Annotated in this window: 46 protein-coding genes and 1 pseudogene; 33 read left to right on the top strand and 14 right to left on the bottom strand. The window is 71.6% G+C overall.

Annotation, left to right across the window (positions count from 1 at the left end):
- Nucleotides 1-97: 97 nt before the first annotated feature.
- A complete protein-coding gene (locus ACFWEP_RS02515; RefSeq protein ID WP_387364314.1) occupies nucleotides 98-1,030 on the bottom strand; it encodes a hypothetical protein in 933 nt (310 codons plus the stop codon).
- Between the two features lie 943 nt (nucleotides 1,031-1,973).
- Here ACFWEP_RS02515 and ACFWEP_RS02510 point away from each other — a divergent pair.
- The 15 genes from ACFWEP_RS02510 to ACFWEP_RS02440 all read left to right on the top strand — a co-directional run bounded on the left by ACFWEP_RS02510 (nucleotide 1,974) and on the right by ACFWEP_RS02440 (nucleotide 16,337).
- Nucleotides 1,974-2,969 (top strand): ABC transporter ATP-binding protein, encoded by a 996-nt coding sequence (locus ACFWEP_RS02510; protein ID WP_387364311.1) that lies wholly within the window; start codon nucleotides 1,974-1,976, stop codon nucleotides 2,967-2,969.
- Complete coding sequence (locus tag ACFWEP_RS02505) at nucleotides 2,966-3,826, top strand: MlaE family ABC transporter permease (RefSeq protein ID WP_387364308.1); 861 nt, start codon at nucleotides 2,966-2,968, stop codon at nucleotides 3,824-3,826. The genes ACFWEP_RS02510 and ACFWEP_RS02505 overlap by 4 nt, the downstream gene beginning before the upstream one ends.
- A gap of 3 nt (nucleotides 3,827-3,829) precedes the next feature.
- Nucleotides 3,830-4,633 carry an ABC transporter permease gene (locus ACFWEP_RS02500; protein ID WP_266711964.1) on the top strand — a complete coding sequence of 268 codons (804 nt, stop codon included), beginning with the start codon at nucleotides 3,830-3,832 and terminating at the stop codon, nucleotides 4,631-4,633.
- Nucleotides 4,633-5,940 carry an MCE family protein gene (locus ACFWEP_RS02495; RefSeq protein ID WP_387364304.1) on the top strand — a complete coding sequence of 436 codons (1,308 nt, stop codon included), beginning with the start codon at nucleotides 4,633-4,635 and terminating at the stop codon, nucleotides 5,938-5,940. Before ACFWEP_RS02500 ends, ACFWEP_RS02495 begins: the two co-directional genes overlap by 1 nt.
- Nucleotides 5,937-6,968, top strand: a complete 1,032-nt coding sequence (locus ACFWEP_RS02490) for an MCE family protein (protein WP_387364301.1) — start codon at nucleotides 5,937-5,939, stop codon at nucleotides 6,966-6,968. Before ACFWEP_RS02495 ends, ACFWEP_RS02490 begins: the two co-directional genes overlap by 4 nt.
- A complete protein-coding gene (locus ACFWEP_RS02485) occupies nucleotides 6,965-7,984 on the top strand; it encodes an MCE family protein (protein WP_387364298.1) in 1,020 nt (339 codons plus the stop codon). The genes ACFWEP_RS02490 and ACFWEP_RS02485 overlap by 4 nt, the downstream gene beginning before the upstream one ends.
- 2 nt (nucleotides 7,985-7,986) lie before the next feature.
- The gene (locus ACFWEP_RS02480) at nucleotides 7,987-9,219 is read left to right on the top strand and encodes an MCE family protein (RefSeq protein ID WP_387364296.1); all 1,233 of its coding nucleotides are present in this window, start codon (nucleotides 7,987-7,989) and stop codon (nucleotides 9,217-9,219) included.
- The gene (locus ACFWEP_RS02475) at nucleotides 9,216-10,373 is read left to right on the top strand and encodes an MCE family protein (protein ID WP_387364294.1); all 1,158 of its coding nucleotides are present in this window, start codon (nucleotides 9,216-9,218) and stop codon (nucleotides 10,371-10,373) included. The genes ACFWEP_RS02480 and ACFWEP_RS02475 overlap by 4 nt, the downstream gene beginning before the upstream one ends.
- The gene (locus ACFWEP_RS02470) at nucleotides 10,370-11,623 is read left to right on the top strand and encodes an MCE family protein (RefSeq protein WP_387364291.1); all 1,254 of its coding nucleotides are present in this window, start codon (nucleotides 10,370-10,372) and stop codon (nucleotides 11,621-11,623) included. Before ACFWEP_RS02475 ends, ACFWEP_RS02470 begins: the two co-directional genes overlap by 4 nt.
- A complete protein-coding gene (locus tag ACFWEP_RS02465; protein ID WP_387364288.1) occupies nucleotides 11,620-12,141 on the top strand; it encodes a hypothetical protein in 522 nt (173 codons plus the stop codon). Before ACFWEP_RS02470 ends, ACFWEP_RS02465 begins: the two co-directional genes overlap by 4 nt.
- Nucleotides 12,138-12,899 (top strand): hypothetical protein, encoded by a 762-nt coding sequence (locus tag ACFWEP_RS02460; RefSeq protein WP_387364285.1) that lies wholly within the window; start codon nucleotides 12,138-12,140, stop codon nucleotides 12,897-12,899. The genes ACFWEP_RS02465 and ACFWEP_RS02460 overlap by 4 nt, the downstream gene beginning before the upstream one ends.
- A gap of 104 nt (nucleotides 12,900-13,003) precedes the next feature.
- On the top strand, nucleotides 13,004-13,498 hold the full coding sequence (locus ACFWEP_RS02455) for a hypothetical protein (RefSeq protein WP_387364318.1): 495 nt from the start codon (nucleotides 13,004-13,006) through the stop codon (nucleotides 13,496-13,498).
- A 45-nt stretch (nucleotides 13,499-13,543) separates the two neighbouring features.
- Nucleotides 13,544-14,326 carry a hypothetical protein gene (locus ACFWEP_RS02450; RefSeq protein WP_387364282.1) on the top strand — a complete coding sequence of 261 codons (783 nt, stop codon included), beginning with the start codon at nucleotides 13,544-13,546 and terminating at the stop codon, nucleotides 14,324-14,326.
- A gap of 19 nt (nucleotides 14,327-14,345) precedes the next feature.
- The gene (locus ACFWEP_RS02445; RefSeq protein ID WP_387364279.1) at nucleotides 14,346-15,638 is read left to right on the top strand and encodes a lytic murein transglycosylase; all 1,293 of its coding nucleotides are present in this window, start codon (nucleotides 14,346-14,348) and stop codon (nucleotides 15,636-15,638) included.
- A gap of 237 nt (nucleotides 15,639-15,875) precedes the next feature.
- Complete coding sequence (locus tag ACFWEP_RS02440) at nucleotides 15,876-16,337, top strand: transposase (RefSeq protein ID WP_387364276.1); 462 nt, start codon at nucleotides 15,876-15,878, stop codon at nucleotides 16,335-16,337.
- Here the strand turns inward: ACFWEP_RS02440 and ACFWEP_RS02435 are convergent.
- Entirely contained in the window at nucleotides 16,307-16,816 is a 510-nt protein-coding gene (locus tag ACFWEP_RS02435) for a hypothetical protein (protein ID WP_387364274.1), read from the bottom strand. The genes ACFWEP_RS02440 and ACFWEP_RS02435 overlap by 31 nt on opposite strands.
- A 365-nt stretch (nucleotides 16,817-17,181) precedes the next feature.
- Nucleotides 17,182-17,982, bottom strand: coding sequence for a helix-turn-helix domain-containing protein (locus ACFWEP_RS02430; protein WP_387364271.1), 801 nt, complete (start codon nucleotides 17,980-17,982; stop codon nucleotides 17,182-17,184).
- A 141-nt stretch (nucleotides 17,983-18,123) separates the two neighbouring features.
- On the opposite strand from ACFWEP_RS02430, the gene ACFWEP_RS02425 reads away from it, so the two are divergent.
- A complete protein-coding gene (locus tag ACFWEP_RS02425; RefSeq protein ID WP_387364268.1) occupies nucleotides 18,124-18,483 on the top strand; it encodes a nuclear transport factor 2 family protein in 360 nt (119 codons plus the stop codon).
- A pseudogene (locus tag ACFWEP_RS02420) lies at nucleotides 18,480-18,764 on the top strand (DUF1330 domain-containing protein); the annotation flags it as partial. The gene ACFWEP_RS02425 and the pseudogene ACFWEP_RS02420, both read left to right, overlap by 4 nt.
- Before the next feature lie 135 nt (nucleotides 18,765-18,899).
- On the opposite strand, the gene ACFWEP_RS02415 reads toward ACFWEP_RS02420, so the two are convergent.
- Nucleotides 18,900-19,964, bottom strand: coding sequence for an ATP-dependent DNA ligase (locus tag ACFWEP_RS02415; RefSeq protein ID WP_387364265.1), 1,065 nt, complete (start codon nucleotides 19,962-19,964; stop codon nucleotides 18,900-18,902).
- A gap of 76 nt (nucleotides 19,965-20,040) precedes the next feature.
- Here ACFWEP_RS02415 and ligD point away from each other — a divergent pair, with 76 nt between their 5' ends.
- Together ligD and ACFWEP_RS02405 are read left to right on the top strand one after the other, a co-directional pair.
- Entirely contained in the window at nucleotides 20,041-21,069 is a 1,029-nt protein-coding gene (gene ligD / locus ACFWEP_RS02410; RefSeq protein ID WP_387364262.1) for a non-homologous end-joining DNA ligase, read from the top strand.
- Nucleotides 21,066-22,259 (top strand): ABC transporter permease, encoded by a 1,194-nt coding sequence (locus tag ACFWEP_RS02405; protein WP_387364260.1) that lies wholly within the window; start codon nucleotides 21,066-21,068, stop codon nucleotides 22,257-22,259. The genes ligD and ACFWEP_RS02405 overlap by 4 nt, the downstream gene beginning before the upstream one ends.
- A 16-nt stretch (nucleotides 22,260-22,275) precedes the next feature.
- On the opposite strand, the gene ACFWEP_RS02400 is transcribed toward ACFWEP_RS02405, so the two are convergent.
- Nucleotides 22,276-24,453 carry a DEAD/DEAH box helicase gene (locus ACFWEP_RS02400; protein ID WP_387364257.1) on the bottom strand — a complete coding sequence of 726 codons (2,178 nt, stop codon included), beginning with the start codon at nucleotides 24,451-24,453 and terminating at the stop codon, nucleotides 22,276-22,278.
- A 278-nt stretch (nucleotides 24,454-24,731) separates the two neighbouring features.
- Between ACFWEP_RS02400 and ACFWEP_RS02395 the strand changes: the two genes are divergently transcribed.
- Nucleotides 24,732-25,523 (top strand): VOC family protein, encoded by a 792-nt coding sequence (locus tag ACFWEP_RS02395; protein ID WP_387364254.1) that lies wholly within the window; start codon nucleotides 24,732-24,734, stop codon nucleotides 25,521-25,523.
- An 83-nt stretch (nucleotides 25,524-25,606) separates the two neighbouring features.
- Entirely contained in the window at nucleotides 25,607-25,861 is a 255-nt protein-coding gene (locus tag ACFWEP_RS02390; RefSeq protein WP_387364251.1) for a WhiB family transcriptional regulator, read from the top strand.
- A 67-nt stretch (nucleotides 25,862-25,928) separates the two neighbouring features.
- Here the strand turns inward: ACFWEP_RS02390 and ACFWEP_RS02385 are convergent, their stop codons facing one another.
- Entirely contained in the window at nucleotides 25,929-26,822 is an 894-nt protein-coding gene (locus ACFWEP_RS02385; protein WP_387364248.1) for a chitosanase, read from the bottom strand.
- A 178-nt stretch (nucleotides 26,823-27,000) separates the two neighbouring features.
- Here ACFWEP_RS02385 and ACFWEP_RS02380 point away from each other — a divergent pair, with 178 nt between their 5' ends.
- Nucleotides 27,001-30,399, top strand: a complete 3,399-nt coding sequence (locus ACFWEP_RS02380) for a hypothetical protein (protein WP_387364245.1) — start codon at nucleotides 27,001-27,003, stop codon at nucleotides 30,397-30,399.
- 46 nt (nucleotides 30,400-30,445) lie between these two features.
- Here ACFWEP_RS02380 and ACFWEP_RS02375 read toward each other — a convergent pair whose 3' ends face one another.
- The 3 genes from ACFWEP_RS02375 to ACFWEP_RS02365 all read right to left on the bottom strand — a co-directional run bounded on the left by ACFWEP_RS02375 (nucleotide 30,446) and on the right by ACFWEP_RS02365 (nucleotide 34,204).
- Nucleotides 30,446-31,417 (bottom strand): acyl-ACP desaturase, encoded by a 972-nt coding sequence (locus ACFWEP_RS02375; RefSeq protein ID WP_387364242.1) that lies wholly within the window; start codon nucleotides 31,415-31,417, stop codon nucleotides 30,446-30,448.
- 211 nt (nucleotides 31,418-31,628) lie between these two features.
- Nucleotides 31,629-32,045: an SsgA family sporulation/cell division regulator gene (locus tag ACFWEP_RS02370; protein WP_387364239.1), complete on the bottom strand. Its 417-nt coding sequence runs from the start codon at nucleotides 32,043-32,045 to the stop codon at nucleotides 31,629-31,631.
- Nucleotides 32,046-32,500: 455 nt separating this feature from the next.
- Entirely contained in the window at nucleotides 32,501-34,204 is a 1,704-nt protein-coding gene (locus ACFWEP_RS02365) for a RecQ family ATP-dependent DNA helicase (RefSeq protein ID WP_387364236.1), read from the bottom strand.
- A 164-nt stretch (nucleotides 34,205-34,368) separates the two neighbouring features.
- Between ACFWEP_RS02365 and ACFWEP_RS02360 the strand changes: the two genes are divergently transcribed.
- A complete protein-coding gene (locus ACFWEP_RS02360; RefSeq protein WP_387364233.1) occupies nucleotides 34,369-35,046 on the top strand; it encodes an endonuclease V in 678 nt (225 codons plus the stop codon).
- A gap of 59 nt (nucleotides 35,047-35,105) precedes the next feature.
- Here the strand turns inward: ACFWEP_RS02360 and ACFWEP_RS02355 are convergent, their stop codons facing one another.
- Nucleotides 35,106-36,287, bottom strand: a complete 1,182-nt coding sequence (locus tag ACFWEP_RS02355; RefSeq protein ID WP_387364230.1) for a saccharopine dehydrogenase family protein — start codon at nucleotides 36,285-36,287, stop codon at nucleotides 35,106-35,108.
- 250 nt (nucleotides 36,288-36,537) lie between these two features.
- On the opposite strand from ACFWEP_RS02355, the gene ACFWEP_RS02350 reads away from it, so the two are divergent.
- From ACFWEP_RS02350 to ACFWEP_RS02335, 4 genes are all read left to right on the top strand, one after another.
- The gene (locus ACFWEP_RS02350; protein ID WP_387364228.1) at nucleotides 36,538-37,680 is read left to right on the top strand and encodes a CaiB/BaiF CoA transferase family protein; all 1,143 of its coding nucleotides are present in this window, start codon (nucleotides 36,538-36,540) and stop codon (nucleotides 37,678-37,680) included.
- An 85-nt stretch (nucleotides 37,681-37,765) separates the two neighbouring features.
- Entirely contained in the window at nucleotides 37,766-38,908 is a 1,143-nt protein-coding gene (locus tag ACFWEP_RS02345) for an acyl-CoA dehydrogenase family protein (RefSeq protein WP_387364225.1), read from the top strand.
- 82 nt (nucleotides 38,909-38,990) lie between these two features.
- Nucleotides 38,991-40,205 (top strand): acetyl-CoA C-acetyltransferase, encoded by a 1,215-nt coding sequence (locus tag ACFWEP_RS02340; protein WP_387364222.1) that lies wholly within the window; start codon nucleotides 38,991-38,993, stop codon nucleotides 40,203-40,205.
- Between the two features lie 52 nt (nucleotides 40,206-40,257).
- Nucleotides 40,258-42,429 carry a 3-hydroxyacyl-CoA dehydrogenase NAD-binding domain-containing protein gene (locus ACFWEP_RS02335; RefSeq protein ID WP_387364219.1) on the top strand — a complete coding sequence of 724 codons (2,172 nt, stop codon included), beginning with the start codon at nucleotides 40,258-40,260 and terminating at the stop codon, nucleotides 42,427-42,429.
- A 54-nt stretch (nucleotides 42,430-42,483) separates the two neighbouring features.
- Here the strand turns inward: ACFWEP_RS02335 and ACFWEP_RS02330 are convergent, their stop codons facing one another.
- Nucleotides 42,484-43,227 (bottom strand): MerR family transcriptional regulator, encoded by a 744-nt coding sequence (locus ACFWEP_RS02330; RefSeq protein ID WP_387364216.1) that lies wholly within the window; start codon nucleotides 43,225-43,227, stop codon nucleotides 42,484-42,486.
- A gap of 142 nt (nucleotides 43,228-43,369) precedes the next feature.
- Here ACFWEP_RS02330 and ACFWEP_RS02325 point away from each other — a divergent pair, with 142 nt between their 5' ends.
- The 3 genes from ACFWEP_RS02325 (at nucleotide 43,370) to ACFWEP_RS02315 (ending at nucleotide 45,515) form a co-directional block, all read left to right on the top strand.
- A complete protein-coding gene (locus ACFWEP_RS02325; RefSeq protein WP_387364213.1) occupies nucleotides 43,370-43,846 on the top strand; it encodes a macro domain-containing protein in 477 nt (158 codons plus the stop codon).
- 426 nt (nucleotides 43,847-44,272) lie between these two features.
- Entirely contained in the window at nucleotides 44,273-44,731 is a 459-nt protein-coding gene (locus ACFWEP_RS02320; protein WP_387364210.1) for a hypothetical protein, read from the top strand.
- Nucleotides 44,732-44,912: 181 nt separating this feature from the next.
- Nucleotides 44,913-45,515 carry a TetR/AcrR family transcriptional regulator gene (locus tag ACFWEP_RS02315; protein WP_266712484.1) on the top strand — a complete coding sequence of 201 codons (603 nt, stop codon included), beginning with the start codon at nucleotides 44,913-44,915 and terminating at the stop codon, nucleotides 45,513-45,515.
- Here the strand turns inward: ACFWEP_RS02315 and ACFWEP_RS02310 are convergent.
- Nucleotides 45,502-46,461, bottom strand: coding sequence for an oxygenase MpaB family protein (locus tag ACFWEP_RS02310; protein WP_387364207.1), 960 nt, complete (start codon nucleotides 46,459-46,461; stop codon nucleotides 45,502-45,504). The two genes, ACFWEP_RS02315 and ACFWEP_RS02310, sit on opposite strands and share 14 nt — an antisense overlap.
- A gap of 292 nt (nucleotides 46,462-46,753) precedes the next feature.
- On the opposite strand from ACFWEP_RS02310, the gene ACFWEP_RS02305 reads away from it, so the two are divergent.
- Both ACFWEP_RS02305 and ACFWEP_RS02300 read left to right on the top strand, forming a co-directional pair.
- The gene (locus ACFWEP_RS02305; RefSeq protein WP_387364204.1) at nucleotides 46,754-47,671 is read left to right on the top strand and encodes an oxygenase MpaB family protein; all 918 of its coding nucleotides are present in this window, start codon (nucleotides 46,754-46,756) and stop codon (nucleotides 47,669-47,671) included.
- Nucleotides 47,672-47,776: 105 nt separating this feature from the next.
- Complete coding sequence (locus ACFWEP_RS02300; protein ID WP_387364201.1) at nucleotides 47,777-49,522, top strand: BCCT family transporter; 1,746 nt, start codon at nucleotides 47,777-47,779, stop codon at nucleotides 49,520-49,522.
- 146 nt (nucleotides 49,523-49,668) lie between these two features.
- Here ACFWEP_RS02300 and ACFWEP_RS02295 read toward each other — a convergent pair whose 3' ends face one another.
- Complete coding sequence (locus ACFWEP_RS02295) at nucleotides 49,669-50,592, bottom strand: FAD-dependent oxidoreductase (protein ID WP_387364198.1); 924 nt, start codon at nucleotides 50,590-50,592, stop codon at nucleotides 49,669-49,671.
- Between the two features lie 237 nt (nucleotides 50,593-50,829).
- Entirely contained in the window at nucleotides 50,830-51,396 is a 567-nt protein-coding gene (locus ACFWEP_RS02290) for a hypothetical protein (RefSeq protein WP_387364195.1), read from the bottom strand.
- 157 nt (nucleotides 51,397-51,553) lie between these two features.
- Here ACFWEP_RS02290 and ACFWEP_RS02285 point away from each other — a divergent pair, with 157 nt between their 5' ends.
- The gene (locus ACFWEP_RS02285; RefSeq protein WP_387364192.1) at nucleotides 51,554-53,191 is read left to right on the top strand and encodes an ABC-F family ATP-binding cassette domain-containing protein; all 1,638 of its coding nucleotides are present in this window, start codon (nucleotides 51,554-51,556) and stop codon (nucleotides 53,189-53,191) included.
- Nucleotides 53,192-53,272: the final 81 nt, after the last annotated feature.

Raw genomic sequence — 53,272 nt, 5'->3', positions numbered from 1 at the left:
CCCTCGAATCGAGGGTGGCCCCACTGTCGTACGGCCGTGCGGGAGGGGCAGGGCTGTCCTGACCGGACCGGGCCCGGCCCGATCAGGACGAAGGACCCTACTTCACGGCCGAGTGCCAGTACCGGGACAGGTCCTTGCCCGCGTTCGGAGCGGCGGCGCCCGGGTCGTTGATGGTGACGACGTTGGTCTGCGCGTTGTTCAGCGTCAGGCTGTTGGTGCCGGCAGCGGCGGGCAGGCCCGTCTTGAGGTTGACGGCCCAGTTGAGCAGTCCGAGACCGCAGCCGTTGGCGCCGGGGGCGGCGAAGGTGGTGTCCGACTGGGTGGCGCCGGCGAGGCTGATGCGGCCCAGCACGCCCTCGGGGTTGTCGGAGCCGTCACCGTTGAACTGGAAGGAGCCGATCGTGGGCAGCGTCGAGTTCTTCGGGTGCAGCAGGATCGGGGCGGACGAGCTGCCGATGTAGCAGTTGTCGCCGAGCAGCGGGTTGGTCAGGTGGATGCGGACCGGCAGGGTGATGATCGGTGTGGTGGTGCCGAGGCCGGCCAGGAGCTTGAAGTCCGAGGGGTTGTTGACGGACTCGATGGTCGCGGTCACCCGGTTGAGGTTGACGTCGGCGAGGCTGTTGCAGATGCCGGTGATGACGAAGATGTCGCTCGGGCACATCAGCCCGAGGAGACCTCCGGGAATGTCGGCGGGCGCGGCGACCAGCGCGCCGCCCGCCGGAGAGACCGCCGTCGAGGTGTTGTTGGGGTGGGTCACCACGCCGAGCTGGAGGTCGCTCGCGCCGAACGGGACCACGGTGTTGCCGAGCTTGATGGTGCCGCTCGCGGAGTGCGAGGAGACGCAGACCGCGGTGTCGGTGGCGCCGTCGGCGGCCAGCATGGCGGCCGAGTCCACCGGGCACCGGGTGAAGGAGGCCCAGTTGCCGTTGAGGGTCGTGGCGGCCGTGGCGGATCCCATGGACGCGAAGGCGCCGAGGGCGGTGAGGCCGGCCAGCAGTCCCATGCGCGTCCGGTTCGAAGTGGCTCTCATGTCATCCCCTTTGACGGCAGCCGCCGTACGGGCGGCGGCATGCGCGGAGTTGCTCGGAAAGCGCCCGGTGAATCGGGCGCCGAGAACGGGCGGTGCGTCCGCCGAGGGAAGCGGCTCCGGCGGCGACGAGAATCGCTACGGTGAAATGAGCGCCGAATCGGTGGGATCTGCTCCCTGGCGACTCTGCTCTTTTCATCGAGCCGTGACGTTACTGGCGGGTCACACCGGTGCACAATGGCGGCGTTTGACAATCCTCGAAGGCGGCCTTGTTCTCGTGCCTGGGTGAGTGCTTATCCGGCCATTCTTGTCAGATGGTGAGCGGAGAGCTCGTCCCGTGAAATGCGGAGCCCGGGTTTCCGTTTGTGTGGGTCGTCCGGCCGACGCATACCGCACGGGGCGGGCGTGACGTGCGGGGATGCGGCCGGAGGGTGAGCCGGGCGACGGGAAAATTGTCACCCGGGAACAGTTCTGACGGCCGAACTGCTCACTTCTCGCGCAGAAATACGGGGCCGTAGGTTTGGCCGGGAAAACTTGGACGACGTGTATTGCCTGCCAGGTTACCCGCCCGTAGCCTCGCCCCGTGAGTACCCGGCGAAGTGTGCGGGTCTCCGCCGTCACGTGCGGGATCGGAACCCGGAGCGGCCCGCCGCACCGGTCTTCCCTCCCGGGAGCCCACCGTCCCGCCACCCCCCTGCGGCCCGGACTCTCGCCCCTCGGGGGCACCTCGACCCCGGCTTACCCGGGGCGAGGATCTCCCGCCTGCGGCGTCCGTGGTGAGTACGCAGCAAAGAACAAGGTTTCCACCGGGTTTTATCACTCGATGACAAGTGTGCCGATCTTTGGCCTCTTGACCGTTCGAGGGCTTGTCCTGGTGGTGCCGGTGAACTTAACGTGCGCCCCTCGGCGCATTTCTGTCACTTCGTGAGTGCACGCAGGAGGTGGGATGGGAATCGAAGTCGTTGTCGAAGGCCTTACCAAGTCATTCGGCAAACAGAACATCTGGCAGGATGTGTCACTCACGCTTCCCGCCGGTGAGGTCAGCGTCATGCTCGGGCCGTCAGGTACCGGGAAGACCGTGTTCCTGAAATCCATCATCGGGCTCCTCAAGCCCGAGCAGGGGCGCGTCCTCATCAACGGTGTCGACATGGTGAACAGCCCCGAAAGGGACATCTACGAGACCCGCAAGCTCTTCGGGCTCATGTTCCAGGACGGCGCCCTTTTCGGCTCGATGTCCCTTTTCGACAACATCGCCTTCCCGCTGCGCGAGCACACGCGCAAGTCGGAGTCCGAGATCCGCCGCATCGTCATGGAGCGCATCGACATCGTCGGCCTCCTCGGCGCCGAGGGCAAGCTGCCCGGAGAGATCTCCGGCGGCATGCGCAAGCGGGCCGGGCTCGCCCGCGCCCTGGTCCTGGACCCGCAGATCATCCTCTGCGACGAGCCGGACTCCGGCCTCGACCCGGTGCGCACCGCCTACCTCTCGCAGCTCCTGATCGACCTCAACGCGCAGATCGACGCGACGATGCTGATCGTCACCCACAACCTCGACATCGCGGCCACCGTCCCCGACAACATGGGGATGCTCTTCTCCCGCAACCTCGTCACCTTCGGCCCGCGCGAGGTGCTGCTCACCAGCGACCTGCCCGTGGTCTCCCAGTTCCTCTCGGGCCGCCGCGAGGGGCCCATCGGCATGTCCGAGGAGAAGGACGCCGCCCTGCTCGCCGCCGAGGCGTCCGACGGCCACGGCCCCGGCGGCCACGCCGGCCAGGGGCCGCGCGGCGTAGTCCCGCAGCTGGAACCCTCGCCCGGGATGCCCGTACGGCAGGGCGCCCTGCGCCGCCGCGAGCGGGTCGCCGCGATGATGCACCAGCTGCCGGTCGCCGCCCAGCACGCCATCCTGCGCAGCCAGACCACGGCCACCGGCGGTGCGCGCCCGTGACCGCCGAGATACCGGTGCGGCCGGCCGAGCCGCCGCAGAAGCCGCCGCCCGCGCCCGTACCCTCCTCGCAGCCCGTGCAGCGGCAGCCCTCGCGGCTGCTCGCCCCGCTGCGGGAGACCGGGAAGCTCTTCGCCCTCGGGATCGCGGTGACCCGGGCCGTCTTCCGGCGCCCCTTCCAGGCGCGGGAGTTCATCGAGCAGTTCTGGTTCATCGCGAGCGTCACCATCCTGCCTGCCGCGCTCGTCTCCATCCCGTTCGGCGCGGTCATCGCCCTCCAGGTCGGCTCGCTCACCGAGCAGTTGGGCGCCCAGTCCTTCACGGGCGGCGCCAGCGTCCTCGCCGTCATCCAGCAGGCCAGCCCGCTCATCGTCGCGCTGCTCATCGCGGGCGCCGGCGGCTCCGCGATCTGCGCCGACCTCGGCTCCCGCAAGATCCGCGAGGAACTCGACGCGATGGAGGTCATGGGCGTCTCACCCGTGCAGCGCCTCGTCGTCCCGCGCGTCCTCGCCACCATGTTCGTCGCCCTGCTCCTCAACGGCCTGGTCTCGGTCGTCGGTACGCTCGGCGGCTACTTCTTCAACGTGATCATGCAGGACGGCACCCCCGGCGCCTACCTGGCCAGCTTCTCCGCGCTCGCCCAGCTCCCCGACCTGTGGATCAGCGAGTTCAAGGCCCTCATCTTCGGCTTCCTCGCCGGGATCGTCGCCGCCTACCGCGGCCTCAACCCGCGCGGCGGACCCAAGGGCGTCGGCGACGCGGTGAACCAGTCCGTCGTCATCACCTTCATGCTGCTGTTCTTCGTGAACATGGTCCTCACGGCGGTCTACCTCCAGATCGTCCCCGCGAAGGGGGGCTGACCGATGTCCATGCTCAGCTGGCTCGACCGATCCGGCGATCAACTCAACTTCTACGTCCGCGCGTTGATCTGGATACCGCGCACCCTGCGCCGGTACACCAAGGAGGTGCAGCGCCTCCTCGCCGAGGTCGCCTTCGGCAGCGGCGGACTCGGGGTCATCGGCGGCACCATCGGCGTGATGATCGCCATGACGCTCTTCACCGGGACCGTCGTCGGCCTCCAGGGATACGCCGCCCTCAACCAGATCGGCACCTCCGCCTTCACCGGCTTCATCTCCGCCTACTTCAACACCCGTGAGATCGCGCCCCTGGTGGCCGGACTCGCGCTCTCCGCGACCGTCGGCGCCGGCTTCACCGCCCAGCTCGGCGCGATGCGGATCAACGAGGAGGTCGACGCGCTGGAGGCGATGGGCGTCCGCTCGATGCCCTACCTCGTCACCACCCGGATCATCGCGGGCGTCGTCGCCATCATCCCGCTCTACGCGATCGGGCTGCTCTCCTCGTACGTCGCCTCCCGGTACATCACCGTCCTCTTCAACGGCCAGTCCGAGGGCACCTACGACCACTACTTCAACCTCTTCCTCTCCCCGGACGACGTACTGCTCTCCGTCCTCAAGGTGCTGATCTTCAGCGTGCTGGTGATCCTCGCCCACTGCTACTACGGCTTCCGCGCCGAAGGCGGCCCCGCCGGGGTCGGCATCGCGGTGGGCCGCTCGGTGCGCAACGCGATCGTGCTGATCAGCGTCACCGACTTCTTCCTCTCGCTCGCCATCTGGGGCGCCACGACGACCGTGAAGGTGGCCGGCTAATGAACGCGCAGACGGTACGCCGCAGAGCCGCCGGGGTCACCTTCCTGCTGGTCCCCGCCGTGCTGGTGTGGGTCTCGGTCTCGGTGTACCAGAAGGACTTCCAGAACGACGCCACCGTGACCGTACGCACCGGCTCGGTCGGCAACGAGATGCACGACAACGCCGACGTGAAGCTGCGCGGCGTCGTCGTCGGCCAGGTCCGCTCCATCACGGCGGACGGCGACGGGGCGAGGCTCACCCTCGCCATCGACCCGGACAAGCTCGACCAGGTCCCCGCCGACGTCACCGCCCAGATGCTGCCGACCACCCTCTTCGGGGAACGGTTCGTCGCCCTCGTACCGCCGCAGGTGCCCTCGGGCGAGGCGCTGCGCGCCGGAGCGGTCATCCCGCAGGACCGGTCCAGCAACGCCATCGAGCTGGAGCAGGTGCTCGACAACGTCTTGCCGCTGCTGACCGCCGTGAAGCCGGAGAAGCTCTCCGCCACCCTCACCGCCGTCTCCCAGGCGCTCGAAGGGCGCGGCGAGAAGCTCGGCGACACCCTCGTCACCCTGGACGCCCACCTCAAGAAGCTCAACCCCCAACTCCCCACGCTCAACCGGGACATCCAGGAACTGGTGAAGGTCAGCTCGGTCTACGCGGACGCGGCGCCGGACATCGTCGACGCGCTCACCGACTTCACCACCACCAGCGGCACCCTCGCCGACCAGCAGGCCGAACTGGCCGGCCTGTACGGGACGGCGACCGGCGCCGCCCAGGACGTCACGGCCTTCCTGCGGAAGAACAAGGACAACCTCATCCGGCTCTCCGCCTCCGGCCGCCCCACCCTGGAAGTCCTCGCCAAGTACGCCGACGAGTACCCCTGCACCCTGCGCACCATGGCCGGCATGGTGCCCGCCATGGACAAGGCGCTCGGCAAGGGCACCGACCAGCCGGGCCTGCACGTCACCCTCAAGACCGTCCCGTCGAAGGGCAAGTACGTCGCGGGCCGGGACACCCCGAGCTACACGGCCACCGGCGGCCCGCACTGCTACACCGTGCCCTACCTGGGGGCCACCGCACCCACTGCCGAGGCCCGGGTGGCCGCCGACGACAGCGCGACGGCCGCCACCGGCGACGTCACCGCCGAAGGCACCACGGACGCGGCAGCCGGCGAACGCACCCTCGGCATCGCCAACTCTCCCGAAGAGAGCGCGCTCGTCAACGAACTCGTCGCTCCCACACTGAAAGTCCAGCCGCAGGACCTGCCCGACTGGAGCAGCGTGCTCATCGGTCCGGCCTTCCGCGGTGCGGAGGTGAAGCTCAAGTGAAGCGCCGCTCCCTCGCGGGACCCCTCACGAAATCGATCGTCTTCGTCCTGGTGACGACACTGGCGACCACCGTGCTCGCCCTGTCCATCGCCAACACCGGTGTCGGGGAAACCACGTCGTACAAGGCCCGGTTCACCGACGCCACCGGGCTCGTCGTCGGCGACAGCGTCCGCATCGCCGGGGTCAAGGTCGGGCAGGTCGAGTCCATCGGCCTCGCCGACCGCCGGGTCGCCGAAGTCCGCTTCGCCGTACGCAAGGGGCGTACGCTCCCCGCCTCGGTCACCGCGTCCATCAAGTACCTCAACATGGTGGGCCAGCGTTACATCGACCTCGACCAGGGCGCCGGGCCCGTCGGCCAGAACTTCACGGCCGGAGAGACCATCCCGCTCGCCCGCACCACCCCCGCGCTCGACCTGACCCAGCTCTTCAACGGCTTCCAGCCGCTCTTCGAGGGCCTCTCGCCGCCCGACGTCAACGAGCTGGCCGGCTCCATCGTCCAGGTGCTCCAGGGCGAGGGCGGCACGGTCGACAGCATCCTCGAACACGTCGGCTCGCTCACCACGACCGTCGCCGCCAAGGACAAGGTCATCGGCGAGGTGATCAAGAACCTCAACGAGGTGCTGAAGACGGTCAACGACCGCGAGGCCGGATTCACCGAACTGGTCGACACCCTCCAGCAGTTGGTCACCGGCTTCGCCGGGGACCGCAAACCGCTCGGTGAGGCCGTCACCGCGATGGGCGCCCTCACCACCGTCACGGCCGACCTCTTCGAGGACGGCCGTAAGCCCCTCAAGGACAGCATCAAGCAGGTCGGCCGGCTCTCCGACCAACTCGCCGACGCCACACCGGAGATCGAGAACTTCCTCGCGAAGACCCCGGCCAAGATGGAGGCGATCACCCGCCTCACCTCCTACGGGTCGTGGATGAACCTCTACCTCTGCGAGGCCAAGGTCTCCGGAGTCACCACCAGCGACGGCAGCACCCCGCCCACCGGCATCGCGATCACCGAACCGAGGTGCCAGGCGTGAACATCACCCCCATCAGGGAGCGCAACCCCGTCGCCGTCTCGGTCGCCGGCATCGTCGTCCTCGGCCTCGTCGGGTTCGCTGCGTTCCACGCCGACGCCCTGCCCCTCATCGGGGGCGGCACGACCTACACCGCCGACTTCTCCGAGTCCGCCGGGCTCGCCGACGGCGACGAGGTCCGCATCGCCGGAGTGAAGGTCGGCGAGGTCACCGGCGTCACGCTCGACGGCGCCAAGGTCAAGGTCTCCTTCCGGGTGAAGGACGCCTGGATCGGGAACTCCAGCACCGTCGGCATCGCCATCAAGACCCTCCTCGGCGACAAGTACCTCGCCGTCGACCCGCTCGGTACCACCGCCCAGGACCCGTCCCGGCGCATCGGCGCCGACCGCACCACCTCCCCGTACGACGTCACCCAGGCGTTCAACGGACTCGGCGAGACCATCGACGAGATCGACACCGACCAGCTCGCCGCGAGCTTCGACGCGATCTCCGACACCTTCAAGGACTCCCCGGCCCACGTCCGCAGCGCGGCGGACGGCCTGTCCGCCCTCTCCCGTACGGTCTCCGAGCGCGACGCCGAACTCGCCACCCTGCTGGGAGCGAGCAAGCAGCTCACCAGGACGCTCTCCAGCAAGGAGAGCTCCTTCGAGACGCTGCTGAAGGACGGCAACCTCCTGCTGGGCGAGATCCAGGCCCGCCGGGACTCCATCCACCAGCTGCTCACCGGCACCAAGAACCTCGGCATCCAGCTCACCGGTGTGGTCCAGGACAACAACAAGCAGCTGAAGCCCACCCTGGACGCGCTCGGCAGGGTCACCGCCGTCCTGGTGAAGAACGAGGACAGCCTGAACAAGGTGCTCTCGATGGCCGGCTCCTACAACCGGCTCGTCGGCAACACCCTCGGCAACGGCCGCTGGTTCGACAACTACGTCTGCGGTGTCGTGCCCAAGAACTACCTGCCGGCCGACGCGACCCCCGCGACCGGATGCATGCCGCCCAAACAGGAAGGGGGCAGCTGAAGATGAGACTCACGCGCGTCATCGGCATCGGCGCGGGACTCGCGGTCGTCGCCGTCGCGGCCACCTCCGGAGTGATGGCCCTCGACCAGGAGGGCACCACCACGGTCACCGCGTACTTCGACCGGGCCACCGGCGTCTACCCGGGCTCCGACCTGCGCATCCTCGGCGTCAAGGTGGGCAGCGTCACCTCCGTCGAACCGCAGGGCCAGGAGGTGCGGGTCACCCTCCGCGTCGACAAGGACATCAAGGTCCCCGAAGGGGCGCACGCCGTGCTCGTCGCCCCCAGCCTCGTCGCCGACCGGTACATCCAGCTGGCACCCGCCTACACCGGCGGCGCCACCCTCGCCGACGGCGCGGTACTCCCCGCCGACGGCAACGCCGCACCCGTGGAGGTCGACCAGCTCTACGCCTCCATCACCGAACTCTCCACCGCGCTCGGCCCGGACGGCGCCAACGCCAACGGGGCGCTGGCCAGGCTGCTGGACACCGGGGCCCAGAACCTCGACGGCAACGGCAAGGCCATCGGTGACTCCATCGAGGAGTTCGGCAAGGCGACCAAGACCCTCGACAAGAGCAGCACCGACCTCTTCGACACCCTGTCCTACCTCCAGTCCTTCACCACCATGCTCAAGGACAACGACGGCGAAGTGCGCTCCGCAGAGCAGCAGTTGGACTCCGTCACCGGATTCCTCGCCGAGGACAAGGAGAACCTGAGCGCCGCGCTGTCCGAACTCGCCACCGCCCTCGGCCAGGTGAAGACCTTCATCGAGGACAATCGCGAGTCGCTCAAGACCAATGTCGACGCGCTCGTACCGCTCACCCAGATCCTCGTCAACCAACGGGCCTCGCTCGCCGAGTCCTTGGACACCCTCCCGCTCACGGCCGGCAACCTCGTCAACGCGTACGACCCGGTCAACCGGACCCTGGACGGACGGGCCAACCTCAACGAGCTGAGCATGGGCGGCTACTTCCCCGACCAGCCCGCGGCGACCGGCAGCACGGTGACCGACAGCGGGGCGACCGACAGCGGCGCGAGCCCTCTGAGCGGACTCGCCGCGGTCGACGCCGACCGCCAGGCCGAACTGCCCGTCCTCCCGCTGCCCGCCGTCGGCACCGTCTACGGCACACCCGAGAAGTCGGCCACCGGTACGGAGAAGTCCGGGACCGACGGCTCCGGGACCGACGGCTCGGCGACCGATGGCTCCGGGACCGAGAAGAAGGAGGCCGGCCGATGAGCAGGGCCGCGCACGGCCCCAGGGGCCGGGTGATCGCCGGGGCCGCCTCGGTGGCCGCCCTCGGCGTCGCCCTGGTGCTGGTGGTCACCCAGGTCGACGCACCCTCGTTCAGCGGGATCGAGCAGCTCCCGCTGCCCGGCGGCGCCGACCTCGGCGACCACCCGTACGAGATCACCGCCGAGTTCGCCGACGTCCTCAGCCTCGCCCCGCAGTCCTCCGTCAAGGTCAACGACGTCGCGGTGGGCCGGGTGACCGACATCGCGCTCGGCAAGGACGGCTGGACGGCGAAGGTCACCATGCGGATCAACGGGAGCGTCTCTCTCCCCGCCAACGCCTTCGCCCGCCTCGAACAGTCCAGCCTCCTCGGCGAGAAGTTCGTCCAGCTCGCCCCGCCCACCGAGGGCAAGGCCGAAGGCGCCCTCGCGGACGGCGACCGCATCCCGCTCGTCCGCACCAACCGCAACCCGGAGGTCGAAGAGGTCCTCGGCGCCCTCTCCCTGCTCCTCAACGGCGGCGGAGTGGCCCAGCTCAAGACCATCACCACCGAGCTGAACAAGGCGCTCACCGGACAGCAGCCGGAGATCCGGTCGATGCTCCAGCGGGTCGACACCCTCGTCACCGACCTGGACGACCACAAGGAGGACATCACCCAGGCCCTCGACGGCGTCAACCGGCTCGCCGCCACCCTCGCCACCCGCAAGCAGGACGTCGGCACCGTGCTCACCGGGCTCAGCCCCGGTCTCAAGGTGCTGGAGGCCCAGCGCGGCCAGCTGCTGACCATGCTGCGTTCGCTCGACACCCTGTCCACCGTCGCCGTCGACACGATCAACAAGAGCAAGGCCGACATGATCGCCGACCTCAAGGCCCTCGCGCCCACTCTCCAGGCGCTCGCCGACTCCGGCGACGCGCTGCCCGACTCCCTCCAGGTGCTCGCCACCTACCCGTTCACGGACGAGGTGCTGCGCGGCGTGAAGGGCGACTACCTCAACGTCTACCTGGACATGACGGCCACCCCCGGCACCCGGATCATCCCGCCGTACGACCCCAATGCGACGACCACCCCGACCGAGCCGACGGCGGAGACGGCGTCCCTCGCCTCGCTGCCCCTGCCGCTTCCCTCGGTGACCGCTTCGAGCACCGGGAGCGAGCGATGATCACCACGGCCGTCCGCCTCAAGAACATCGCCTTCCTCGTGATCTCGGTGCTGGTCCTCGGCTTCCTCGGCGTCCGCTACGCCGACCTCGGCCACTTCGTCGGACTGCGGGACTACTACACCGTCAAGGTGCAACTTCCGCAGACAGGCGGCCTGTTCACCCACTCCAACGTCACCTACCGGGGCGTCTCCGTGGGCCGGGTCGGTCCCATCGACCTGACCGACGACGGCGTCGAGGCGGAACTGCGCATCGACAACGACTCACCGCCCATCCCCGACAGCCTCACCGCCGTGGTCGCCAACCTGTCGGCGGTCGGCGAAGAGTACGTCGACCTGCGCCCCACCCGCGCCACCGGCCCGTTCCTCGGCAACGGCTCGGTGATCGACCAGGCGGACACCACCATCCCCGCGCCTCCCACCGACGTACTCGTCAGCGTCAACGACCTGGCGTCCTCGGTGGACCTGGAGTCGCTGCGCACCGTGGTCGACGAGTTCGGCACGGCGCTGGCCGGCCGGGGCGACGACCTCCAGGTGCTGCTGGACACCGGCAGTGAGTTCGTGGACGCAGCCGACAAGGCGCTCCCCGCCAACATCAAGCTGATGCGGGACGGCGAGACGGTGCTGCGCACCCAGGCCGAACAGGGCGAGGCGCTCAAGGGCTTCGCCGACGGGGCGAAGGATCTGGCCGCCGAGCTGAAGGGCTCCGACAGCGACCTGCGGCGGCTGATCGCAGCCACCCCGGGCGCCGCGACCCAGCTCAGCGCGCTCATGCGCGACCTGGACCCGGGCTTCGGCGTCGTCGTCGCCAACCTGCTCACCACCTCCGAGGTCGCCGTCACCCGGCAGCGCGGCATCGAGGAACTCCTGGTGAAACTGCCCGCCGTGGCCGCCGCCGGAGCGAGCGTGGTGGACGAGGACGGTGCACGTTTCGGGATGGCCGTCACCTTCTTCGAACCGCTGCCCTGCACCGCCGGATACGGCGGCACCGTCTACCGCAACGGCCTGGACACCACCCAGGGCCCCGCGGTCAACACCGGGGCGCGCTGCACCTCGTCCCCCGGCACCGGCATCGAGGTCCGCGGCCCCGCCAACGCCCCGAAGGGCGGCGCGGTCCCCGCGCCGGTGAAGCCGGTGACGACGCTGAGCGGCTCCACGGCGGACACGATCCTCCCCGGCGCCCTGTCCGCCACCTCCACCGGCGGGTCCGCCACCACCATGGCCGGGCTGCTCGGACTGGGGGGAGGCGAGTGAGCGCGCGGGCGAAGAACCTCACCGGCTGGGCGGTCCTCCTCGCCGCCGTACTCGTGTGCGCGCTGGGCGGCTGGTCCTACGCGGCGGCCCGGGGCGACGACTCCCTCGCGTACGCCAAGAGCCGGGACGCCGCACTCGCCGCCGGCCGGAGCCAACTGGCCCGGCTGAACAGCATGGACGGCACCGACGCCGCACGGATCGACGCCGGACTCGACGGCTGGCTGCGGGTCACCTCCGGGCCGCTCCACGACCAGTTGAAGAGCACCCGTGCCAAGGACGCAGCCGCGTTCCGGTCGGCCGGCACCAGCGCCAAGGGCAGGGTCACGGACGCGGCGCTCACCGCCCTCGACGAGCGCGGCGGGACGGCTGAGCTGATCGCCACCGTGGACGTGAAGGTCACCCCGCGCACCGGAGCGGCCGGAACCGAACGCAAACGGTTCGAGGCCGCCCTGGAGCGCACGGGCGACGGCTGGAAGGTCAAGGCACTCACCGCGATCCCGGTCGGAGCGGCCACATGAGCGCGACCCGGGCAGGCACGACGACAACGCGCGACGACGGGCCCGGCGACGACGGTCAGGGCGACGGCGGTCGGCACGACAGCGGAGAGGCGGCGGCGGTGAGCACGACCGGCCTGCACGTGGACGATCGGGAGGGACCTGCCGCGGAGGCGCCCACCCCACCGTCCGACGACACGGCATCCGATGACACGGCATCCGAAGACACGGCGTCCGAGGGCACCCCGTCCGAGGACGCACCGCCCGGGGCGACCGGCCGTTTCGCCCGGTGGCGCCGCGTCCTGGCCGGCGCGCTGGCCGTCCTGCTGGTCGCCGCCGGGGCCGCTCTCTTCGCGCGCGGCCAACAGATCCGGGACACCCCCGCCACCGCGAACCGGGCGCTCACCGACACGGCCGGGACCGACCGGGTCTCCGCCGACGTCAGCAGCGCCCTCACCACGGTCTTCTCGTACGCGCCCGGTACCACCGCCGCGACGAAGACCGCCGCCCAGCGCCTGCTGGCGGGAGCGGCACTCAAGCAGTACGCGGCGCTCTTCGGGCAGGTCGAGAAGCAGGCGGCCGACCAGAAGCTGACGCTCACCACCCACGTCGTGCGAGTCGGTGTCGTCCGGCTCACCGGCGACAGCGCCCACCTGCTGGTCTTCATGGACCAGGTGTACGAGCGCGAGGGCAAGGCCGCCACCTCGGCCCCCGCCCAGCTCTCCGTCACCGCCCACCAGCGGGACGACGTCTGGCAGATCGTCGACATCACCTCCAGGTGACGAGGCACAGCGACACGGTGCCGGCCCGCACGGGGGCCGGCAGGGGAGAGGCAGCGATGGCACAGGCGGGCAGAACGACACCTACGCGGGCGAATCCGCTGGTGATGGCGGCGAGTGCGCTGGCACTCGTGGCGGCGGTCGCGGCGGGCTGGGGCGGGTGGTCCTGGTACACGGCGGCGCACGACGACTCGGCTTCGTACGCACAGGCCCGCGACGACGCCCTCGCGGCGGGCGAGCAGGCCGTGCAGAACATGAACACGCTCGACCACGCCCGGCTCCAGGAGGGGCTGGACAGCTGGGAGGACTCCACGACGGGGGATCTCCATCAGCAACTCGTCGAGGGGCGCGACGCGTTCGTGAAGCAGATCGACACGGCGAAGACGACGAGCACCGCCCAGGTGCTCTCCGGCGCCGTCACGGAACTCGACGAACGGGCCGGCAAGGCGAGCCTGATGGTGGCCCTGCGCGTCACCGTCAAGGCACCCGAGGGCGACCCGGCGGTGAAGGAGAGCCGGATGCTGGGCCAGCTCACCCGGACCTCCCAGGGGTGGAAACTCAGCGCTCTCGGCCAGGCGCCCGTCGGCAACACCGCCGGCTGACCCGCCGCTCCCGTCACCCCGCCCCACCCCGAGAGGACCCCGGACATGTCGACGACCCGTCACCTCGTCAACCGGCAGCGCAGGCTGGCCACCGTCGCCGCCGACCGCACCACGGCGACCCACGAGACCTCCCCGACCGCCGACGAAGCGGACGTCTCCGCTCCTGACGGCGCGGACGGCGGCGATCCGCGGGACGACGATCCCGCCGACGACCCGGAGCCGTCCGAAGCCGCGGAGCGGTCGCGGGCCGAAGAAGCCGCGACGGCCGAGGAAGAGGACGAGCAGGCCCCGCCCCCGCGACGCCGGATTCCCCGTCTCCGTATCAGCCTTCCCGCCCTGCTGTGCGTACTCACCGTCCTGCTCGGTGTCTTCGCCGCCTGGGCGTTCACCGCCGCCGTCACCCTGCGGGACGACCCGAGCCGCCGGAACACGGCGCTCACCGACATCGCCCGCACCAGTGAGGTCAAGGGACAGATCACCGAGGCGGTCGGCGCCGTCTTCAGTTACGACTACGCCTCCACCGAGAAGTCCGACCGCGCCGCGAAGACGTACCTGACCGGCAAGGCGGTGCAGCAGCACCAGGACATGCTCGCCCAGGTACGGGAACAGGCGCCGAAGCAGAAGCTCGTGCTCACCACGACCGTCACCGAGAGCGCGGTCCAGCAGCTCGACGGCGACCGGGCGAGACTCCTCATTTTCGCCGACCAGAGCAACACCCGTACCGGGGGCAAGGAGGAGACGACCTACGCGGCGGCCATGTTCGCCGTGGACGCGGTCCGCAAGGACGGCCGCTGGCTGATCGCGACCATCGACACCTTCACCCAGTGACCCGGGGAGAGACGGACAGATGAGGTTCAACGGTTCCATGCGGCGCGGAATCACCGGCACGGCCACGGCCGTCGCCGCGATGGCCGCGCTCACGGCCTCGCAGGCACCGGGTTTCGCGGGCGCCGCGCACCAGGACGAGGCGAAGAACGTCGCCACCGACGAGGTGGTCTGGACACAGGTGCCCAACGACGACTCGTACCACACCGAACTGCCGCCCCTGAAGTCACCGGCCCCGCTGACCCTGCCGACCGCGCGGAAATCAGGCGCGGACCAGCAGACTCCCGCCGTCGTCGAGGCATGGGCCCAGGCAGGCATCCCGTCGACCGTGCTCGCCGCGTACCGCAGGGCGGAGAGCACCGTCGGCCGGACCGACGGCGCCTGCCGGCTGCCGTGGCAACTCCTCGCGGCCATCGGCAAGGTGGAGTCCGGGCACGCCGCCGGAGGCAGGGTGGACAAGGCCGGTACGACGCTTTCGCCCATCCTGGGGCCCGTCCTGAACGGCGCCGGGTTCGCGAACATCCCGGACACCGACAACGGCGCCTACGACGGCGACAGCACCTACGACCGGGCCGTGGGGCCGATGCAGTTCATTCCGTCCACCTGGGCGCACTGGGGCCAGGACGGCAACGGAGACGGCCGCCGCAACCCCAGCAACGTCTACGACGCGGCGCTCTCCGCCGGCCGCTACCTCTGCGCGGGTGCCCGCAACCTCTCGGTCTCCGCCGACCTCGACCGGGCGATCCTCAGCTACAACCACTCGGACACCTATCTGCGCACGGTGCTGTCCTGGCTGGCGTACTACGACAACGGCGTGCACCCCGTGCCGGACGGCCAAGGCCCCCTGCCCACCAGCCCCGGAGCGGGCGGCCCCAGCGAACCGTCCGCCCCGGTCGGCGGCCCCGGCAGCATCATCATCGGCCCCCAGCCCTCCGGCACCCCCCGCCCGTCCACCTCGCCCACCCCCGCCCCGTCCGGAACCCCGGACCCGAGCACCACCCCCGATCCGGGTACGACTCCGGACCCGAGCACGACCCCCGACCCGAGCACGACCCCCGATCCGGGTACGACTCCGGACCCGAGCACGACCCCCGACCCGAGCACCACCCCCGATCCGGGTACGACTCCCGACCCGGGCACCACCCCCGACCCGGACCCGACCGACACCGGCACGACCGACCCGACGGACCCGGCGACGACGGAACCCACGGTCCCGGCCACCACCGACCCGGAGCCCACTTGCACGGACCCGGCCACCGACCCGGAGGCCACCGACGCCCCGTGCACCGACCCGGCCGCGGGCACGGCGGAGTAACGGCCCCGCTTCGTCTGAAGCGTGTTGGGGAAGTCCCGCCTGTCCGGCGGCGTCTGGCACGCTCGCCGCGTTGTCGGGATCACCCCGATACATCCAGTATCGGGGCGACCCTCCGCCGTGCGATCGCACGCACCGGACGCCGCCGGACCCGCCCCACGGGCGGACGGGCGCTTCTTCCGCAACACGCTTCATGCCGTGTGTCGCATGTGGATCTCGGGCTGTGAATGATCACGGTTCATGGGCCGGGGAGATCTCACGGACGAGCAGTGGGCGGTGCTCAAGCCGCTGTTGCCGAAGGGTGCCGGGGCGGGGCGGCCTCGGCGGCAGTCGATCGACGGCATGCGCTTTCGGGTCCGGACCGGCGTTCCGTGGCGGGACGTGCCCGCCGCGTACGGGCCGTGGGGCCGGATCCACGACCTGTTCCGCCGATGGCGGCGGGACGGCACCTGGCACCGAATCCTCACCCGTCTTCAGTCCCTGGCCGACGCGGAAGGCGCTGTCACGTGGAACCTGAGCGTCGACTCCACAGTGTGCCGCGCCCACCGACATGCGGCGGGGCCCGGAAGCAGGGCGACCTTCAGAAGGAGCCACCGGGCGGCGTGTTTACCGAGCCCGGTGATCATCGGCAATACACGGCGACTGTGCTGGTCGCAGCGATCGACGAATGGCTATGACCCTGTCTCGCGCGTCATCACGTAGGTGTTCCCGATGTCGGGATCGCCGTAGAAGAAGAACAGCTTCAGCTCGTGGTTCTGATCGCGGTCCACGTAGAACGACCACGCGTATGTCGAGGGGGGTTCGGGAGGCGAGGTGTCAGTGGCCGTCGCGGTGGAACGGCTCTCCGCTCGGGTCCGGGCTTTCAGCGTGACTCGGACGACCTGTCCGCCGTTGCCGTCGGTCAGTTGCCAGGTCCCCGTACCGGAGAGGCGCCAGCCGTCCTCGAAGTCGAAGTCCTGCCCGTCGAGCTTTTCGAGAAGAGCCGTTCCGTCCTTGCGAAGCACCACGCGGGTTCCCTCGACGTTTTTCCAGCCCCCGGCGACTTCGGCCGCCGTGGTGTCGTGGATCCCTGTTCCCTCGTAGTACTGATAGGGGCCGGCGCACGCAGTCAGAGCAGCCAGAACCACCATCAAGCCACCGAGGGCCGCTCCCCACGCACGTAGCCTGCTTCCGCCCGCCACCAGGACCTCCCACCTTCAGCCCATATCGGCCAACCGATAGGAGTGGGCCGTGGAGAGATACCTTGTCAGACTTATTGAACGTGTTCAACTCTGCGACTGGAGGGGTGGCGCGTACCAGCACCGGCTCGTGCGTCCAGCGCTGCCCGCGGCCGCCGATGAGCACCGCGAACAGCGCTTCAGGGACCTAGGCCCTTCGCCCTGGGGGCGTACCCGCGCGCGGGGGCACATGGCGATCGGACCGGTGTCGGTGAGCCCCTGGGGGCCATCCCCGCACGCGCGGGGAGCACACGCACGCTGCCGGGTGCTTCGCCTTGCCGAGAGAGCCATCCCCGCACGCGCCGCCCGGCGTACGGCGGCCCGGCCGTTCACGCCGGAAGGGTGTGCCGGTCGCCGGCGCCGAAATGGCGTCGGGTTTCCTCGTCGGCCGGCAGGAACGTCTCCAGGTGCAGCCCTTCCAGGGCGGCGTCGGTCGCCGTGCTGAGAGTGGCCGAGGTGCTGAAGAACCGGAGCGGGGTCCCTTCCACGTCGATGGCGAGCGTGACCACCGGTCCCGTGGACGGGGTGGCGGCGCCGGTTCCGTCGAGGAGCCCGGCGATCTCCGTGGCGAGCGCCTGGTGGCGTCGGTCGTGGGTGCGCTCGGCGCGGTGTCTCACCTGCCGGAGCAGATGGCTCCCCCACTCCTGACGATTTCCGATCCGGTCGGCCAGCCCGCCCGGATGCAGGCAGACCCGGACCACGTTGACCGGGGGCTCCAGCAGTTCGGGCGCGCACCCGGTCAGCAGGCGACCAGCCGCGGCGTTGGCGTCGACGATGTCCCAGTGGTCGTCCAAGAGCAATGCGGGGTAGGGCGCATGCGCGTCGAGCAGCTGACGCAGGCCGTCCATCACCACCTCGATCGACACGTCGTCCCAGGGGAGATCCCGGTAGCGCGGCGCGTAACCGGCTGCCAGCAGGATGCGGTTGCGGTCCCGCAGCGGCACATCCAGGCTCTCGGAGAGATGCGCGATCATCTCCGGCGTCGGGTGTGCGCGGCCGGTCTCCACCCGACTGAGGTGCCGCGTGGAGACGCGCGACTGGTTGGACAACTCCTGCTGACTGAAACGGCGTCGCTCGCGCCACATCCGCAACAGCGCGCCGGGCGGCGGTTCTTCGGTGGCGATCCTCATGTCCGTGAGTCTAGGAGACGGCGTCCGGAGCGCCATGACCTCCGAGGTCATGGATCGACCGACCGCGCCGGGCCAGGATTTTGGGCATCGGCCGAACCGGACGGAGACGGTCCGCCGGTCCCGACGAACGGAGAGAAGGACATGGCAGCCACCCCGGACACGGTCCAGCAGTACCTGGCCACCTGGAACTCGAGCGGGGAGGAGAGGGCGAAGCTGCTCTCCGCGTACTGGTCGCCCGAGGTGACGTACACCGACCCGCTGGCCGAGGTCTTTGGCCACGAGGGGATCGCGGCGGTCGTGGACGGGGCCCGGGAGCAGTTTCCGGGGCTGGTGTTCACCCAGGTCGGCGAGGCCGACGCCCACCACCGGCAGCTGCGGTTCCGCTGGGGCCTCGGACTCCCGGGAGCCGAACCGCTGGCGATCGGGTTCGACGTCCTGGTGCTGGACGAGTCCGGCAAGATCCAGGACGTCCGCGGATTCCTGGACAAGGTGCCGGCATGACGACGGCGTCCCGCGGATACATGATCGGCTACCTGAGAGACGTCGAACTCGGCCCGGCCATCGCCGAGTACATCGCCCGCATCGAGTCCACGATGGCCCCGTACGGTGGCCGCTTCCTGGTCCACGGTGGACGGATCGTCCCGCACGAGGGGGAGTGGGACGGCGACATCGTCATCCTGGAGTTCCCCGATCCGGCCGCCGCGCAGGACTGGTACGAGTCGCCCGGCTACCAGGAGATCCTTCCGCTCCGCACCGGACACGCGACCTCGAAGATCGCGCTGGTCGAGGGGGTGCCGGACGACTACCGTGCCGCCGACAAGGTCCGAAAGCTGTCCCCGCCCGGCAACGCCCGTTCTCCTCAACAGGGTTATCGGTCGCTCGACGGGCGCGGGATCACGTCGGGCCCGCGCGCACGCTCACGCGGTCCCCGACAGCACCTCGGAGAGGTCGTACCGCACCACTTCCTCCAACTGCCCGTAGGTGCAGCCGGAAGGGGTGCGGTCGGGGCGCCAGCGACGGAACTGCGTGGTGTGTCGGAACCGGTCGCCCTCCATGTGGTCGTAACTCACCTCGCAGACCCGTTCCGGGCGCAGCGGCACCCACGACATGTCCTTCTTCCCCGACCAGCGGCTCGGCGCCCCGGGCAGCCGGGCACCCTCGTGCGCCTCGGCGTTCGCCCAGGCGCCCCAGGGGTGTTCGGCGGCGCCGGTGCGCAACGGCGCCAGCTCCTCGGCCAGTTCGGCCCGGCGTTTCATCGGGAAGGAGGCGCAGACGCCGACGTGCTGGAGTGCGCCCGCGTCGTCGTACAGCCCCAGCAGGAGCGAACCGACGACCGGGCCGCTCTTGTGCTCGCGGTAGCCGGCCACCACGCAGTCGGCGGTCCGCTCGTGCTTGATCTTGAACATGGCGCGGGCGTCCGGCCGGTAGGGAAGGTCGAGCGGTTTCGCGACGACCCCGTCCAGACCCGCGCCCTCGAACTGGTCGAACCACCGCTGCGCGACCTCCCGGTCCGTGGTGGCCGGGGCGAGGTGGACCGGTGGCACCGCGCCGGCGAGCGCCGTCTCGAGTACCGTGCGCCGGTCGGCCTGCGGGGTGTCCAGCAACGACAGGTCGTCCAGGGCCAGTACGTCGAAGGCGACCAGGGACGCGGGGGTCCGCTCGGCGAGCGTCCGTACCCGGGACTCGGCCGGGTGGATGCGCTCGCTGAGCCGGTCGAAGTCGAGGCGCCCGCCGTGGGCGAGGACGATCTCCCCGTCGATCACGCAGCGCGGCGGCAGCGACTCCAGGACCGCCGGGACCAGCTCCGGGAAGTAGCGGGTCAGCGGCTTGCCGGTACGGCTGCCGATCACCACCTCGTCGCCGTCGCGGTGCACGATCGCCCGGAAGCCGTCCCACTTCGCCTCGTACTGCATGCCGGGCGGGATCGCCTTGACGGACTTGGCGAGCATCGGCTTCACGGGAGGCATCACCGGCAGGTCCATGGTCCGATTCTGCGCTGAACCCCACCGCCCGTCATTCGATATGCGGCATTTGCGTACCCGGCCTACGGTGGCCGACATGGGAGCTGCGGTGGAACTCGACGTGGACGGACGGCCGGTGCGGCTGTCCAACCCCGACAAGGTGTACTTCCCGGAGAAGGGCTACACCAAGAGGGACGTGGCGGAGTACTTCCTCGCGGTGGGCGACGGCATCACCCGCGCACTGCGCGACCGGCCCACCACCCTCCAGCGCTTCGTGGACGGGGTCGAGGGCGAATTCTTCTACCAGAAGCGGGCGCCGAAGAACGTGCCCGACTGGATTCCCACCACCCGCATCTCCTTCCCCAGCGGCCGGCACGCCGACGAGATCTGCCCCGCCGGTCTCGCGGCGGTCCTCTGGGCGGCCAACCTCGGCACGCTCACCTTCCACCCCTGGCCGGTACGGAACACCGACACCGACCACCCCGACGAACTGCGCATCGACCTCGACCCCCAGCCCGGTACCGACTACGCCGACGCCGTCGAAGCAGCCCACGAACTCCGCATCGTCCTGGAGGAGCACGGGCTGCGCGGCTGGCCCAAGACCTCCGGCGGACGCGGCATCCACGTCTTCGTGCCGCTGGTCCCCGAGTGGACCTTCACCGAGGTCCGCCGGTCCGCCATCGCCGTGGGCCGCGAACTGGAGAGGCGGATGCCGGACCGGGTCACCACCGCCTGGTGGAAGGAGGAACGCGGTGAGCGGATCTTCGTCGACTACAACCAGACCGCCCGCGACCGGACCATCGCCTCCGCCTACTCCGTACGCCCCTTCCCGCACGCGCCCGTTTCCGCCCCACTGCGCTGGGAGGAGATCGACGACGCCGAGCCCCGGGACTTCGACATCAGGACCATGCCCCAGCGGTACGCGAAGGTGGGCGACGTCCACGCCGACATGGACCAGCACGCCTTCCGCCTCGACCTGCTGCTGGAACTCGCCGCGCGCGACGAGCGGGAACACGGCCACGGCGACCTGCCCTATCCGCCGGAGTACCCCAAGATGCCCGGCGAACCCAAGCGCGTGCAGCCCAGCCGCGCCCGGCACGACGACGAACCGGAGACCGACGCGTGAGCGGAGAGAGCACGCCGCCGGAGGGCGCCGACGACGGCGGGAGAGCCACTCCCGACGACGGCGGGAGAGCCACTCCCGACGGCGCGGGGGGAGCCACCGCCGACCATGCCGGGGGAGCCACCCCCGCGTCCGGCCGTGCCCCGCACGGCGCCCACGGCAGGCCCTCCACCCCGCGCGACAAGTGGCACGCCTTCAAGGAATCGCCGTACTTCCCCGCGACCGTGCTGCTGTTCATCCTCGCCGCCGCGGCGGGCCTCTTCGCCGGCTCGTACACGTACGCCATGGCCAACCCCACCCCGCACCGGATCCCCGCCGCCGTGATCGGGCAGCCGGCTCCGCCGCGCGGCACCGCGTTCGTGGCGGGGATGGAGAAGGCCCTGGACGCCTCCCTGGTCCTGCACGAGTACGACACGATGGCCGAGGCCGACGAAGCGCTCCAGGAGCAACGCGTCTTCACCATCCTGCGCGCCGACGACGACCGGGTGCACCTCGACGTCGCGGGGGCCTCCGGCGCCTCGGTGGCCCAGCTCCTCGCCGAGGCGGGCGAGAAGGTGGGCAAGGCGGTCGGGGTTCCGGTCACCGTCCGCGACGTCAAGCCCCTCCAGCCCGGCGACCCCCGAGGACTCGCGCTCTTCTACATCTCGCTCGCCGCCGTCATCCTCGGCTTCGTCGGAGCCATCCAGCTCAGCGTCCACGCCCGCAGCCTGAACCCGCTGGAACGCATCCTCTTCACCGTCGCCCACGCGCTGCTCGGAGGGTTCGCCATCGCCGCCGTGGTGGACTGGGGGCTCGGGGCACTGGACCTGCCCTTCCTCCAGTCCTGGCTGATCCTGGCCTACACGATGTTCACCTGCGCCATGGTGTTCACCATGTTCAACACCCTCATCGGGCGCTGGGCGATGCTCCCGACCTGGGGCGTCATGGTGCTGCTCGGCAACCCGTCGTCCGGCGGCGCCGTCTCCTGGCCACTGCTGCCGTCGTTGCTCGGGCACATCGGCCGCTGGCTGCCTCCGGGCGCCTCCGTCAACGCCCAGCACACCGCCGTCTACTACCACGGCCACCAGTTCCTCTTCCCCTATCTGGTGCTCGGCGTGTGGGCCCTCGTCTCCTGCGCCGTGTTCTGGACCTGGCGCCACCGCCACCCCGGCGGCCGGCCGAAGGAGCCCGAGCACGCGGCGGCATCCGGCTGAACGCCCGTCGCGGAGCTCAGTCGGAGACGGCCCCCGCCGCGAAGCGAGACTGCTCCTCCTCCACGATGAGCCGGGCCAGCGCCCCGTCCGACACGTCCACGGCCTCGGGCACCGCCTCGGCGAGGTCGCTGCGCCGGGCGTACGCGTCGAATGCCCGGTCCTTGCGGGCCAGCAGCGCCATCATCCGCTGGTCGACGCTGTCCGCCGTGAGCAGCCGGTGCACCTGGACGGCGCGTATCTGACCCATCCGGTGCGCCCGGGCCACGGCCTGGTGCTCCAGGGTGGGCTTGATCTGCGGCTCGCAGAGGATGACCACGGAGGCAGCCTGCATGTTCAGCCCGGTGCCGCCCGCCTGGATCTGGCTCAGCAGCACCGCGTGGCCCCGCGCCGCCCCGAAGGCGTCCACCAGCTCCTGGCGGCGCGCCGCCGCGACATTTCCGGCCAACGGCCCGAACACCCCGTCGCCGAGGGCCGCGCGTACGGTCGCCAGCACTTCGCGGAAGTACGAGAACACCACCACCTTGTGCCCGTTCCCTGCGGCCTCGGCGACGAGCTCCCGCAGCCGCGCCAGCTTCGCCGACGCCTCGGGCACCGCATACGCCGCCCGGCGCATCCGCATGAAGTGGCCGTCGTCCACCGCCGCGCGGTAGGCGCCGAGGTCCGCCTCGCTGAACTCCACCCACTCGTCCGCCCGGACCAGGGCGGGCAGTTCGGTCAGGACGTCCTCCTGGTTGCGCCGGAGGTAGGCGGGCGCGACCGCGCGGCGGAAGGCGAGCGAACCGGCGGCGCCGTGCGTGGTGTCGACCGAGGGCGCGAGTTCGGGGCGGAGCAGCCGGATCAGACTGCGGAACTCCGCCACCCGGTTCTCCATCGGGGTGCCGGTGAGGAAGAGGACGTGCTCGGCCCGGTCCGCCCACCCGGCGACCGCCCGCGACCTGCGGGTGGCAGGGTTCTTCACGTAGTGCGCCTCGTCGACGACGAGCATGGCCGGCCGCACCGCGGTTCCCGCGTCCGGCAGGGCGTGGAGCGCGTCGAAGGTGGTGAGCGCGACCCCGCCTGAGTGCCGCCACTGGGCGAACGCGTCCTCCCGGTCGGGGCCGTGGACGGGCAGCACGCTCAGCGTGGAGCGGGCGCGGATCTCCCGGGTCCAGTTGATGAGCACGCTCGCCGGGCACACCACCAGGAAGTGGCGCTCCCCGCCCGCCGCCAGGTGCGCGAGCGCCGCGATGGCCTGGACCGTCTTGCCCAGACCCATCTCGTCCCCGAGCACCACCCGCTTCTGGGTGAGCGCGAACCGGGCCCCGAACGACTGGTAGCCGCGCAGCGACACCCGCAACCGTGTGTCGTCCAGCCGCAGTCCGCGTACCCGGTCCGCGATGGTGGCCGGCAGGAACCCCTCGGCGGCGTCCCGGTCCGGCCCCGTTCCCGACAGCTCGGCCAGTAGCCCGTAGTACTCCGCCGGCCGCAGCTCGAAGTCGACCCAGGCCGCCGCGTCCGGCTCCGGGGCCCGCAGCAGATCGACGGACACCTGGCCGAAAAGGAGCGGGAGGCGCTGCTCCTCGGCCTCGGCCAGCACCGCGCGTACGGTCTCCACCGCCGACGCGACCCGGCCGCGCGTCTCCCTGCCGAGGAAAAGGGGGCGCAGCCGCCCCCTGGCCGGCGCCGCCGCGGCCAGGGCCTCCTCCAGCCGCCCGATCAGGCGCAGCGCCGCCTCGCGGGCCCGCCGCGTGTCGGGGCCCGCCTCGACCAGCCGGTGCAGGGCCACCACCAGCGCGGTGGTGGCGGGGTCCGGCGCGTCCGCGTCGAGGCGTACCGCGATCGTGTCGCGGACCGCGTGCGCGAGCTGCTCGGCGGCGGCCAGCGCCTGGTCGGCGGTCTGCGCCCCCACCCCGGGCAGCCTTCGGAGTTCGTACCGGCTCGCCGTGTGCACCGCGCCGACCGTGCGCAACCCCGCCTGTTCGAAGGCGGTGATGCGCAGCCGTCCCTCCGTCACGTCGCGGAGCCGCGCGACCGGGATCGCGTCCAGCTCCCGGCCGGCCAGGGCACCGATGAGGGGATCGAGCACGGAGCGTACGGACTCCAGGGCCCGGTCGTGGTCGGCGGGCACCGCGCGGGCCGCCGCCAGCAGCACGTCCGCGTCCGCGAGCAGCGGCCGGACCGTCTTCCTGGCGCCCGTCGCGTCGTCCTGTGGCATGTACGTCCCTCTGTCCCACCGCCCCGCCCGTCGCACCGAATCCCAGGGTCGCGACGAGGCCCCATGGTCCCACGGCAGGGTGACGGGAGGACAGCACCGCCCCGTCCGGATCGTGCCCCGGAGTTCCGCGACCGGTCGGCCGCTCCCGGAACTGCGACGTCCGGCCACCGGTGGCAGACTCGAAAAGCCAGGGATGCCCCTGCGCGAGAGCACGTCCACGACCTGTACCGACGAGTCAAGCGGGGCGGCAACGGGCCCTGCTGGAGGAGTGCAGCGCCATGCTCGACCCGACCTTCGGCCCCGGCGCCCCCAACTGGATCGACCTGGGCACGCCCGACCTCGACGGGGCGACCACCTTCTACCGCGGCCTCTTCGGATGGGAGCTGGTCCCCGGCGGTCCCGAGACCGGCGGCTACGGGATGTACACCCTGGACGGCCGGACCGTCGCGGGGGCGATGACCGTCACCGACGAGCAGGCCAAGCCGACGTGGTCGGTGTACTTCCAGTCGCCCGACGTGGACGCGACCGCCCGCGCGGTCGAGGCGGGCGGCGGAAACGTACCCTTCGCGCCCATGGACGTGCTGGAGTACGGCCGGATGGGCGGCTTCACGGACCCGGCGGGCGCCTACTTCGGAAGCTGGCAGCCCAAGCAGAACCCCGGACTCGGCGCGACCCAGGTGCCGGGCACGCTCATCTGGTCCGAGCTCTACACCCCGGACGTGGCGGCGGCGAAGACGTTCTACGGAAGCGTCTTCGGCTGGGACAGCGAGGCCACCGATTTCCCCGGCGGCACCTACACGATGGTCCGGCCCGCAGGCACGAAGGGCGACGAGGCGTTCTTCGGCGGCCTGGTCGGCCTGGACGAGGTGCCGAGCGAAGCCCGGTCGGGACCGCACTGGCTGCCGTACTTCCACGTCGACGACGTCGACGCGGTACTGGGCGACGCCGTCCGCCTCGGCGGGACCGTCACCCTGGGGCCGATGGACGTGGAGCAGGTCGGTGTGATGGCCAACGTCGACGACCCGTACGGGGCCTCCTTCGCCGTCATCAAGCCCGCCCCGATGGGCTGAACGTCCACGTTCCGCGTCGGCGGCGGGCGTGGCCAGAAGTGGACGTTCAACGGATGTTTATTGACGGACGGCATGCTGGGCGCATGCTGACGAACACCACCACCGAGGACGCACTGGCCTGGCAGGACACGGCCCTGTGCGCCCAGACCGGTCCCGAGTTCTTCTTTCCCGCGCCCGGCAGCTCGACCCGCGACGCGAAGCGGCTCTGCTTCGCCTGCGAGGGCCGGGTCGAGTGTCTGGAGTACGCCCTCGCCAACGACGAGCGCTTCGGCGTCTGGGGAGGGCTGTCGGAGAACGAACGCGACCGGCTGCGCCGCTCCGGCCGCGAAAGCGCCTGACCGGAGCGGGCGGGAAGCGGGGAAGCCACGGGAGCGGCGGGAATCGCGGCACTCCCGTGAGGGGCCCTCAGGCGGCCGGAATACGGAAGGTCTTCCCGTACATCCGCCACTCCAGGGGGGCGGTCAACTCGAAGTTCCCCTCGTCGAGGAACCTCATCTGCATGTCGTCGATCCGGGAGGTGTCGCGCCCGGTGCGCTTCGCCAGGATCGCCTTCCTGCTCGCGTCCAGGAAGATGTCGAGGTACTCCTCCTCGTCACCGCCCTCGGCCACCGTGTCGGCGTCCGACAGGGCCGCTTCCCGGATGCCGTAGAAGCCCGTCTTGCTGGTGTCGGGTCCGTGCAGCACCATCGCGTCGTAGTAGATGTACTGCCCGAGCGGTCCCAGCCCGTCGAGCTTCGCCTGCCGGACGGCCGGTTCGAAGTAGAGGCGGTCGCGGGTCTCCTCCTGTGCCGCGCGGAACGTCTGGTCCTCGGAGGCCAGCTTCCAGGCGTCGGTGAACCCGGGGTCCAGTCCCTCGTGCGACCCGGAGCCGTTCACCTTGCGCAGTGCCGGCAGGAAGGGCGCCAGCGGATTGTCCGGGTGCCCGGCGGTGTAGCGCTCCACGAGGTCGAGCATGTCGCTGGTGCCCGAGCAGAAACCGACGATTCCGGCGGTGTAGCCCAGACCGTCCCCGGTGTCCTCGATCGCGCCGTACCGGCTCTGCCAGTCGAGCGTGGCGCTGTTCGCACTGGAGACCAGCTCCGACGCGATCTCCTTCATCGCCGGATCGGCGAGCCCTGGAGGCTGCTCCGCGATCTCCGCGTCCTCCTCGGCGCGCAGGTCCGCCGCCGACTGCTTCTCGTTGCTCGCCGACGGCTGCCCGGTGTCGGAGGGAAGTTCGTCGCCGGAACCCCCGAAGACCAGGGAGAGGACGATGATGACCGGGACGCCGATGACGGCGAGACGTATCGCAGGTTTCACGCCGCACAGTGTAGGGCGGCTCACAGGAAACCCACTGGTCACCCCTGACCCGGGGTGACCGGGGCCGCATGTGTGGGGTAATCCTCCCGAAGCGTCCGCCCCGCCCTCCCGACCACCCTCTGATCACGTTCGGTAAAACCGTGGCCCGATCCTCGGCGGTGCACGGCAGAATCCCCCCATGACCGACAACCGGCCGCTGGTACTGGCCTGCGCCCTGCTCGACAGCCTCGACCCGCTTCCGTACCCCGCCCGCATGCGGGAACTGGCGGACCGTGTGCGGCGGCTGGTGGATGCGGGTGACCTGCGGCCGGTGCTGGAGGAGCTGGAGGACGGCGACCCGTACGAACGCGGCGTCGCGGTCCTCGCGGCGGCGATGGGCGGCGACCGGGAGTGGGTGGGCCGGCGCATCGCCGACGAGGACCCCTTCGTCCGGGGCCAGGCGCTGCGGGTGGCGGACGGGCTGGGCATGCCCGACGCGGTGTTCGAGGAAGCGATGGCCGACGCCCCGGCCGCCGTAAGGCTCCAGCTGATCCGGGCGGTCGTCGCGGGGCGCCGGACCGGACTGGCCGACCGGCTGGTCGTCTCCCTGCGCCGTACCTGGGGCGACGCGGAGGCGGCCCGGATACTGCCCGGCTGCTCACCCGAGGTCGTGGCGGCGCTCCTGCCGGAACTCTTCCACGCCCTCGCCTGCTGGTCCTCGCTCGGGCGGCGCCACCCCGGCCCCCTCCTCGACCACGCGGACCGTGAACTCGCCGGACTTCCGGAGGACCTGCGTGCCCCCTGGTGGCAGCAGCACGGACACGACCGAGCGGTCGCGGCCGCGGCCGACCGACTCCCGTACCGCGTCCTCGATCTGCTGGAGAAATACCCGCTCGCCCGCCTCCCCGCCGCCCTCCACAGCAGCCTCGGCCCGCTCGTCACCGCCGACCCGGGACGCTTCACCGGCCTGTTCCTCGGCCCGGGGCGCACCGAGTTCCACCGCCACGGCGTCCTCAGCACCACCCTGCTGAAACGGCTGGCCCGGACCGCGCCGGAAGGGCGGCTGGTCGCACTCGGCAGGGTCCTCGGCGACGACTCCGCCACCCTCGCGCGGCTGCTGCGCGCCCTGCCCCCCGGCCGGCGGGAGTCGTTCCACGCGTCCGTCACCGACCCGGACGGCACCGGGGCCGCCGGTATCCCCGTCGATTCCGCCGTGCTCGACGCACTTCCCCGCCGACGGGTCGCCGCGACGGCCCGGCGCATGGCCGCCTGGGCCCGCGAACACGGCGAACCCTGGGACACGGTTCTGCTCGCCGAGTCCTACCTGCCCGCCGAAGAGGTGCGCGAACGCCTGCTCACCGCCGTCCGGCGACCGGCCGCCGACGACCGGGCGACGGCCTGGCGGCTGCTGGTCCGCAATGCGGGACGCTCCGGCGAACCCGCCACCGTGCACGCCGTACTCGACGACATGGGGCGACTGCGCAACGAACAGGAACCCGTGCGCACCGCCGCGCTGCGCGCCCTGCTCGACACCCCGCCCGCCCTCTTCACCGCCGCGTCCGAGCCGCTCCTCGACCGGATCGCGACCGACGCCGTCGAGGCCCGCGACTCCTCCGCCGCCACCCGCTCCGCGCTCGGCTCGCTCGCCGTGACCGTCCTGCGCGAACACGCCGTCACCGGGAGCCGGACACTCGTCAGCTGGTCCCTGCGCACCCTCGTCCGGCTCTCCGGTTCCACCGGCGGCGCCGACCTCGGACGACTCGACCGCACCCTGCGCAGGGGCCAGGAACACCAGGTGTTCGAAGCGCTGCGCACCTGGCTGGAGGCGGGCGCCGAGAAGTCCGACTACGGGCTCGTCCTGGCACTGGCCCGGGCGGTCGGGCGCCGCGCCGACGGCATGGCCGAACTCCAGGAACTCCTCCGCCAGGCCGTCCTCTACGGTGACGCCCCCACCGCGCGCGCGGCGATCACCCTGTACCTGGCACGACCCGGGCCCCGCGACACGCGCGTCGAAGAGGTTCTGGGCCGGGACCGCTCCGCCGTCGTGATCCCGGCCGTGTGGCGGGCCGTCGCCGGCCGGCGCACCGATCTGCTGGACGGCGTGCTCGGCGGACCGGTGCCGTCCGGCAGATTCGCCACCCGCGAGGCCGACCGCACGGTGCCGGTCGGACGCGAGACCGTGCGCTGGGTGCCCCGGCAGCAGAAGGCCGCCCTGCGCGGACTGGAGAGGACGGCCGACGACGCCCTGCTGCCGCAGTGGACCCGGGTCGCGGCCGTCGCGCGGCTGGCAGCCGTACCGGGAGCGGGTACCGCCGCCCTCCGCGCGAGGGCCGCCTCCCCGGACGTGGTCCTGGCCGAAGCGGCTCTCACCGCCCTGGCCCGGACCGACCGCCCGGCCGACGCGCTGGAGGAGCTGCTCGCCCACGTCGGCGGAGACCGGGCACGGGTCGCCGCCTTCGCGGCGAGCGGGGTGACGCGGTACGTCCGCCCGTCCCGCCTGACCGGAGTGCTGGCCGCGCGGACCGCGCCCGGTACCGGAAAGGTCACCAGCCGCAAGGAGATGGTGCGCCTCGCCGCCGCCCGGCTGCCCCTGGAGCGTGCCGCCGAGGTGGTCGCCGGTGCCTACGCCGAACCCGGCCAGCACCCCGACGTACGGGCCGCCTGCGTCGCCGTCGCGCCCCGGCTGCTCGGCTCGGAACGTATCTGGAAGGTGCTGGCCGACGCGGCGGGCAGCGACACGGCGGTGCTGCGCGGGGCCGTGCTGCGCACCATCCCCGCCGGGTTGCCGGAACGGCACCGGGCCCGGTTCGCCCGGCTGGTCCAGGAGGTGAGCACCGCCGCGGATCCCGAGCAGGCCGCCGCTGCCCACCGGGCGCTGGCCCAGTGGCTGCCCTGGGCTCCCGGGGCGAGCGAGGTGTTGCTCGCCGCAGTGACCGACCTCGACCGCCGGGGTGGCTGGACGGCCGCGGCCGACGCCCTCACCGCCGTGGCGGCGGCGAGCCCCGAGGCGGCCGAGGCCCTCAACCGTACGTTCACCATGCTGGCCACCGACGACACGGCCGACGACGCGGGCGCCGACCGTGACCGGCCGGGCCGCCAGCGCCTCGTCCACATGGTGCGGGCGCTGTCCGGGAAGTACGCACCGCCGACCGAGGCGGAGCGCGCCCTGCTCGTCGGTGCGGCGGACCGCCTCGCAGGACATCGCGACACCGTCCCGCAGGCCGCCGCCCTGCTGGTCCGGGCGATCGACGCGTACACCGACGCGGACCGGCTGCACGCGGGCCTCGTCCGGCTCGCCGCCCTGCACGAGGGGCGGCCGGCACTCGCCGCCAGGACCGCCCGCACCCTCCTCGGCCATCTCGTGAACGCGCGCCGGTACGGAGGCGGGGACCCCGAGGTCCTCCTCACGGTGGCGGGCCGGTTCAGCGCGAGGGGCGGCGACCCCGCGCAGGGGCTGTTCGCCGTCGCGCTCACGGTGGCAGGCGGCCGGCGCACCGAGTGGACCGCCCCCTGGCGCACCCAGCTGCGGATACTGCGCCAGCACGCGGCGGCGGACGTCCGGGACGCCGCGTACGAGGAGTGGACCGCGCCGGAGTGAGGCCCGGCGCGGGAGGGGCGTACCGGCGGCGGCCGGTACGCGGGCCTCAGCGCCCGCGCGCCGCCATCCGGGCCTTGCGGGCCGCGAGCTTCTCGTCGAACTTCGACGCCTCGCTGTCCAGGCCGCCCATGTACAGGCCGAGCTCCTCCTGCGCCTGGAGTCCCTCCGGGCCGAGCCCGTCGATGTCCAGGACCTTCAGGTAGCGCAGCACGGGCTGGATCACGTCGTCGTGGTGGATGCGCATGTTGTAGATCTCGCCGATCGCCATCTGCGCGGCGGCCCGCTCGAAGCCGGGCATGCCGTGTCCGGGCATCCGGAAGTTGACGACCACGTCCCGGACGGCCTGCATGGTGAGGTCCGGGGCGAGCTCGAAGGCGGCGCCCAGGAGGTTCCGGTAGAACACCATGTGCAGGTTCTCGTCGGTGGCGATGCGCGCGAGCATCCGGTCGCAGACCGGGTCGCCCGACTGGTGGCCCGTGTTGCGGTGCGAGACGCGGGTGGCCAGCTCCTGGAAGGCGACGTACGCGACGGAGTGCAGCATCGAGTGCCGGTTGTCGGACTCGAACCCCTCCGCCATGTGCGCCATCCGGAACTGCTCCAGCTTGTCCGGGTCCACCGCGCGCGAGGTCAGGAGGTAGTCGCGCATCACGATGCCGTGGCGGCCCTCCTCGGCCGTCCAGCGGTGCACCCAGGTGCCCCAGGCGCCGTCGCGGCCGAAGAGCGAGGCGATCTCGTGGTGGTAGCTCGGGAGGTTGTCCTCGGTCAGCAGGTTCACCACGAGGGCGATCTTGCCGATGTCCGTGACCTTCGACTGGTCCGGGGCCCACGCCTCGCCGTCGTCGAAGACGCCCGGGAAGTTCCGGCCGTCGGAGAACGGCACGTACTCGTGGGGCATCCAGTCCTTGGCGACCTTGAGATGGCGGTTGAGCTCCTTCTCCACCACCTCTTCCAGCGCGTACAGCAGCTGGGCGTCGGTCCACGCCTTCGAACTGCCGAGGTGGGGAGAGGTGATCGTCACGGGGGCTCCTGGGGACGGGAGATTTACCTACGGCTTCGTAGGTTACGTGTCCGTAGGTTAAGGCCCGGTAAGCCCTCCGCCAAGCCTGGCCGGTGTCAAAGCCGCACTCCGGGGCCTTCCGGACGGGTTCCGGGCCGGCCGCGCGGGGGCCCGGACGGCTCCGGGCGCGCGGAGGTGGGACGGCTCCGGGGCGGGCCGGTCCGTGCCCCGTTCATCGGCTGTCGCCCAAGAGCTCCGCCAAGGCCCGGTCGAGGTCCAGATACCGGTACTCGTCGCCCACCGGCACCAACTCCTGGACGCGCCCGAGGAATCGGCGCAACTCCGAGGTGCGGACGTGCACCATCGCGACACCCTCCGCGGCGTGGAACTCGAGCACGGTCCGCTCCTCGCCGAAAGGCCGCACCCGTACGTCCCCGACCCCGGCGGGCTCGTCCACGCCCCGGGCCAGCAGGTCCCGGGAGAACTCCCACGAGACCTCGGTCCCCTCCAGCGTGGCCCGGGCGGGGAACGCGATCCGGACGGCGTACGGATTCTTGCGGTCGTACCGCAGCGTGGCGGCCAGTGTCGCCATCCGCGGAACGGCCGCGACCATGCGGGCCTGTACGGGCTGCTCGATAAGGCTGGACAAGACCTGCTCCCTCGCACGGCTGGACGAACGGACTCCGGCACTGGAGTAGACGACGGAACGCCGTGATCCGTGCACCGACCCGGGGCGTGAGGTGTGTCACCGCCGATTCCCCCGGTGCTGATCGACTGCCCGGGAAGCGCCTGCCCATCCCGGGCCGGGGGACCCGGTTGGCCAGGCACGACGGCGCCCGGCGCTCCGGAAGCGAGTGGCGTCACGGCCTCCCCGCCACGGAGGGACATGGCCCTCGAACGTCCCATCGGCGGAGAGTCGTGACATCGCGGTACTCCTCGGGCGGAAAGCCCCGGCGGACGCAGGTCGTCCCGCAGTCCGAGGCGGACGGCGCCCGTCGCGGCGGGACCCGTTCCGGTGCGCCCGGAGCCGCGGCGGCCCCCCTGCCGCCGGTCACGACCCGTCGCCGGTCAGGCAACCGAACGGTCTCAGGACGCCGCGAACGATCAGCACACGTCGAGCAACCCGTGTCTCCGCACGACCTCCAGCGACAGGCTGCGGTAGCCGACCGTCCCGAAGAGCACGGTCAGAGTCCGGTCCTCCTCGCTCATCACCGAACCCTCCCCCCAGTGCGGGTGCCGGACCCTGGTGCCGGGGTGGAAGGGGTGGTCACCCCCGGCAGCCGCCTCTTCGGCCGGGGCGGGTATCCGCCCTCCGGTACCGGCCAGGACCGCCGGGCCGGGAGCCGCGCCCTCCCGGGACAGCTCGGCCGCTCCGCACAGGTCGCAGGAGCCGCACCCCGCGGACTCGCCCTGGACCTGTCCGAAGTAGCCGAGGAGGAAGCGGCGCCGGCAGCCGGTGGTCTCCGCGTAGCCACGCATCATGTCCACCCGGGAGCGTTCGAGTTGCTGGTGGGCGTCGCCCAGTTCGACCGCCTTCTGCGCGGCGTGGGCCGGGTCCATGCCCGGGGCCGGTTCCACGTCGCCCCGCATGGTGGTGTGTACCGCGTCGACCTGTTCCAGGAGGTTGACGACCGCCGTCAGCCGGCTCGCCGTCAGGTGCGTTTCGGTCCGCAGGTCGCCGGGGTGCACGGGGCCGTCGTGCTCCGCCAGCGTGCGCGCCACCTGGGTGACCGTGTCCGGATCGGGGCGGCCCGCCGAGAAGAAGCGCTGCAGGCCGAGGTCCTGCGGCCGGTACGCGAGGATCGCCCGGGACTGCTCGCCGTCGCGTCCGGCCCTGCCTATCTCCTGGTAGTAGGCGTCCAGGGACCCGGGGACCGACGCGTGGAGCACGAAGCGCACGTCCGGCTTGTCGATACCCATCCCGAACGCGGACGTCGCCACCACCACGTCCAGCGAACCCGCCAGGAAGCGGTCGTGCACGTCGCCACGCTCCTGCGCGGGGAGACCCGCGTGGTACGCCGCCACGTCCAGCCCCAGCAGGCTCAGCTCGTTCGCGTACTCCTCGGCCTCGCGCCGCGTCGCCGCGTACACCAGCCCCGGTTTGGGTTCCGCTGCGGCGCGCTCGACCACGGCCCGCGCCTTGACCGCCGCGTCCCGGAACGGGATGACCTCCAGATGGATGTTCGGGCGGTCGAAGCCGGTGACGACCTCCCGCACGTCCCGCATCCCCAAGTGGGCGACGATGTCGGCCCGCACGGGGGCGGCGGCGCTCGCCGTCAGAGCCAGCACCGGAGGCCGCCCGATCCGCTGGAGCATCTGGCCGAGCCTCAGGTAATCGGGCCGGAAGTCGTGGCCCCAGGAGGACACGCACTGCGCCTCGTCCACGACGAACAGCGCCGGCTTCGCGGCCGCGAGCTGCTCGACCACCTCGTCCTTGGCCAGCTGCTCCGGGGCGAGGAAGAGGAAGTCGACGTCCCCCGCGCTGATCCTGTCCCAGACCGCGGCGTTCTCGTCCCCGGTCTGCGTCGAGTTCACCGCCGCCGCGTCCGTCCCCGTGCGGCGCAGCAGCCCCTGGACCTGGTCGCGCTGGAGCGCGATCAGCGGCGACACCACGACGGTCGGGCCGGGAAGCAGCACCCCCGGCACCTGGTAGACGGCCGACTTCCCGGCGCCCGTGGGCATCACCACCAGCGTGTCCCGCCGCTCCATCACGGCTTCCATCGCCAGCAGCTGCTCCGGTCGCAACCGCTCCCAGCCGAACACGTCCCGCGCGACGTCCTGAAGACGACGCGAATCAGCGACCACCATGACACTCCTCGACGTCGAGCCGGGCAGAACCCGCGGGCCGGGGGTTCTCCGTGGGCTCCTCGTACCCCGCCCGACGCGCGACAGGCAGTGTTTCGGCCGCCCCGACGAGTCGGCCGTCGGCCGGCCCGGTCCGCCACCCGGGGCGCGCGTTAAAATCGGCGTCCATGACGACGTTCTTCGTGCCCGCCGACGCCGCCGAGGCGCGCGCCGTACAGGACCGCCTGCGCGACCGGGTGGTGGCCGAGGACTCCGGACCGTTGCCCGGATCCGGCCACGCCACCGGAGTGGACGTCGCCTACGACGACGAGCGCGATCTGGTCGTGGCGGCGGCCGTGGTGCTGGACGCCGCCACCCTCGACGTGGTCGCCGAGGCCACCGCGGTCGGCCGCGTCACCTTCCCGTACGTCCCCGGGCTGCTGGCCTTCCGGGAGATTCCCACGGTGCTGGCCGCGCTGGAGTCGCTGAGCGCCGACCCCGGCCTCGTCGTCTGCGACGGATACGGGCTGGCGCACCCTCGCCGGTTCGGACTCGCCAGCCATCTCGGGGTGTTGACCGGACTGCCCGTCATCGGCGTCGCCAAGAACCCGTTCACCTTCACCCACGAACAGCCCGGCCCGAAGCGCGGCGACTCCTCACCGCTGCTGGACGGTACGGAGGAGGTCGGCCGGGCCCTGCGCACCCGGAGCGGCGTCAAACCGGTCTTCGTCTCCGTGGGGCACCGCACCACGCTGACCACCGCCTGCGCCCACACCCTGGCGCTGACCCGGGAGTTCCGCCAGCCCGAGACCACCCGCAGGGCCGATGCGCTCTGCCGCCGCGCGCTTCGGGAAGCGGCCGGCTGAGGCGGAGCCCTCCGCCTCCGGCTCACATCAATCTCGGGGCCGTCACCTTTTCGGGTCCGTCAGCGCCGGGCCGCCACCCGGAAGCCCAGGCCCGAGGCCCTCAGCCGCTCCAGCAGGGCATCTCCCATGGCCACCGCCGTCGTCACCTGGCCGCCGGTCTCCGGCAGATCGTCCAGGGCGAGGCAGAGGGCGGCCTCGCCGAGCATCCGCGCCGTCTCGTCGTACCCCGGGTCGCCGCCCGAGACCTCGGTGAAGACCCGACTGCCGCCGCCCTCGCCGACGAACCGGACGGTGAACCGGCTCCGCTTCCGGCGCTCCTCGCCGGGCCCCTCGCCCGACTGGTAACGAGACGTCAGCCACGAGCGTGCAGAGGTGAGTTGAGATGCGGCGACCAAACCGATCACGCCTGCCGTGCCGCCCAGCGCGACCGGTAGGCGCTTGACCGAGGCGAAGTGCCGGTAGCGGAAGTCGGGGCCGTAGCACTCCAGCCCTCGCGCCGAACGGCCCACGATCTGCGGGTCCACGGTCGGCAGTGGCAGGGCCCAGGTCCCTGTGGCCCCGCTGAAGTGCGGTGCCCCGAGCGGGGTTCGCACGCGACGGCCGGTGAGCCGGGGCTCGCGTGCCCGGCGCTCACGGGCGGCGGCCAGCATCTGCGGTCCCCGGCCCATCGCGTGCACCGCCGAGGCGAACGTCCCCCCGGAGAACACGGCGTGGGTACGGACGAAGGCGTCGACCGTGAGCGGTACGCCCGCCGGCAGCTGCCGGACGGTGAAGTACGCGCCGAGGTCGTGGGGCACCGAGTCGAAGCCGCAGGCGTGCACCAGGCGTGCCCCGGTCGCCCGGGCGGTCGCGTCGTGGCGGAGCCAGGTCCGGTCGATGAACTCGGCCTCGCCGGTGAGGTCGACGTAGTCCGTACCCGCCCGTGCGCAGGCCGCGACGAGCTCGTTCCCGTGGACGAGGAACGGGCCGACCGTGGTGGCCACCACCTTCGCGGACAGGGCGAGTTCACGCAGCGCGGAGGGGTCCCCGGCATCGGCGACGAGAACCGCCGGTTCCGGCCCGGTCCCGGCGAGTTCCCCGCGCAGCCGTTCCAACCTCTCCCGGCTCCGCCCGGCCAGCGCCCAGCGCAGATCCCGGGGGGCGTGCGCCGCGAGATACGCGGCGGTCAGGGTGCCGACGAAACCGGTGGCGCCGTACAGGACGACGTCGAAGGGGCGTTCCGATCCGTGATGCCTTTTCATGTGTGCCTCCGATGGGGCGGACTCCGGGTGGGTGGCCGCCGACGGTAGACCCGCGACCGAGGGCCGGTGCACCACTCCGGTCGCGGCACCGCCGGGTGACGCGTGGCATTCGGCGCGGAACGGCGCGTGACGGTGCACCATGGGAAGCGCAGAAACTAAGCGGTCGCTCTGCCGAAAGGCTTGTGCGGAGCGACGGTCGTTCTTAGCATCGTCGATGTTACATCGGTTGTGTCACACCGCTGGGGGCTTGATGGCTGCGACGGAGAACGGCCCTCTCTCGGGAGTGCGGGTGGTCGAACTGGCGGGCATCGGCCCCGGCCCGTTCGCCGCGATGACGCTGGCCGACCTCGGCGCGGACGTGGTCCGGGTCGACCGGCCCGGTGGCGCGGTGCTCGGCATCGACCCGGCCCGCGACCTGACCAACCGGAACAAGCGCTCCGTCCTGCTCGACCTCAAGACGGAAGCGGGCGCCTCGGCCGTCCTCGCTCTCGCCGAACGCGCCGACATCCTGATCGAGGGGTACCGCCCCGGGGTCGCCGAACGGCTCGGGGTGGGCCCCGACGCCTGCCTCGGCCGCAACCCCCGGCTCGTCTACGGGCGGATGACCGGCTGGGGCCAGGACGGCCCGCTCGCCCAGCGCGCCGGGCACGACGTCGCCTACCTCGCGCCCACCGGCACCCTCTCCATGATCGGCCGTCCCGGCGAACCCCCGGCCGTCCCGGCCAACCTGCTCGGCGACTACGCGGGCGGCTCCCTCTACCTCGTCGTCGGCGTGCTGGCCGCCCTCCAGCACGCCCGTACTCCCGGCGGCAGCGGCCAGGTCGTGGACGCGGCGATCGTCGACGGCGCCGCCCACCTCGCCACGATGATCCACGGCATGCTGGCGGCCGGCGCCTGGCAGGACCGGCGCGGCTCCAACCTCCTCGACGGAGGCTGCCCCTTCTACGGCACCTACGCGACCTCCGACGGCGAGGCGATGGCGGTCGGGCCGCTGGAACAGCGCTTCTACGACGAGTTCGTGGCACTTCTCGGCATCGCCGCAACGGTGCCGGACCGCGCGGACCTCGCCCGCTGGGACGAGCTGCGCACCGTGGTGGCGGACCGGTTCCGCACCCGCACCCGGGCCGAGTGGACCGAGGTGTTCGAGGGTACCGACGCCTGCGTCGCCCCGGTCCTCTCCCTGCGGGAGGCCCCGGGACACCCGCATCTCGCCGCCCGCGCCACCTTCGTGGAACACGCCGGGATCACCCAGCCCGCCCCCGCCCCGCGCTTCTCCGCCACCCCCACCGCCGTACGGAGCGCCCCCGCCCTGCCCGGTACCGGCACCGAGTCGGTGGCGGCGGACTGGGGTGTACCGGAACTGCTCGGCGAGCCGCCGAAAGGGGCGTCGTGACGCAGGGCGCCCCGCGCACCACGGCCACCGGCACCGTGCCGGACCGGCCGGCCCGCACCGATCCGAAGCCACCCCAGGAGGCCCGGTGAAACGGCAGATCTTCGCCGCCGAGCACGACGCGTTCCGCGAGACCGTCCGCACCTTCCTCGCCAAGGAGGTCCTGCCGCACTACGAACAGTGGGAGCGGGACGGCATCGTCTCCCGCGAGGCATGGCGCGCGGCGGGCCGGCAGGGGCTGCTCGGCCTCGCGGTCCCCGAGGAGTTCGGCGGGGGAGGCAACGACGACTTCCGCTACAGCGCCGTACTGGCCGAGGAGTTCACCCGCGCGGGCGTCAGCGGCCTCGCTCTCGGCCTGCACAACGACATAGTCGGGCCCTACCTGACCGGGCTCTCCACCCCGGAGCAGAAGCGGCGCTGGCTGCCGGGCTTCTGCTCGGGCGAGACCGTCACCGCGATCGCCATGACCGAACCGGGGGCCGGCTCCGACCTCCAGGGCATCCGCACGACCGCCGAGGACCGGGGCGACCACTGGCTGCTCAACGGGTCCAAGACCTTCATCTCCAACGGCATCCTCGCCGACCTGGTGGTCGTCGTCGCCCGCACGTCGCCGGAGGGCGGGGCCAAGGGGCTCTCGCTGCTGGTGGTCGAACGCGGCGCGGCCGGCTTCGAGCGCGGCCGCAACCTGGAGAAGATCGGCCAGAAGTCCCAGGACACCGCCGAGCTCTTCTTCCACGACGTCCGCGTCCCCAAGGAGAACCTCCTCGGTGAACTCGACGGCGGATTCCTCCACCTGATGACCAACCTGGCCCAGGAGCGCATGGGCATCGCGGTCGCCGGGATCGCTGCCGCCGAACACCTGCTGGAGATCACCACCCGGTACGTCAAGGAGCGCGAGGCGTTCGGCCGGCCGCTCGCGAAGCTCCAGCACGTCCGCTTCGAGATCGCCGAGATGGCCACCGAGTGCGCCGTCACCCGCACCTTCCTCGACCGGTGCATCGTCGAGCACGCGGAGGGGACGCTCGACGCGGTGCACGCCTCGATGGCCAAGTGGTGGGCGACCGAACTCCAGAAGCGGGTGGCCGACCGCTGTCTCCAACTGCACGGCGGATACGGCTACATGGCGGAGTTCCCGGTGGCCAGGGCCTTCACCGACGGACGCATCCAGACGATCTACGGCGGGACGACCGAGATCATGAAGGAGATCATCGGCCGCTCCCTGCTGTCCTGAGCCCGCTCCCTGCTGTCCTGGGCCGCGGACGTCCGCACGCACCCGAAGATACCGAAATCCCGCCCCCCGAAAGGCTGTTGTCTTGAGTACCGAAGCGTTCGTCTACGACGCGATCCGCACCCCGCGCGGTCGCGGCAAGGCCAACGGTGCCCTGCACGGCACCAAGCCGATCGACCTGGTCGTCGGCCTCATCCACGAGATCCGCGCCCGCTTCCCCGGACTCGACCCGGCGGCCATCGACGACATCGTCCTCGGCGTCGTCAGCCCGCTCGGCGACCAGGGCTCCGACATCGCACGCATCGCGGCCATCGCGGCAGGACTTCCGGACTCCGTCGCCGGGGTCCAGGAGAACCGCTTCTGCGCCTCGGGCCTCGAAGCTGTCAACCTCGCTGCCGCGAAGGTCCGTTCGGGCTGGGAGGACCTCGTCCTCGCCGGCGGCGTCGAGTCCATGTCCCGCGTACCCATGGGCTCGGACGGCGGCGCCTGGGCGATGGACCCGATGACCAGCTTCGAGACCGGCTTCGCCCCGCAGGGCATCGGCGCCGACCTCATCGCCACCATCGAGGGCTTCTCCCGCCGTGACGTCGACGAGTACGCCGCCCTCTCCCAGGAACGTGCCGCCGAGGCGTGGAAGGAAGGCCGCTTCGGCCGTTCCGTGGTCCCCGTCAAGGACCGTAACGGACTCGTCGTCCTCGACCACGACGAGCACCTGCGCCCCGGAACGACCGCCGACTCGCTCGCCGCCCTCAAGCCCTCCTTCGCCACCATCGGCGAGCTGGGCGGCTTCGACGCGGTGGCCCTCCAGAAGTACCACTGGGTCGAGAAGATCGACCACGTCCACCACGCGGGGAACTCCTCCGGGATCGTGGACGGCGCCGCGCTCGTCGCGATCGGCTCGAAGGAGGTCGGTGAGCGCTACGGCCTCACCCCGCGCGCCCGGATCGTCTCCGCCGCCGTCTCCGGCTCCGAGCCCACCATCATGCTCACCGGGCCCGCCCCCGCCTCCCGCAAGGCGCTCGCGAAGGCCGGACTGACCATCGACGACATCGACCTCGTCGAGATCAACGAAGCCTTCGCCGGAGTGGTGCTCCGCTTCGTCCGGGACATGGGCATCGGCCTGGAGAAGGTCAACGTCAACGGCGGAGCCATCGCGCTCGGCCACCCCCTCGGCGCCACCGGCGCGATGATCCTCGGCACCATCGTCGACGAACTGGAACGGCGCGACCTGCGGTACGGACTCGTCACGCTCTGCGTGGGCGGCGGCATGGGCGTCGCCACCGTCGTCGAACGCGTCTGACCGGACCCGTCCCCCGCCACGCCCGCCTGCCTGCCTACGGAGAAGACACCCCATGACCGAGAGCACGACCATCCGCTGGGAAGAGGACGGGACCGGCGTCGTCACCCTCGTCCTCGACGACCCCGACCAGTCCGCCAACACGATGAACCAGGCCTTCACCCGGTCCCTCGCGGCCGTCGCCGACCGCGCCGAGGCCGAGAAGGAGAACATCCGCGGCATCATCGTCACCTCCGCGAAGAAGACCTTCTTCGCCGGGGGAGACCTCAAGGAGATGATCAAGGCCCGGCCCGAGGACGCCCAGGCGGTCTTCGACACCGGGATGGGCATCAAGCGGGCCCTGCGCCGCATCGAGACCCTCGGCATTCCGGTGGTCGCCGCCATCAACGGCACGGCGCTCGGCGGCGGCTACGAGATCACGCTCGCCTGCCACCACCGGATCGCGCTGGACGCGCCCGGCTCCCGCATCGGCCTCCCCGAGGTCACCCTCGGCCTGCTCCCGGCGGGCGGCGGTGTGACCCGTACCGTACGCCTGATGGGCATCGCCGACGCGCTGCTCAAGGTGCTGCTCCAGGGCACCCAGTACACCCCGGCCCGCGCCCTGGAGAACGGCCTCGTCCACGAAGTGGCCGCCACCCGCGAGGAGATGCTGGAGAAGGCCCGCGCCTTCATCGACGCGCACCCCGAGTCCCAGCAGCCCTGGGACGTGAAGGGGTACCGGATTCCCGGCGGCACCCCGTCCAACCCCCGGTTCGCCGCCAACCTCCCGGCCTTCCCCGCCAACCTCAAGAAGCAGATCGCCGGGGCCCCGATGCCTGCGCCCCGCAACATCCTGGCGGCGGCCGTCGAGGGCTCGCAGGTCGACTTCGAGACCGCGCAGACCATCGAGGCCCGGTACTTCACCGAGCTGGTCACCGGCCAGGTCGCCAAGAACATGATCCAGGCGTTCTTCTTCGACCTTCAGGCCGTCAACTCCGGCGCCAGCCGCCCCGAGGGTGTCCCGCCCCGCACGGTCCGCAAGGTCGCCGTCCTCGGCGCCGGCATGATGGGCGCAGGCATCGCCTACTCCTGCGCCCGGGCCGGAATCGAGGTCGTCCTCAAGGACGTCACCACCGAGGCCGCCGCGAAGGGCAAGGCCTACAGCGAGAAGCTGCTGGCCAAGGCGCTCTCCCGGGGACGCACGACCGAGGCCGCCCGCGACGAACTGCTCGCCCGGATCACCCCGACCGGCGACCCCGCCGACCTCGCCGGCTGCGACGCCGTCATCGAGGCCGTCTTCGAGGACACCGCCCTCAAGCACAAGGTGTTCCAGGAGATCCAGGACGTCGTCGCCCCCGACGCGCTGCTCTGCTCCAACACGTCCACGCTGCCCATCACCGTCCTCGCCGAAGGCGTCACCCGCACCGCCGACTTCGTCGGGCTGCACTTCTTCTCGCCGGTCGACAAGATGCCGCTGGTCGAGATCATCAAGGGCGCGGCCACCGGCGACGAGGCGCTGGCCCGCGCCTTCGACCTGGTCCGCCAGATCAAGAAGACCCCGATCGTGGTCAACGACTCGCGCGGCTTCTTCACCTCGCGCGTCATCGGCCACTTCATCAACGAGGGCGTCGCGATGGTCGGCGAGGGCATCGAGCCCGCCTCCGTCGAACAGGCCGCCGCCCAGGCCGGCTACCCGGCCAAGGTCCTCTCCCTGATGGACGAGCTGACCCTCACGCTGCCCCGCAAGATCCGCAACGAGACCCGGCGCGCGATCGAGGAGTCCGGCGGGACCTGGACCCCGCACCCCTCCGACGCCGTGGTGGACCGGATGGTCGAGGAGTTCGAACGGCCGGGACGCAGCGGAGGCGCCGGGTTCTACGAGTACGACGAGTCCGGCCGGCGCGGTGCGCTCTGGCCGGGTCTGCGTGAGCACTTCGGCAAGGCCGACGCCGCGATCCCGTTCGAGGACATGAAGGAGCGGATGCTCTTCTCCGAGGCTCTGGACAGCGTCCGCTGCCTGGACGAGAACGTCCTCGTCTCCGTCGCCGACGCCAACATCGGCTCCATCATGGGCATCGGCTTCCCGCCGTGGACCGGCGGCGTCCTCGGTTACGTCAACGGGTACGAGGGCGGCCTGCCCGGCTTCGTGGCCCGCGCCCGCGAACTCGCCGAACGGTACGGAGACCGCTTCCTGCCGCCCGCCCGGCTGGTCGCGATGGCGGATCGGGGCGAGACCTTCCACGACTGAGCCCCGTCCCGGGAGGTGGTCCGCCCCGCGGCCGGCCACCTCCCGGGCGTGCGGTCACGGCGCCTGGAACGCGGCGCGCAGTTCGGCCGTCAGCGACCGCTGGAACGCGGTCACCAGGGCCTGCAACACCAGCGGTTGCATGTGGGCCGAGAGCGACTTCATCGCCGACACGTGCTCCGGGTCCGCCTCCCGCTCCCGGTACGGACTCCACACCTCGTCCCGGAAGAGCCGGGTCAACTCCGCCGCGGCCGACCGGGTGTGCTCCAGCATGACCGTGTGCGCCCTGAGGATCGTCTCGTGCGCGATCGGTACGTCCAGCAGCTCCAGCCCGAGCCGGAGCAGCCCCGGATCGACCCGGTGCACGTCGTCCCGCGACGGGGCCGCCCCTTCGGGCCCGTCCAGCAGCACCCCCATCGCCGCCAGCCGGTCGAGATCCTCCACGGTGAGCGGCCGGCCCGCCCGCCTCTCCAGGTCCTGGCCGGTCATCTCCTCGATCCCGTCCGGAGCCCAGGACGCCACCAGCGCCCGGTGGATCGCCAGACCGTGCGCGCCGAGATCCTCCGGCAGCTGCTCCAGATACCGTTCGATCGCGGCCAGCGTCATTCCCTGGCGCTGGAGTTCCTCGATCAGCGCCAGCCGCGACAGATGACCGGGCCCGTAGTGCCCCACCCGGCGCGGGCCGATGACCGGAGGCGGCAACAGCCCCCGGGTGCTGTAGAAACGCACCGTGCGCACGGTCACCCCCGCCCGGGCCGCCAGCTCGTCGACGGTGAGGGTCGGCTCCTCGGCGGTCGCCATGTCTGCTCCTCGGTGCCCGGAGACGTCCGGATCGTTCCCGACCGCCGCGGTACGGCGATCAGGTGCAACAGTATTGCTGTCTCACCACTGTGGTGAAACCCTCGCAGGGGCCGTTGTCGGTGGGGGCCCGTACGGTGGGCGCATGTCGGGGATCACTTATCTGAAGGGCGACGCCACCGCCCCGCAGGCCAAGGGCGTCAAGCTGATCGTGCACGTCTGCAACGACCTGGGCGGCTGGGGCAAGGGCTTCGTACTGGCTCTCTCGCGCCGCTGGCCGGAGCCCGAGGCGGCCTACCGCCGGTGGCACCGCGACCGTGCGGCGAACGACTTCGCGCTCGGCGCCGTCCAGTTCGTCCAGGTCGACCGTCACGTGTGGGTGGCCAACCTGGTGGGCCAGCACGGCATGCGCAGGGGGAGCGGCGGCGTACCCGTACGGTACGAGGCGATCGACACCGGCCTGGAGACAGTGGCCCTGCGCGCCGCCGAGTCGGGCGCGTCCGTCCACATGCCGAGGATCGGCTGCGGACTCGCCGGCGGTACGTGGCCCCGGGTGGAACCGCTCATGGAGCGGCGGCTGGTGAGCCGTCGTGTTCCCGTCACGGTCTACGACTTCGGGTGAACCGCGATCCGCGCCCGCGCCAGTCCCGGCAGGGCTCGGTCTCGGTCGGGCGGCAGGGAAGTGCGGGCGGGCGCCCGAGCAGCGTCGTGCGCCAACTACCCCGTGGCGGCCGGAGGTCTGCCCGCACCGGCTCCACCAGCGCTTTCGGCCGGAGTGGCGTGCGTGCGCGCTGGCCACCGCGGCGGCGTGGAGCCTGCCGGTAGGGCATCAGTGCCGCGTCAGCCGAGGTCTGCCCCGTCGCGACGCCCGGTACGCACTCTCGCCGCACCGGCCGAAAGCCCGAGTACGTCCGGTACGGGGGCTGCCGGCCGGCACGCCGGGAGCACGCATCTGACGCCGCTCCTCGACGGCCAAACCTTGGCTGACGCGGCACTAGATTCTCCTTGTGTCCAGGTCGGACACGACTCCATCGAAGGACGTGCCCCCATGGCAAGGCTCGGAACACCCGACGTGAAGTTCGAACTCAAGTCCGAAGCGAGGCGGGCGGTGCTGCGCGTCGACCCGACCGAGAAGCCAGGTCTGGTGCTTCTCGGCACAAGGGGGCCCGCAGCACTCGCGGTCGGCGCCCTGGGGCCGATGGGTCTGCTCCTCATCTACACCTACTTCATCACCGTCGCCGACCGCTCCCTGTACGTTCATCGCGGGCCGCGTCTGCGGAACCGTCCCGAAGAACTGGTGCACGTCATTCCCCGCGACCAGACGGGCGGTCTGGTCGCCCGCGTCAAGCGGGGCAAGGCACGGAACGCTCTGTACCTGCGACTCCCCGGCAAGGCGAGGCCGACTCGGCTGAACGTCTCGTACCACTCGCGGGACGAGTTGGAAAGATTCCTCCGTGAGTTCCCCGAGGGGGGTGTGCGTGCAGAGGGCGCCCGCAGCGCCCGCTGACCGTGCAGCCGACACGGCGACCGGTCGCGGCCGGAGCGTCGGGCGGCCCGACGCACATCTCGCGATACGGAGCGACGAGGAGTGTTTCCTTGTAGCGCCGCCGGACGCACCCTAGGGTGGGGTGACAGGGGAGGGCGCGATGAGGGCACCGGCCGACGGCGAGGCACTGGACGAGGAATCGATGGCGAGGGCGCTCGAAGAGGCTCCGCCGTACGACGAGTTGAGCGAGCAGATTCTTGACGCGGCCCGTGAGCAGTTCATGACCTTCGGGCTGCGCCGCTCGACCGTCGACGACGTGGCCAGGCGGGCCAAGGTGTCCCGGGTCACGGTCTACCGCCGTATCGGCAACAAGGAGGCCCTGGTCTCCGCGTGCCTGCTGCGGGAATACCGCCGCTTCGTCGGCGAGGTGGACGAGGCGGTGTCCGAACTTCCCTCGGTGGAGGACCGGTTGGTCACCGGATTCGTGGCGGTGCTACGGCACGTGCGCGAACACCCCCTCATCGGCGGTCTGCTGAAGCTGGAGCCTGAGGTCATGCTGCCCTTCCTCACGGTGGACAGCGGTCCCGCGTTCCTCGCCATGCGTGACTTCCTGACCGACCGCCTCCAGCACGCCCAGCGGATGGAGGGCCGGCCGGCGACGGACTCGGCGCCGGTCGCGGAGGTGATGGTGCGCATCACCGTCTCCTTCCTCCTCAACCCGCTGAGCTGCTTCGAACTCGACGACGACGAGCAGGTGGCGGCCTTCGCCCGCCGCTGCCTCGTCCCGCTTCTCACGGCCGGGTGAGCCCCTCGGGCCGGCGCAGGCCGGGCCGGGGCGCGGGGCGTTCGCCGGGTCCCCCACCCGGTGAACCTTCCGGCACCTCGTCCGGCAGCGGCTCGACCGGGCGGTTCTGCGCCCAGTGCGGCCCCAGATCGTCGAGCCGGTAGCCGAAGGGGTAGCTGCGCGGCCGGGGCCGGGAGGGCAGCCATCCGGGCCTGGCGGGCAGCAGTCGTACCCCGCGTGAGCGGGCCCGCACCGCGCGTACCGCCATGGCCCGGAACCAACGGGGCTGCGGGGTGAACCCCAGGGCGCGCAGCAGCGGTTCGTCCAGGAGCGCCAGAGCGAAGCGGGCGGCCAGCGGGCGCAGCGGGGACGGGTACCAGCTGGTCATCGTCCGTAACGTGGCGGTGGCGACCCTGCGGTTCGCGGGCGCCGGGGCGAACATCTCCGCCTCGTACGTGTCGAGCAGCGCCTCGAACTCCGCGTAGGTGGCGGGGACCGATTCGATGCCCATCAACCTGCCCATGCTCCGGCCGACTTCGGCCAGGGCCTGCACCTCCTGCCGGCACAGGGGGCGCCAGCCGAACCGGTCGATCCAGCGTTTCGGGCCGACGACCGTGGTGGCCAGGACATAGAGGTAGTCCTCGTTGGGGATGCGGTAGCGGCCGTGGATGCGGTTGAGGTGGCGGGCGGCGGCCCGCCCGCGCTCCGAGTCGAAGCCGTCGGCCGCCATCTCGTAGCCGATCAGCACCGTGTCGTCGTAACGCTTCTGCCCGTTCCGCTCGAACTCCTGGGTGCGGTCGAGAGTCACGGAGATGCGGGGGACGCCGAAGTCGCGGAGGAACGCGACGCTCACGCCCTGCCGGTAGTCCCAGGGGAACTCGTACTGGGACATCAGCCGGAGGATCTCGGCGCAGTCCTGTACCGGGTCCATCCGGCGAATCGCCCTCAGGCGGCTGTAACGGCCCATGATGTGCACCCTCCTGCGGATATGTGCGGTCCATCGTGCCGACCCCGCCCCCGTGGCGTGAGCATCCAACGCAGCTGCTTGGAGCGGCAGTTGACGTGGAAGGGGTTCCCGGAGTCAATGTTACAAATACTATTGACTTGTTTCATCGGGGCGTCAACGGGCCGAGGCGAATCGACGGCACAGGCCCACCGCCGTGCGTCGGCGCACCGCTCGCATACTGGAAGCAGTACACGTGCGGGCACCCGTGACCAGACGCGGCGTCCGCCCGTCCGCCGACCTCTTGGAGCATCCGATGAGCAGCCAGGGAAACGGGCCGACCGACCCCGTGCCGCCCCCGCCCGGCGGGGTGCTGTGGAGCCTGGCCGGCGACGTCCGGGGTCTGCTGATGCTGCCCGCGGCCCTCACTCTCCAGGTCGCCCGTCCCGCCGTCGGCGCGGGCGTCGACGAGCACTCGGTCTTCCGTACCGACCCGTGGGGGCGAGGCGAACGGTCCCTGCGCTCGCTCCAGCTCTGGGTGTACGGAGGCGAGGAAGGAGTGGCGGAGGGGCGGCGGCTGCGCGCCCTGCACCGCACCATCCAGGGCACCGACTCGCGGGGGCGCCGCTACCACGCACTCACCCCGGCGAACTACGCGTGGGTCCACGCCACCGGCTTCCCGGTCTACCAGCACGCGTCCCGCTATCTCGTACGCCCGCTCACCGAAGCCCAGGAGCGTGCGCTCTACCGGGAATGGCTCCAGGTCGGCCGGGTCCTCGGCATCCACGACCGGGACATGCCGCAGACGATCGAGGAGTTCTGGCCCTACTACCGCAAGGTGCTCGCCGAGGAGCTGGAGTGCAACGCGGTCGTCGAGGAACTGGTCGCCACCGACCGGCCCGTACCACCGCCCGACCGGGGCTCCCTGCTCCTGCGGCTGGTCGCGCGAGCGCTGTGGCCGGTGATCCTGCCCCCGCTCGCCCGGTTCCGCTCCTTCCTCACGGTCGGGCTGATGCCGCCCGACGCCCGTGCCGCGATCGGGCTGGAGTGGACGCCCGCGCAGGAGCGGCAGCTGCGGCGTTTCGGCGCGGTCGTGCGCAGCGTGGTGCCGGTCCTTCCCGAGCGGCTGCGGTATCTGCCCATGGCCCGCGAGGCGCGTCGCGCCGCCCGTACGGGGGCCGGGAGCGGGCCCGGAAGCGGGCGGGCGGGCCGGGAGACGAACACCGGGGGATGAATACCGGAGGTGGGGGACCGCCGCCGCTCGTGGGTCCCGCACGTCTCACGCCGCGTGTGGTACTGCCTACAGGGAGTGATTCCGCGCTTCTGAAAGGTGCCCTACGTGCCGCAGGACGACCAGAGACCGGAGAGTCTGCCCGTCACGGCGGATCTTCCCGAAGATTCGCGTCTCGGGCGGAAGCCCACCACGGACCGGGTGGTCTTCGGAGTCACCGCCGTGCTCACGCTCGCCTTCGTGCTCTGGGGCTCGGTCGCCACCGACTCGCTGGAGAGCATCTCCACCGATCTGCTCGAAGGTCTCATCCACAACGGCGGCTGGGCCTTCATGCTCGCCGCGTCCGGCTTCGTGGTCTTCGCGCTGTGGCTGGCGATCAGCCGCTACGGGAGGATCTCGCTGGGGCAGGAGGGGGAGGAACCGGAGTTCCGGACCGTCTCCTGGGTCGCGATGATGTTCAGCGCCGGCATGGGCATCGGCCTGATGTTCTACGGAGTGAGCGAACCCCTGGCCCACTTCACGAACCCGCCCCCCGGAACCCGCCCCGCCGACGAGGCCGAGGCGATGCAGACGGCGATGGCCACCACCCTCTTCCACTGGACTCTGCACCCCTGGGCGATCTACGCCGTCGTCGGGCTCGCCATCGCGTACAGCACCTACCGCAGGCGCCGCCGGCAGACGATCAGCGCCGTCTTCGAGCCGCTCATCGGGGAGCGCTACTCCCGCGGAGGCTTCGGCCGGTTCATCGACATCCTCGCCATCTTCGCGACGCTCTTCGGCTCCGCCGCCTCCCTCGGCCTGGGCGCGCTCCAGATCGGCAGCGGCTTCCACGAGCTGAACTGGCGGGAGAAGACGGGCACCGGCCTGCTGGTCGCCATCATCGCCGTGCTGACCGTGGCGTTCGTCGCCTCGGCCGTCTCCGGGGTGGAGAAGGGCATCCAGTGGCTGTCCAACATCAACATGGTGCTCGCCCTGATCCTCGCCGTCTTCGTGTTCGTCGCGGGCCCCACGATCATCGTGCTCGACCTGCTGCCCACCTCCATCGCCGAGTACTTCCGCGAACTGCCCCAGCTCGCAGGACGCACCGAGGCAACCGGTGAGGGCGAGGTCGCCGACTGGCTGGGCTCCTGGACGGTCTTCTACTGGGCGTGGTGGATCTCCTGGACGCCCTTCGTCGGCATGTTCATCGCCCGCATCAGCCGGGGCCGGACCATCCGGCAGTTCATCGGCGGGGTCATCCTCGTGCCCAGCACCGTCAGCCTCGTCTGGTTCGCGATCTTCGGCGGGTCCGCGATCCGGCTCAAGGCCGCCGGCGAGCTCGGCGGCGCCGACACCCCGGAGGCGCAGCTCTTCGGCGTTCTCAAGGAGTTCCCGGTCGCCACCCTGATGAGCGTGCTGGTGATGATCCTGGTCGGGATCTTCTTCGTCTCCGGCGCCGACGCCGCCTCCATCGTGATGGGCACGCTCTCGCAGAAGGGCGTGCTGGAGCCGGGCAAGTGGGTGGTCGTCTTCTGGGGCGTCGTCACCGGTGCGGTGGCCGCCGTCATGCTGCTCATCGGCGATGGCGAAGGCGACGCGCTGGCCGGACTGCAGAACCTCACCATCCTGGTCGCCGCGCCCTTCACCATCGTGATGATCGGCATGTGCGTCTCTCTCATGCGGGACCTGCGCCAGGACCCGCTCATCGTCCGTCACGAATTCGGCGTCGAGGCGGTGGAGAGCGCGGTCATCCAGGGGCACGCCAAGTACGACGGCGACTTCGAGATCCGGATCGGCCCCGGGAGCGAGGTCACCGAGGACCATCGCCACCAGCACGAGGGCCCGGGACCAGCGTCCCCGCCGACGGGAGACTGAACGAGGGGGTGGTACCGGTACGGACAGGGCGGTACGGGTCGGTACGGGTGGAACCATGTGCGGCGGGCCGGCACGGCCAGGGCGCCACCGGCCCACCGTGTGCGGTGACGTGGGCCCGGACGGCCGGGCCACCCGCCGCGCAGGGCTCAGCCCACCAGCCGTGCCGTCTCCCGTGCGCAGCCCCAGGCGACGGTGACCCCGGCGCCCCCGTGCCCGTAGTTGTGGACCACCCGGCCGCCGCCCGGCAGGTCCTCGGCCTCGATCCGTACCCCCGCGTCCCGCGCCGGCCGGAGCCCCACCCGGTGTCCGAGGACCCGGGCCCCCGCGATCTCGGGCCGTATCCGCGCGCACCGCGCCACGATGCCGGCCGCGACGCGCGGGTCCGGCTCCATGGACCAGTCGTCCTCCTGCGCCGTGCCGCCGAGGACCAGCCCGTACGGCTGCGGGAACACGTACGTCGTCCAGCCCGTCGCCGGATCGGGGGCGGCGCACCACTCGATGATCCCCGGGTTCTCCACCACGACGAGCTGGCCCCGCACCGGACGCATACCGTCGTCGGACGCCAGCGCCGCGGCCCCCAGCCCGGCGCAGTCCACCACCACCTCCGCCTCGGCGGCGGCCTCCCCGAAACCGCTCACCGTACGCCGCTCGACGCTGCCACCGGCCGTCAGCAGCCGCCGCTCCAGCCAGGCCAGGTGATCGGGCATGCTGATCAGCGGAAGCGTCACCCGCAGCCCCTCCGCCACCTCCACCGCGCCCCGCAGCCGGGCCGCCCACGGGCCCAGGCCTGCCAGGCGCTCGCCCAGGTGGAGCCCGGCCACCATCCGTACCCCGGTCCCGTCCGGATCGGCCGCCAGCTCCTCGTGGACGGCGAGCGTCTCCAGGGCCCAGTCGCCCACCGACCGGGCCGGCTCGATCCGGTACGGCCACCACAGGGCACCCGCCACCGCCGATGTCGTGTCCCCGGCCGCGTCCCGCGACCACACCCGCACCCGGTGACCCCGTTCGGCGAGCACCACCGCCGTGGTCAGCCCGCTGACCCCACCGCCCACCACGATCACGTCCGGCATACCGCCACCCCCGTCGCTCCGCTCCCGTATCCGCGCGCTGTCACCCCGGAAGCTAACCGAGGGCCCGGCCTCCAGGACAGTGCGCGGTGGATCATGGCCGGGACACGGCCCCGATCCGTGTCGGCCCCGATCCGGACGGCCCCGGTCCAAGACGGCCCAGCCCCGGGGCGGCCCCGGATCCGCGACGGCCCAGCCCCGGGACGGCCCCGATCCGCCCCCCGACCCGCGAAACCGTGGTCAGTGGCCGCCCTCCGGGGGCTCGCAGCCGGTGCCGTCGGGGTAGCCGGCGAAGGCGTCCGCCGTGACGGAGTCGCGGTCCATCATTCCCTCCACGCACCAGGGCGAGGCGTCGAGGACGAGGAGGAACCCGACTCCGGTCGGGCCGTTCCGGTACGCGCTCCCGGCGCGGTAGCCGAGGCCGTCGAGCACTTTCCGCACGTGCTGCGGAGCGAAGTCCCCGCGTTTGCGCAGCGGTTCGAGTGCGCTCTCGACCCGCCCGGTGACCACGAGCCCGTCGCAGCGGCTCTGGCCGTGGAGCGTGAGGGGAACCCTGAACCCGTGGTTCTCGGCGTAGTGGTCGGTCGGAGCGGCGGTCGTGGCGGGGGAGGAGACGGGGTCCGCCGACGCCGTCGGAGCGGGGTCCTCGCCGGGACAGCGGAAGTCCGTCGGGGCACTCGGAGCCGGAGACGCGCTCCGGCCCGCTCCCACCGCGTCCCCGGCCCGCTCCGTACCGCATCCCGTCGCCAGTACGACCGTGGCCACCAGCGGCAGCATCCAGTACCCGTGCCCTCTCGATGTCGTCATCGGCCGATCCTCCCCCAAGCCCCCTCCGTACGCACGAGTCCCGATACCCGGGCGGCACAGCGACCCGGTCACGTTTCGGCGGCAGGGCCAAAGAAGCTCCGGCGGTCCGGGCCGGTCGACCGGCGGCCTGCCCGGACCGCTTAGGATCGACAACCTGATGACTGCCACTCTCGTCGCCAAGGACCTCGCCGCCGGACACGGCGACCGCACGCTCTTCGCCGGGCTCGACCTCGTCGTCGCCCCCGGGGACGTGATCGGTCTCGTCGGAGTCAACGGGGCCGGTAAATCCTCCCTGCTCCGGCTGCTCGCGGGGCTCGACCGGCCCGAGGAGGGGGAGCTGCGGCTTTCGCCCCCCACCGCCACCGTCGGCCACCTTCCCCAGGAACCCGAGCGGCGCCCCGGCGAGACGGTGCGGGAGTTCCTCGCCCGCCGCACCGGCGTCGCCGACGCCCAGGCCACCATGGACGCCGCGACCCAGGCCCTGGTGGACGGTGCGCCCGGCGCCGACGACGCGTACTCCGAGTCGCTGGAACGCTGGCTCGACCTCGGCGGCGCCGACCTGGACGAGCGGGCGGAGGAAGTGGCCGCCGACCTCGGACTCACCATCGGCCTCGACCTGCCGATGACCGCGCTCTCCGGCGGACAGGCCGCCCGCGCCGGGCTCGCCTCCCTGCTGCTCTCCCGGTACGACGTCTTCCTCCTGGACGAGCCCACCAACGACCTCGACCTCGGCGGTCTGGAGCGCCTCGAACGCTTCGTCTCCGGTCTGCGCGCCGGGACCGTCGTCATCAGCCACGACCGCGAGTTCCTCACCCGCACGGTCACCAAGGTTCTCGAACTCGACCTCGCCCAGCAGCAGATCAACCTCTACGGCGGCGGCTACGCCTCCTACCTGGAGGAGCGGGAGAGGGCCCGTGACCACGCCCGTGAGGAGTTCGACGAGTACGCCGACAAGAAGTCGGCCCTCGAAGGCCGTGCCCAGATGCAGCGGGGCTGGATGGACAAGGGCGTGAAGAACGCCCGGCGCAAGGCCACCGACTCCGACAAGCTGGGCCGCAAGTTCCGCAGTGAGGCAAGCGAGAAGCAGGCCGCGAAGGCCCGGCAGACCCAGCGCATGATCGAACGCCTGGACGTCGTCGAAGAGCCGCGCAAGGAGTGGGAACTCCGGATGGAGATCGCCACCGCGCCGCGCTCCGGCTCGGTCGTCGCCACCCTGCGCGAAGCTCGTGTGGTCCGGGGCGACTTCGCCTTCGGGCCCGTCTCGCTCCAGGTCGACTGGGCCGACCGTGTCGCCATCACCGGAGCCAACGGGGCGGGTAAATCCACCCTGCTGGCCGCACTGCTGGGGCGGCTTCCGGTCGACTCCGGTTCCGCCGTGCTCGGTTCGGGCGTCGTGGTCGGTGAAGTCGACCAGGCGCGCAAGCTCTTCCTCGGCGACGAGACCCTGCTGGCGGCTTTCTGCGCGGCCGTCCCGGACACGGAGCCGGCCGAAGTGCGCACTCTGCTGGCCAAGTTCGGGCTGCGCGCCGACCATGTGATGCGCCCGGCGACCACGCTGTCGCCCGGTGAGCGGACCCGCGCGGCACTCGCCCTGCTCCAGGGCAAGGGTGTCAACCTGCTGGTGCTGGACGAGCCCACCAACCACCTGGACCTGCCCGCCATCGAGCAGTTGGAGTCCGCGCTCGACTCGTACAACGGCACGCTTCTGCTGGTCACCCATGACCGGCGGATGCTGGAGGCGGTCCGTACGACCCGGCGCATCGAGGTCGCGGACGGGCGGATCACGGAGCTCTGAGGGGCCCCGCGGCCGGCCGGGCGGAACGCGCAGCTCCGACGGCGAGCGGACACCGTGCGGACGGGCCGGCCCCTCGGGGCC

The sequence above is a fragment of the Streptomyces sp. NPDC060198 genome (assembly GCF_042728415.1).
In the GTDB taxonomy this organism is placed as follows: Bacteria; Actinomycetota; Actinomycetes; order Streptomycetales; family Streptomycetaceae; genus Streptomyces.
This window is presented reverse-complemented; position numbering and strand designations above follow the sequence as displayed.

Bases quoted from the DNA above. Each gene is read 5' to 3' on its own strand.
- ACFWEP_RS02515 (WP_387364314.1), bottom strand. From the start codon at position 1,030: ATGAGAGCCACTTCGAACCGGACGCGCATGGGACTGCTGGCCGGCCTC.
- ACFWEP_RS02510 (WP_387364311.1), top strand. From the start codon at position 1,974: ATGGGAATCGAAGTCGTTGTCGAAGGCCTTACCAAGTCATTCGGCAAA.
- ACFWEP_RS02500 (WP_266711964.1), top strand. From the start codon at position 3,830: ATGTCCATGCTCAGCTGGCTCGACCGATCCGGCGATCAACTCAACTTC.
- ACFWEP_RS02495 (WP_387364304.1), top strand. From the start codon at position 4,633: ATGAACGCGCAGACGGTACGCCGCAGAGCCGCCGGGGTCACCTTCCTG.
- ACFWEP_RS02480 (WP_387364296.1), top strand. From the start codon at position 7,987: ATGAGACTCACGCGCGTCATCGGCATCGGCGCGGGACTCGCGGTCGTC.
- ACFWEP_RS02475 (WP_387364294.1), top strand. From the start codon at position 9,216: ATGAGCAGGGCCGCGCACGGCCCCAGGGGCCGGGTGATCGCCGGGGCC.
- ACFWEP_RS02470 (WP_387364291.1), top strand. From the start codon at position 10,370: ATGATCACCACGGCCGTCCGCCTCAAGAACATCGCCTTCCTCGTGATC.
- ACFWEP_RS02460 (WP_387364285.1), top strand. From the start codon at position 12,138: ATGAGCGCGACCCGGGCAGGCACGACGACAACGCGCGACGACGGGCCC.
- ACFWEP_RS02455 (WP_387364318.1), top strand. From the start codon at position 13,004: ATGGCGGCGAGTGCGCTGGCACTCGTGGCGGCGGTCGCGGCGGGCTGG.
- ACFWEP_RS02450 (WP_387364282.1), top strand. From the start codon at position 13,544: ATGTCGACGACCCGTCACCTCGTCAACCGGCAGCGCAGGCTGGCCACC.
- ACFWEP_RS02445 (WP_387364279.1), top strand. From the start codon at position 14,346: ATGAGGTTCAACGGTTCCATGCGGCGCGGAATCACCGGCACGGCCACG.
- ACFWEP_RS02440 (WP_387364276.1), top strand. From the start codon at position 15,876: ATGGGCCGGGGAGATCTCACGGACGAGCAGTGGGCGGTGCTCAAGCCG.
- ACFWEP_RS02430 (WP_387364271.1), bottom strand. From the start codon at position 17,982: ATGAGGATCGCCACCGAAGAACCGCCGCCCGGCGCGCTGTTGCGGATG.
- ACFWEP_RS02425 (WP_387364268.1), top strand. From the start codon at position 18,124: ATGGCAGCCACCCCGGACACGGTCCAGCAGTACCTGGCCACCTGGAAC.
- ACFWEP_RS02415 (WP_387364265.1), bottom strand. From the start codon at position 19,964: ATGGACCTGCCGGTGATGCCTCCCGTGAAGCCGATGCTCGCCAAGTCC.
- ligD (WP_387364262.1), top strand. From the start codon at position 20,041: ATGGGAGCTGCGGTGGAACTCGACGTGGACGGACGGCCGGTGCGGCTG.
- ACFWEP_RS02400 (WP_387364257.1), bottom strand. From the start codon at position 24,453: ATGCCACAGGACGACGCGACGGGCGCCAGGAAGACGGTCCGGCCGCTG.
- ACFWEP_RS02395 (WP_387364254.1), top strand. From the start codon at position 24,732: ATGCTCGACCCGACCTTCGGCCCCGGCGCCCCCAACTGGATCGACCTG.
- ACFWEP_RS02390 (WP_387364251.1), top strand. From the start codon at position 25,607: ATGCTGACGAACACCACCACCGAGGACGCACTGGCCTGGCAGGACACG.
- ACFWEP_RS02380 (WP_387364245.1), top strand. From the start codon at position 27,001: ATGACCGACAACCGGCCGCTGGTACTGGCCTGCGCCCTGCTCGACAGC.
- ACFWEP_RS02365 (WP_387364236.1), bottom strand. From the start codon at position 34,204: ATGGTGGTCGCTGATTCGCGTCGTCTTCAGGACGTCGCGCGGGACGTG.
- ACFWEP_RS02360 (WP_387364233.1), top strand. From the start codon at position 34,369: ATGACGACGTTCTTCGTGCCCGCCGACGCCGCCGAGGCGCGCGCCGTA.
- ACFWEP_RS02355 (WP_387364230.1), bottom strand. From the start codon at position 36,287: ATGAAAAGGCATCACGGATCGGAACGCCCCTTCGACGTCGTCCTGTAC.
- ACFWEP_RS02350 (WP_387364228.1), top strand. From the start codon at position 36,538: ATGGCTGCGACGGAGAACGGCCCTCTCTCGGGAGTGCGGGTGGTCGAA.
- ACFWEP_RS02335 (WP_387364219.1), top strand. From the start codon at position 40,258: ATGACCGAGAGCACGACCATCCGCTGGGAAGAGGACGGGACCGGCGTC.
- ACFWEP_RS02330 (WP_387364216.1), bottom strand. From the start codon at position 43,227: ATGGCGACCGCCGAGGAGCCGACCCTCACCGTCGACGAGCTGGCGGCC.
- ACFWEP_RS02325 (WP_387364213.1), top strand. From the start codon at position 43,370: ATGTCGGGGATCACTTATCTGAAGGGCGACGCCACCGCCCCGCAGGCC.
- ACFWEP_RS02320 (WP_387364210.1), top strand. From the start codon at position 44,273: ATGGCAAGGCTCGGAACACCCGACGTGAAGTTCGAACTCAAGTCCGAA.
- ACFWEP_RS02315 (WP_266712484.1), top strand. From the start codon at position 44,913: ATGGCGAGGGCGCTCGAAGAGGCTCCGCCGTACGACGAGTTGAGCGAG.
- ACFWEP_RS02310 (WP_387364207.1), bottom strand. From the start codon at position 46,461: ATGGGCCGTTACAGCCGCCTGAGGGCGATTCGCCGGATGGACCCGGTA.
- ACFWEP_RS02305 (WP_387364204.1), top strand. From the start codon at position 46,754: ATGAGCAGCCAGGGAAACGGGCCGACCGACCCCGTGCCGCCCCCGCCC.
- ACFWEP_RS02295 (WP_387364198.1), bottom strand. From the start codon at position 50,592: ATGCCGGACGTGATCGTGGTGGGCGGTGGGGTCAGCGGGCTGACCACG.
- ACFWEP_RS02290 (WP_387364195.1), bottom strand. From the start codon at position 51,396: ATGACGACATCGAGAGGGCACGGGTACTGGATGCTGCCGCTGGTGGCC.
- ACFWEP_RS02285 (WP_387364192.1), top strand. From the start codon at position 51,554: ATGACTGCCACTCTCGTCGCCAAGGACCTCGCCGCCGGACACGGCGAC.